General features: G+C 43.8%; 42 protein-coding genes and 1 pseudogene. 19 read left to right on the top strand and 24 right to left on the bottom strand.

What is annotated here, in order from left to right:
* Positions 1 to 143 precede the first annotated feature (143 nt).
* The gene (locus FFM74_RS11710) at positions 144 to 914 is read left to right on the top strand and encodes a CPBP family intramembrane glutamic endopeptidase (RefSeq protein WP_137626813.1); all 771 of its coding nucleotides are present in this window, start codon (positions 144 to 146) and stop codon (positions 912 to 914) included.
* Between the two features lie 72 nt (positions 915 to 986).
* On the opposite strand, the gene FFM74_RS11705 is transcribed toward FFM74_RS11710, so the two are convergent.
* From FFM74_RS11705 to FFM74_RS11695, 3 genes are all read right to left on the bottom strand, one after another.
* Entirely contained in the window at positions 987 to 1,256 is a 270-nt protein-coding gene (locus FFM74_RS11705; RefSeq protein ID WP_137626812.1) for a hypothetical protein, read from the bottom strand.
* 536 nt (positions 1,257 to 1,792) lie between these two features.
* The gene (locus FFM74_RS11700) at positions 1,793 to 2,995 is read right to left on the bottom strand and encodes an NAD(P)/FAD-dependent oxidoreductase (RefSeq protein ID WP_137626811.1); all 1,203 of its coding nucleotides are present in this window, start codon (positions 2,993 to 2,995) and stop codon (positions 1,793 to 1,795) included.
* A gap of 177 nt (positions 2,996 to 3,172) precedes the next feature.
* Positions 3,173 to 3,577, bottom strand: a complete 405-nt coding sequence (locus FFM74_RS11695) for a MarR family winged helix-turn-helix transcriptional regulator (protein ID WP_223877231.1) — start codon at positions 3,575 to 3,577, stop codon at positions 3,173 to 3,175.
* Positions 3,578 to 3,670: 93 nt separating this feature from the next.
* Here FFM74_RS11695 and FFM74_RS11690 point away from each other — a divergent pair, with 93 nt between their 5' ends.
* Positions 3,671 to 4,096 carry a GNAT family N-acetyltransferase gene (locus FFM74_RS11690; protein ID WP_137626809.1) on the top strand — a complete coding sequence of 142 codons (426 nt, stop codon included), beginning with the start codon at positions 3,671 to 3,673 and terminating at the stop codon, positions 4,094 to 4,096.
* Between the two features lie 35 nt (positions 4,097 to 4,131).
* On the opposite strand, the gene FFM74_RS11685 is transcribed toward FFM74_RS11690, so the two are convergent.
* A complete protein-coding gene (locus FFM74_RS11685) occupies positions 4,132 to 5,346 on the bottom strand; it encodes an acetate/propionate family kinase (protein ID WP_137626808.1) in 1,215 nt (404 codons plus the stop codon).
* Between the two features lie 209 nt (positions 5,347 to 5,555).
* Between FFM74_RS11685 and FFM74_RS11680 the strand changes: the two genes are divergently transcribed.
* From FFM74_RS11680 to apf (FFM74_RS11650), 7 genes and pseudogenes are all read left to right on the top strand, one after another.
* Complete coding sequence (locus tag FFM74_RS11680; protein WP_137626807.1) at positions 5,556 to 5,915, top strand: hypothetical protein; 360 nt, start codon at positions 5,556 to 5,558, stop codon at positions 5,913 to 5,915.
* A gap of 1,063 nt (positions 5,916 to 6,978) precedes the next feature.
* On the top strand, positions 6,979 to 9,357 hold the full coding sequence (locus tag FFM74_RS11675) for an ATP-dependent DNA helicase (protein WP_137626815.1): 2,379 nt from the start codon (positions 6,979 to 6,981) through the stop codon (positions 9,355 to 9,357).
* A complete protein-coding gene (locus tag FFM74_RS11670) occupies positions 9,347 to 10,063 on the top strand; it encodes a hypothetical protein (RefSeq protein ID WP_137626806.1) in 717 nt (238 codons plus the stop codon). The genes FFM74_RS11675 and FFM74_RS11670 overlap by 11 nt, the downstream gene beginning before the upstream one ends.
* Positions 10,060 to 10,977 (top strand): sce7725 family protein, encoded by a 918-nt coding sequence (locus FFM74_RS11665; protein ID WP_223877230.1) that lies wholly within the window; start codon positions 10,060 to 10,062, stop codon positions 10,975 to 10,977. Before FFM74_RS11670 ends, FFM74_RS11665 begins: the two co-directional genes overlap by 4 nt.
* Positions 10,978 to 11,012: 35 nt before the next feature.
* Positions 11,013 to 11,387: a glycine cleavage system H family protein gene (locus tag FFM74_RS11660; RefSeq protein WP_137626804.1), complete on the top strand. Its 375-nt coding sequence runs from the start codon at positions 11,013 to 11,015 to the stop codon at positions 11,385 to 11,387.
* A 424-nt stretch (positions 11,388 to 11,811) separates the two neighbouring features.
* The gene (gene apf, locus FFM74_RS11655; protein WP_137626803.1) at positions 11,812 to 12,384 is read left to right on the top strand and encodes an aggregation-promoting factor; all 573 of its coding nucleotides are present in this window, start codon (positions 11,812 to 11,814) and stop codon (positions 12,382 to 12,384) included.
* Positions 12,385 to 12,832: 448 nt separating this feature from the next.
* Positions 12,833 to 13,573, top strand: a pseudogene (apf, locus tag FFM74_RS11650) (aggregation-promoting factor).
* Between the two features lie 90 nt (positions 13,574 to 13,663).
* On the opposite strand, the gene FFM74_RS11645 reads toward apf (FFM74_RS11650), so the two are convergent.
* The 8 genes from FFM74_RS11645 to FFM74_RS11610 all read right to left on the bottom strand — a co-directional run bounded on the left by FFM74_RS11645 (position 13,664) and on the right by FFM74_RS11610 (position 23,135).
* Entirely contained in the window at positions 13,664 to 13,846 is a 183-nt protein-coding gene (locus FFM74_RS11645) for a hypothetical protein (protein ID WP_137626802.1), read from the bottom strand.
* A 30-nt stretch (positions 13,847 to 13,876) separates the two neighbouring features.
* Entirely contained in the window at positions 13,877 to 14,167 is a 291-nt protein-coding gene (locus FFM74_RS11640) for a hypothetical protein (protein WP_137626801.1), read from the bottom strand.
* A gap of 198 nt (positions 14,168 to 14,365) precedes the next feature.
* Complete coding sequence (locus FFM74_RS11635; RefSeq protein ID WP_137626800.1) at positions 14,366 to 14,707, bottom strand: helix-turn-helix transcriptional regulator; 342 nt, start codon at positions 14,705 to 14,707, stop codon at positions 14,366 to 14,368.
* A gap of 319 nt (positions 14,708 to 15,026) precedes the next feature.
* Positions 15,027 to 15,617 carry an aggregation-promoting factor gene (gene apf, locus FFM74_RS11630; RefSeq protein WP_137626799.1) on the bottom strand — a complete coding sequence of 197 codons (591 nt, stop codon included), beginning with the start codon at positions 15,615 to 15,617 and terminating at the stop codon, positions 15,027 to 15,029.
* A gap of 277 nt (positions 15,618 to 15,894) precedes the next feature.
* Complete coding sequence (locus FFM74_RS11625) at positions 15,895 to 16,554, bottom strand: ABC transporter ATP-binding protein (RefSeq protein ID WP_137626798.1); 660 nt, start codon at positions 16,552 to 16,554, stop codon at positions 15,895 to 15,897.
* 13 nt (positions 16,555 to 16,567) lie between these two features.
* Positions 16,568 to 18,034, bottom strand: a complete 1,467-nt coding sequence (locus FFM74_RS11620) for an ABC transporter permease (protein WP_137626797.1) — start codon at positions 18,032 to 18,034, stop codon at positions 16,568 to 16,570.
* A 206-nt stretch (positions 18,035 to 18,240) separates the two neighbouring features.
* The gene (locus FFM74_RS11615) at positions 18,241 to 18,828 is read right to left on the bottom strand and encodes a DNA-3-methyladenine glycosylase I (protein WP_137626796.1); all 588 of its coding nucleotides are present in this window, start codon (positions 18,826 to 18,828) and stop codon (positions 18,241 to 18,243) included.
* A 161-nt stretch (positions 18,829 to 18,989) separates the two neighbouring features.
* Complete coding sequence (locus tag FFM74_RS11610; RefSeq protein ID WP_137626795.1) at positions 18,990 to 23,135, bottom strand: MMPL family transporter; 4,146 nt, start codon at positions 23,133 to 23,135, stop codon at positions 18,990 to 18,992.
* A gap of 181 nt (positions 23,136 to 23,316) precedes the next feature.
* Between FFM74_RS11610 and FFM74_RS11605 the strand changes: the two genes are divergently transcribed.
* Positions 23,317 to 23,901 (top strand): TetR/AcrR family transcriptional regulator, encoded by a 585-nt coding sequence (locus tag FFM74_RS11605; RefSeq protein WP_137626794.1) that lies wholly within the window; start codon positions 23,317 to 23,319, stop codon positions 23,899 to 23,901.
* Positions 23,902 to 24,050: 149 nt separating this feature from the next.
* Positions 24,051 to 24,317, top strand: coding sequence for a hypothetical protein (locus FFM74_RS11600; protein WP_137626793.1), 267 nt, complete (start codon positions 24,051 to 24,053; stop codon positions 24,315 to 24,317).
* A 118-nt stretch (positions 24,318 to 24,435) separates the two neighbouring features.
* Here the strand turns inward: FFM74_RS11600 and FFM74_RS11595 are convergent, their stop codons facing one another.
* From FFM74_RS11595 to FFM74_RS11585, 3 genes are all read right to left on the bottom strand, one after another.
* Positions 24,436 to 25,125 (bottom strand): GTP pyrophosphokinase, encoded by a 690-nt coding sequence (locus FFM74_RS11595; RefSeq protein WP_223877229.1) that lies wholly within the window; start codon positions 25,123 to 25,125, stop codon positions 24,436 to 24,438.
* Between the two features lie 45 nt (positions 25,126 to 25,170).
* Positions 25,171 to 25,458 carry a hypothetical protein gene (locus FFM74_RS11590; protein ID WP_137626791.1) on the bottom strand — a complete coding sequence of 96 codons (288 nt, stop codon included), beginning with the start codon at positions 25,456 to 25,458 and terminating at the stop codon, positions 25,171 to 25,173.
* A 140-nt stretch (positions 25,459 to 25,598) separates the two neighbouring features.
* Positions 25,599 to 26,993 carry an FAD-binding oxidoreductase gene (locus FFM74_RS11585; protein WP_137626790.1) on the bottom strand — a complete coding sequence of 465 codons (1,395 nt, stop codon included), beginning with the start codon at positions 26,991 to 26,993 and terminating at the stop codon, positions 25,599 to 25,601.
* A 771-nt stretch (positions 26,994 to 27,764) separates the two neighbouring features.
* On the opposite strand from FFM74_RS11585, the gene FFM74_RS11580 reads away from it, so the two are divergent.
* Complete coding sequence (locus FFM74_RS11580; RefSeq protein ID WP_137626789.1) at positions 27,765 to 28,799, top strand: LCP family protein; 1,035 nt, start codon at positions 27,765 to 27,767, stop codon at positions 28,797 to 28,799.
* Between the two features lie 76 nt (positions 28,800 to 28,875).
* Here FFM74_RS11580 and FFM74_RS11575 read toward each other — a convergent pair whose 3' ends face one another.
* Positions 28,876 to 29,145, bottom strand: coding sequence for a hypothetical protein (locus tag FFM74_RS11575; RefSeq protein WP_223877228.1), 270 nt, complete (start codon positions 29,143 to 29,145; stop codon positions 28,876 to 28,878).
* Positions 29,146 to 29,375: 230 nt separating this feature from the next.
* On the opposite strand from FFM74_RS11575, the gene FFM74_RS11570 reads away from it, so the two are divergent.
* The gene (locus FFM74_RS11570; protein ID WP_137626788.1) at positions 29,376 to 29,687 is read left to right on the top strand and encodes a hypothetical protein; all 312 of its coding nucleotides are present in this window, start codon (positions 29,376 to 29,378) and stop codon (positions 29,685 to 29,687) included.
* Between the two features lie 358 nt (positions 29,688 to 30,045).
* On the opposite strand, the gene FFM74_RS11565 is transcribed toward FFM74_RS11570, so the two are convergent.
* The 5 genes from FFM74_RS11565 to FFM74_RS11545 all read right to left on the bottom strand — a co-directional run bounded on the left by FFM74_RS11565 (position 30,046) and on the right by FFM74_RS11545 (position 35,119).
* Positions 30,046 to 31,449: an ATP-binding protein gene (locus tag FFM74_RS11565; protein WP_171000728.1), complete on the bottom strand. Its 1,404-nt coding sequence runs from the start codon at positions 31,447 to 31,449 to the stop codon at positions 30,046 to 30,048.
* A gap of 91 nt (positions 31,450 to 31,540) precedes the next feature.
* A complete protein-coding gene (locus FFM74_RS11560) occupies positions 31,541 to 32,128 on the bottom strand; it encodes a type 1 glutamine amidotransferase family protein (RefSeq protein ID WP_137626786.1) in 588 nt (195 codons plus the stop codon).
* A 264-nt stretch (positions 32,129 to 32,392) separates the two neighbouring features.
* Positions 32,393 to 33,721 (bottom strand): PTS cellobiose transporter subunit IIC, encoded by a 1,329-nt coding sequence (gene celB, locus FFM74_RS11555; protein ID WP_137626785.1) that lies wholly within the window; start codon positions 33,719 to 33,721, stop codon positions 32,393 to 32,395.
* A 298-nt stretch (positions 33,722 to 34,019) separates the two neighbouring features.
* A complete protein-coding gene (locus tag FFM74_RS11550; protein WP_137626784.1) occupies positions 34,020 to 34,751 on the bottom strand; it encodes a MurR/RpiR family transcriptional regulator in 732 nt (243 codons plus the stop codon).
* A gap of 80 nt (positions 34,752 to 34,831) precedes the next feature.
* Complete coding sequence (locus FFM74_RS11545) at positions 34,832 to 35,119, bottom strand: hypothetical protein (RefSeq protein WP_137626783.1); 288 nt, start codon at positions 35,117 to 35,119, stop codon at positions 34,832 to 34,834.
* A 168-nt stretch (positions 35,120 to 35,287) separates the two neighbouring features.
* Between FFM74_RS11545 and FFM74_RS11540 the strand changes: the two genes are divergently transcribed.
* Positions 35,288 to 35,992: a response regulator transcription factor gene (locus tag FFM74_RS11540; protein ID WP_137626782.1), complete on the top strand. Its 705-nt coding sequence runs from the start codon at positions 35,288 to 35,290 to the stop codon at positions 35,990 to 35,992.
* Entirely contained in the window at positions 35,979 to 37,355 is a 1,377-nt protein-coding gene (locus tag FFM74_RS11535) for a sensor histidine kinase (protein WP_137626781.1), read from the top strand. The genes FFM74_RS11540 and FFM74_RS11535 overlap by 14 nt, the downstream gene beginning before the upstream one ends.
* 94 nt (positions 37,356 to 37,449) lie before the next feature.
* Here FFM74_RS11535 and FFM74_RS11530 read toward each other — a convergent pair whose 3' ends face one another.
* Entirely contained in the window at positions 37,450 to 39,789 is a 2,340-nt protein-coding gene (locus tag FFM74_RS11530; RefSeq protein ID WP_137626780.1) for a cation-translocating P-type ATPase, read from the bottom strand.
* A 256-nt stretch (positions 39,790 to 40,045) separates the two neighbouring features.
* Here FFM74_RS11530 and FFM74_RS11525 point away from each other — a divergent pair, with 256 nt between their 5' ends.
* From FFM74_RS11525 to FFM74_RS11515, 3 genes are read left to right on the top strand one after another with little or no spacing between them, the layout of a single operon-like run.
* Positions 40,046 to 40,294 carry a hypothetical protein gene (locus FFM74_RS11525; RefSeq protein WP_137626779.1) on the top strand — a complete coding sequence of 83 codons (249 nt, stop codon included), beginning with the start codon at positions 40,046 to 40,048 and terminating at the stop codon, positions 40,292 to 40,294.
* Between the two features lie 41 nt (positions 40,295 to 40,335).
* On the top strand, positions 40,336 to 40,638 hold the full coding sequence (locus tag FFM74_RS11520) for a hypothetical protein (protein ID WP_137626778.1): 303 nt from the start codon (positions 40,336 to 40,338) through the stop codon (positions 40,636 to 40,638).
* 36 nt (positions 40,639 to 40,674) lie between these two features.
* Positions 40,675 to 41,301 (top strand): hypothetical protein, encoded by a 627-nt coding sequence (locus FFM74_RS11515; protein ID WP_137626777.1) that lies wholly within the window; start codon positions 40,675 to 40,677, stop codon positions 41,299 to 41,301.
* A 93-nt stretch (positions 41,302 to 41,394) separates the two neighbouring features.
* Here FFM74_RS11515 and FFM74_RS11510 read toward each other — a convergent pair whose 3' ends face one another.
* Both FFM74_RS11510 and FFM74_RS11505 read right to left on the bottom strand, forming a co-directional pair.
* Entirely contained in the window at positions 41,395 to 42,762 is a 1,368-nt protein-coding gene (locus FFM74_RS11510) for an Nramp family divalent metal transporter (RefSeq protein WP_171000729.1), read from the bottom strand.
* A 222-nt stretch (positions 42,763 to 42,984) separates the two neighbouring features.
* Positions 42,985 to 43,662 (bottom strand): TetR/AcrR family transcriptional regulator, encoded by a 678-nt coding sequence (locus tag FFM74_RS11505; RefSeq protein ID WP_137626775.1) that lies wholly within the window; start codon positions 43,660 to 43,662, stop codon positions 42,985 to 42,987.
* Positions 43,663 to 43,846: 184 nt separating this feature from the next.
* Between FFM74_RS11505 and FFM74_RS11500 the strand changes: the two genes are divergently transcribed.
* A complete protein-coding gene (locus FFM74_RS11500) occupies positions 43,847 to 44,287 on the top strand; it encodes an Rrf2 family transcriptional regulator (RefSeq protein ID WP_137626774.1) in 441 nt (146 codons plus the stop codon).
* Positions 44,288 to 44,880 lie beyond the last annotated feature (593 nt).

Raw genomic sequence — 44,880 nt, 5'->3', positions numbered from 1 at the left:
GGACATACAAAAATCCCTCCATGATAATCAGATGAATTATAGTATTTCATCTGACAACCATAGAGGGATCATAACATTCTCAGTCACTTTTTTGTGCATCACATGGTAAACTAAAGTTAAGGTACAACTTGGGAGGAGACAACATGAAAACTTTTCGCCGCGGCATGGGACTCGCTATTATCTTATTTGTTTGGGTGATTGCGCTATTCTTCGCAACTGCTTGGATCGTTCATTTGAAAATCGTTCCAGTTAAATGGGCCGGTATTTTGGAGGATGGTGCCGTCTTATTAGGTGTTTTAGGCTTCAATCGGTTGTTCGGCCACGTCCCCATTCAATGGTGGTCAGGGAAAAAATTAGGTCGTCAATTACGAACGACTTTGCCGGCATTAATTTTAGTTGGCCTACTCGTTGCTGCAAATTTAAGTAAACTGCTCAAGCTCCCTTTTAGCGGACTCGTGCTCTTCTATGCAGGCTATGTGCTACTGATTGGTATCACGGAAGAAGTCGTTTTCCGTGGCGTCCTCCTGCCAATTGTCGCCCGTTCATTTCACGGTAAGCCACTCGTCAGTATTCTAATTAGCAGCGCCTTCTTTGGCGGCTTACATCTCATCAACAGTTCCCACATTTCACTAACTTATGTGCTCCCACAAATTTTATTTGCTATGCTAATGGGAACCTTGTTCGCTGGCATATACGTCCGAACGCATAACTTAACGTTACCAATTATTTTGCACAGTTTGACGGACCTATCCGTTATCGTCCAATTGATTCAACATCCGACTAACGCCAACAACTTAGATATGCCGGCACAAACGTCACTGATTGTCGCTGGATTCTATGGGGTTCTACTGATCCTTGCCATTATCTGGGTTGCTCGTCAGACTAAAAATGACACCATCAAAACTGAAATTTAATTTTGTTTAACTGCCAAAGTTAGACAAAAAACCTGTCATGGCTCGTTGAATGAGTCATGACAGGTTTTTTTGTTAAAGCGACGTGATGACGACAAATTTAAGTAGCGTCACAATAATCAATGCAAACGTTAAACCTAAACTCAAGCGGCTCAATGGTTGTCGATCACGGGTATCTTGAAATATTAGGAACTGACCGTTCAAAATGATTAACGACCCAAAAGACAAACTGGCCAGTAACCAGACTTGACTGAATATCAGGCTCAGTAGCAATAGCACTGCATTCAATACCACAAAGCTGGCTTTTAACGGCGTCACCGGCGTTCTAATCTCAAACTTTTTCATTTCAAAGCCTCCCCAAAAGCCTCAAAACTAATGTTCTTTAATGATATAACTGAAGGTTGCAAGTACGAAAAGAAACGTGAACAGGATTGTATCAATAACAGTCGTTCCTAAACTTGAGCGCTCCGTCAGGCAGAAACGTTGTGCTCTGTGGGACAGTCCCAGCCAAAGGGCGGTCTGCGACTTCAATTCAAAGCCGATAACCCACGTCTTTGAATCGCCCCGTAAGATTAGGCGGCCAAGAACACCGACCAATCTTACCGCCACAGCACAACGTTTCTGCCTGTCTTCGCTAAACTCAATAGCTGAAGGTTGGGACTGATCACATCGGTCGTGAAGGTGGCGTTAATCGGCCGTTTTTACCGATTTTACGCCACGGACGGTTCGGGACACTTTCGCATTTTGAAAGGGTTCCGGGCGAGGACCAAGACGTTCTTGGCTTGGCCCGGTCCCACGACCTCATGCGATCAGTCCCAACCGGAAGCAACAGTTGTTTATTGACACGATGGACATCACTCCCGACTTACATCTCTCAACCCTTAATGATATAAATCAAAGCGGCCTTTACTAAACATCGTACTCAAATGCGCACTTTCCACCAACGATCGATCCGTAATGACTTTTTTCAAAACAGATGCTGGATAGCCATGGACAGGCTTGTTATTACTAAAGATTTCGCCGATACCATCACGATCACTCAACGAAGCAACCGTCCCACTGGAATGATACGCGAACGGTTCGGTCAATTGTTCATGACGTAACGCACCAATATTCTTAGCCGCCTGTTCACCACAAGCTAACGCAATCTGCGCCGTTGTTGGATAAGGTCGCTGACTGGCAGGGTCCATCACCGCAGCCACGTCCCCAATAATGAAAACTTCTGGATGATCTTTTAATGACAAATCTGGTTCGACAACGACCCGATTACGGCGCTGATCAAAGCCTGAATCCGCAATGACTTGCGATCCACTGACCCCAACCGTCCAGATAATCGTATTAGCCGCAAACTCATGGCTTTGATCATCACTATCTTTATAAACAACTGCACCGGGTTTAATCTCTTCGATAATCGAACCAAGCATCATTTCAACTTGGTGCTTCGCCATAAAGTTCAACGCGTAATCACGCAACTCTTGGGTGAACATTGGTAAAATTGATGGCATCCGTTCCAGACAAACCAATTTGATTGCTGGCGTACCATACTTGGCTTGTAGCTTTGGTAACGATTGGGTTAACTCACCTAAAAGTTCAATCCCAGTAAAGCCTGCACCACAAACTGCGATCTTCAAATCATTGTGATCTTTAGTCTCACGATAGCCCTTAATTGTTGCTTCAATGTGCTGATAAACGGCTTGCGAACTGGCTAAGTCATCCATCGCCAAAGCGTTAGTTTCCGCGCCAGTCACACCAAAAGTTTCTGATTGGAACCCAAGCGCCAAGACTAAATAGTCATAAGTCAAGTCAGCGTGATCAGCCAAGCTGATGACCTTTTTGTCCACATCGACGTTCGTTACAGCAGCCTGGACGAACTGCACACCTTTGCCAATGACCGTCCGGATATCGTAAGTAATCCGCTCAGGCTCAATCGTTCCGGCAGCGACTTCATGCAAATTCGTCTTCTCCGTATGCACTGTGGTTTTATCAACCAAGATCAGCTCATCACCACTTGGCAGTGATTTTTGTAAAAATTTGACGGCCCGCATTCCTGCATAGCCACCACCTAATACTACTGTTGTTGCCATATTAGTTAATCCCCTTTGCTAAACCTAAATCTTATTAAAGTCAAAGTTATTACCTAGTTTCTAAAAGTCATCAAGCTCACGTTAATCGGAGCTGTACAGGCAATAACTTTTCAGTTATCACTATGGTACACTGCTGGCCTGAAAAAATCAGCTATTATGGCATATTAATTTCGTCAACTAGCTTTCTAAATGTTGTTGCACATTTTCCTCAACGAGCGCCAAGCTTTCGAATAATAATTGCTGTTGGCCTGCAGTTAATTTTTCGCCAACCAGTTTGGCACACCAGTCTTCATATGCGTGTAGTTCCGGATAAATTGCTTGTCCAGTCGCCGTCGGATAAAGGCAGCGTACCTTTTTGTTATCAGGATGCGTGGTTTTGGTCACATAGCCTTTTTTGATTAAATTTTGAACGGCGCGATAGTTCGTCGTCCGATCCATCTTCATCTGATCCGCGAGCTGGCTAAAAAATAGTCCCGGTTGTTCACAAATCCGAATTAAATAAATAAATTGATTATTATTCAAGCCATACTTGGCAAAACGCTGGTTGCCCTCATTCATGATCATCCGTGAAAGAGTCCCCATTAATCTAAGTGTTGGTATCATATTTTCTCCTTATTATTGCATATGCAATCATTAGGTGGTAAACTTATTTTCAGTCTCAAGGAGGTTAGTCCCATGTGGTCTGTCAAAACATTTAATGAATTAACAACATCTGAATTATACGCTATCTATCTGTTACGCGTCAAAACGTTCGTCGTCGAGCAACACCGTGTCTACCAAGAAGTCGACGCTATCGACATGACGGCCCACCATATTTTCAAGCTCGACCATGGAAAAATCGTTGCATATGCACGTGTTTTTCAAGAAGCTGATCACTGTTCCTTCGGGCGCGTCGTGGTTGACCGTCAGTTACGCGGCCAACATTTAGGCTTACAACTCGTGCAACAAATCTTAGCTGTCATTAGTGCCCAGTACGCCCATGAACCCATTCAGATCGAAGCCCAGACCCAGGTTCAACACTTTTACGAACGGTTCGGCTTTCAAGCTGTCGGCGAACCGTTCTTATTTAATCACACGCCCCATATTAAAATGGTCCACTAAAAAAGACACCTTCATAGGTGTCTTTATTGATGAAATTAGTTGCCAATTGGTGCCCGGTGCGTCAAGCGTTCAACGTCACGAACAATCATTAATTCTTCGTTTGTTGGGACGACCATGACCGTCACTGGTTCATTTGGTTGACTGATTACTTGTTCAACACCGTGACAGTTGTTCTTATCTTCATCAATCGTCACACCGAAATAACTTAATTGATGCAGAATTCGTGACCGCATCGCTACGGAGTTTTCGCCAACACCGGCGGTAAAGACGAGCGCGTCTAAGCCATTCATTTCAGCGACATAACTCCCGATATACTTCACGACCCGGTTGGCAAAAATTTCTAGTGCCAATTCTGCCCGATGATTATGATCTTCATTGGCAGCTTTATCTAAATCACGCATATCAGGTGATACGCCAGAAATTCCCAATAGACCGGATTTATTATTCAAAATATCGATAAAGTCTTGGACGTCCGAAATACCAAGATGGCGCATCAAGAATGGAATCATGGACGCATCAATGTCACCAGAACGCGTACTCATCGTAATCCCAGCAAGTGGCGTGAAGCCCATCGACGTATCAATGGCTTTCCCTTGATCAAAAGCAGTAATCGATGCCCCAGACCCTAAATGTAACGTGATCAATTTGAGATCAGCTAATGGCTTACCGAGTAATTCGGCCGTTCGCTGGGCCACGTAACGGTGACTCGTCCCATGGGCGCCATATTTGCGCGCTCCAAACTGTTTATAGTAATCGTAAGGAATACTGTAAAGATAGTTTACTTCAGGCATTTTTGCATACAACGACGTATCGAAAACTGCAACCTGAACGGCTTTTGGCAATAACTGCTGGAACACTTCAATATAGTAAGCCTGCGTTGGGTTATGTAACGGCGCATATTCAGATAAATCCTTAATCTGCTTCAAAGTCGTTGGTGTAATTACGACTGAATCTTGAAAGTCTTCGCCACCAGCGACGATTCGGTGGCCAATCCCGGTAATCTCGGTCAAATGCGCAACAATGCCATCACTCTTCAAACGCGTCAGCACCATCGCCGCCGCTTCTTGAGCGTTAATTTTGTCATGAGTCTCCGAGTACTTATCGCCGTCTGCCTTCTTTAAAACAAACACAGAGTTCGACAAGCCCAAACGGTCAACCATCCCTGAGGCGATTACCGTTTCTTCTGGTAAACTGAATAGCTTCCACTTTAAAGTTGAGCTACCAGCGTTAATTGCTAATACTTTTGACATTATGTCCATTTCCTCCATCCATCATCAAGTGTGCATACTCACAGTGTAACCAATATTGAATACGCTTTCAAGGATTCGCTGAAAAAGACCGTATATTGTCTGAAAATTAACTTACTTTATGCACTTTTGCGCTTAACTAGAAAGCATATGATGCGTTTAGTTGTCCCAGATTAAGCTATAATTAATGTAATGAAAGTGAGGTGCTCATCATGAAAAAATCATTTAATTGGACGCTTAGTAATTTATTCGCAACTTTGTTACTCGTCTTAGGCCTTGGCCTCCTGATTGTTGCCGTCTTGATGAGTTTCGGCACCCATATCAGTGTTGAAGCAGTCGCAACGGCGCTTATTCTGTTGCTGGTTGGCTTGATATTTTTGCATCCAGCGCCACTCACAATCTTGGCACCAGCAATTGGTCTCATCAGTCTGAGTGCCGGCTACGCGACGTACTTTAGTACGCAACATTCTTGGATTTCCAGTCTCTTGGCTGTCTTGATTGTCGCTGTCATTGTTAGTTATGGCTTTAGTCTACGACGCACTTTAAAACGGCGGCATAGCCAATGGTACTAAAAGTCACTTAGGTCACTCGTGAGTCTGACGAGTGACTTTTTTAATTAATTCTAATAAAAGTTGTCGCTTCCAGTTGGGACTGATAACATAGTCCTGTTCATGATTTCTTTTTCTCTTTCAACCTTTAGTCATGTAACCAAAAGGTTGTAAGATCAAAATCCCTAATCATTGCCGCCATGTCAATGATTAGGGTATGAAGATTAGTTGAAATGACCGCTTCCAGCTAATTTAACTGTTCTTAAGTTAGGTTTAGCGGAAGCAGACAGAAATCGTTGTGCTGTGTCGGTAAGATTGGCCGGCGGTTCTTGGCCGCCTAATCTTACAGGGCGATTTAAAGACGTGGGTTATCGGCTTTAAATCGAAGTTGCAGACCGCACTATGGCTGCGACTGTCCCACCATAGCACAGCGATTTCTGCCTGCTGAAGCGGAATTACCACTAATTTGGAAGTGTCTGTTGCCTATATGACAGTGTTTACAAACCCTTTTGTCCTTTCAACCTTTAGTCATGTAACCAAAAAATTTCTAGGAGCTGACCAATGAAAAAGAACGATGATAATTTATTCTCACTGATTTTCCAATTAATTATCTTAATTCCAATTTGTTATTTTTTGCTAAAGCTATTCTTCAGTGTTTTGAGCCAAATCTAATTTCCAATTATTTGATATCTAATCAGCCTTCATTAGCACAGTTAAAGCTGCTAATGAGGGCTATTTTAGTTATTCGCAAATTATTTTTCAAACCACCAAGTTAGCTGTAGGTCGCTGCTGATTGCATCGGGCGTGAAAGTCCCGTTAGAGCGGCGGTTTTTGCCAATTTTACGGGACGGACGGTCCGGGATAGTTGCGACTTTGGCAACGATTCCGGGCGAAGAAAAAGACCGCCCCTCAGGCTTTTTCTGGTCCCACGCCCGCATGCAATAAGTAGCGACCGGAAGCGGCAACGGTGAGTTGATCACCTTTTAAGTCACCAATTGCGAAAAAACACTAAATTAAGACTTTCAGCAGACAAAAGCGAACGTCTGTTTTATAATGAACACTAACTATGTTCAGAAAGGAATTTGGCATGCCAACTAAAATCGGGATTCGACAACTAGTTGAGTTCGTCCTGCGTAAGGGCGACCTCATCGAAGTCAAAAACAGTCAAAATACGGCTTTAGCTGGTGCCAAAATCCACCGTCAGCTCCAAAGCAGCCGCTCGGAAGCCTATCAAAGTGAAGTCTACCTCAAAACGACGGTCACCATGAACGGCACCGACTACCTCATTTCCGGTCGAGCCGATGGCGTTCAAACAACCGACGATGGCATTTTAATTGAAGAGATCAAAACGTCTGATCAGTCGTTTGATGACCTGACTGACAACACCCGCGACCTTTATTGGGCGCAAGTCCAAGTTTATGGCTACTTAATTTTGCAAGATCATCCTGATCTGGACGAAGTCACCTTACAACTGACTTATTTTCAAGTGTTAAACGAAAAAATCACCAAAACACAACGGGTACTCACCCGCGCGGCACTTGAAGCCTTCTTCAAGGACTTGATTACTGAATACGAGTATTGGTTGACGTTGCGTGCTGATCTAAGAAAGCAACGGAACGCCTCAATCAAAGACTTACCATTTCCATTTCCCAGTTATCGAACCGGTCAACATGAACTGGCGGCAGCGGTTTATAAGACGATTCATTTTCAAAAACGACTCTTTGTTGAGGCGCCAACCGGGACTGGGAAAACAATTTCCACCTTATTTCCAGCCATCAAGGCCATGGGCGAAGATGAGATTGAACGAATCTTCTATTTAACCGCTAAGCAGAGTACCCGGCACGTTGCCGAAGAAGCCCTCACGCTAATGGGACAGGACGGGCTCCGCTTAAAAAGTATCACGTTAACAGCCAAAGATCAGATTCGCTTTCCAGAAGAACAAGACGTCCGACCAGAGGAAAATCCCTTCATGATCGGCTATTACGACCGTTTAAAACCGGGACTTAAAGATATTTTGACCCATGAAACTCAATTGACACGGTCCGTCATTGAAAAATACGCCCGTGTTCACACGCTTGATCCATTTGAATTTTCGCTGGATATTTCCCTATTTTGTGACGTCATTATTTGTGATTATAATTATTTATTCGACCCACTCGTCTATTTACAGCGTTTCTTTAGCGAGGAAGATTTGGATAACTTTTTCCTTGTCGATGAGGTTCATAACTTAGTTAGTCGTGCACGAGCAATGTATTCCGCTGAAATAAGCGACGCACCAATTGCCCATTTGTTAAAACTCGCCAAGCCTGACAAGTCACAACCTAGTGACGACTTACAACGCGAGCTCAAAAAAGTTCGGCGTAACTTTGGTCGAATTAGCCAGGCCTTGATTGACGACGATGTCACGGAACAGCTTTCAATTGACCCACCTGATAAACTAAGCCGAACCTTGCGTAACTTTAACGACTTCATCAGCGATTGGTTACAAAAGCAACAACCTTCTGATTTATTGGACGCCGTCCGTGACTACTTTTTTGACTGTCTAACCTTTGTCAAAATCAGTGACATGTATGACGGCAGCTATCAAACGCGTACGGTATTAGACGGCCATCACGTGACGGTTAAGGAACTCTGTTTGGACCCCAGTGACTTCTTGAATCGGTCACTAAAGTTAGGTGCTGGCGCCGTCCTCTTTTCCGCAACCTTGTCACCCATGGCGTACTATCAACGCGTTTTAGGTGGCGAAGCCAACAGTTTGGCCTATCAATTGCCGTCACCATTTCCACCAAAACACCAAGCCATTTTAGTGACCCAATACGTGCAAACCACTTATCACGAACGACCGCACAGTGAAGCGGCGATTATCGCCAGTCTCAAGGCATTAGTGACGGCAAAAACGGGAAACTATTTATTTTTCTTTCCATCGTATGGTTATTTAACCCAAATTAAAGCCGCTTTCGAGTTAGCCAATCCAGATATTCAAACGACGACTCAGGTCAACGCCATGAACGGGAGCGAGCGCCAAGCCTTTTTGGATCAGTTTCAGGCTAACCCCGAAAAGACACTCGTTGGTTTCTGTGTCTTGGGTGGTATTTTTTCAGAAGGCATTGATTTGCGTGGTGACCGCTTAATTGGTGTCGCCATCGTCAGCGTTGGACTACCCGGCATTAATCCCGAAACCAATTTAATTCGCGATTATTACGACCACGATAATGGTCAAGGCTTTGCCTATGCCTACCAATTACCTGGAATGAATAATGTCTTACAAGCAGCTGGTCGGCTGATTCGTAGCAGTCACGATACCGGCATTATTTTATTACTTGATCAACGCTTTGCGAGTCGCCGTTATACAACACTATTTCCGCCACACTGGCAATATTTCCAGTCGATCTACTCAGTGCCGCAATTACAAGCAACCATCGCTAATTTTTGGCAACAAACGGAGGACAACAGTCATGAAGACTAAACTGACACGCCAACTTGAAAGTACCCTTTATCAATATTGTTTAGAACAAGGGGCTTACGTCGTCGAAGAAGTTTCGATGCCAGCCGAAAAAGGCATCGTGGATACCTTGAGTTATCAACAATTACCAGATGGCACGCTCGAGTGGCGTTGCTATGAATTAAAGGTGACCAAGGCTGATTTTCATTCCAAAGCGAAACTTTCCTTCATTGGTAACTATAATTATTTTGTTTTACCACAAGCCTTATATGAAGAAATCGCCGAGGAGATTCCGAGCCACATTGGCGTGCTCATTTATCGTGCCTTTGATCAACGCGCCCTCGACCAAGCGCCACGGCCATTGCAAGCCCCTGGATTTTTGACGGTTGCTAAAAAAGCGCAACATCAAGCGTTACAAGTCGAAGAAGCCCCGTTGATTAGTCACTTTATTGCGTCCCTCTTCCGTGAAGTCGATAAAGCGAAACGGGTTAAAAAAGGGTTGCAGCTTTACTCAGATGATCAATTATATAAGGAGTTACGCAAGCGCGCCCGTGCCGGTTATGATATTTATGACCCCGATAAAAATTTATACGACCGTTTTCTCGCCGACAGTCAAAATGACGCCATTACTGCTTTACAAGCGGAATTGGATGCCCGTAACGCTGAATATCAAGCCTTGCAACTGGCCTATCAGGCCCGCACACAACCTGATTTGAGGGATCAATTATGACTTATTACCCTTACTTTCGTGGTCGCATGTATGACTTATTAGCGCTCAAAAGTTTAGTTGAGCAACAACAATTAGGGCCAAAAATCGTTCCAATTATTGAACCGGTGCGTGATTCCAAGGAATTGCAACAGACCGTTCAGGCTTTGATTGACCATCAACAACGGTTCAGCGTCGTTGCGAATCCTCAAGTTAGTGTTTACGGTTTAAACAACACTAAGTTGTATCCATTGCCTAGCACTAGCGGCTTGCCTTTTTACCAGCCAAGTGCCATCTTGGCTGCTGACTTCAGTTCAGACTTTTTAGCCACCACGCCTGGTCAAAAAAGCTTATTAATTGCACCCAACGCACCGTTACTAAAAGCCTATCAACGGACTAAATTGCTCAAACAAGTTAGTGGTATCTTAATTCCTGATGAAGCACGACTGCAACAAATTGCTGGTGATCGGGCTATTTTATTAACCGATCCGCTAACATTTCGCGCCCATGTTGCTGACTATGCCGAATTGACCGATGAATTTTACACGGCCGCTAATTGGGCGACCCCGCCCTTCGGCAGTAACGGTTTCGGTGACTATTCCATGGTCGGCAGTGTTTATTTTGATAAAGGCATGCCTTCACGCGCCATTGCGATACACCTGATTTACGTCACCGCCACCGGCCAGCTGCGAATTCACCACTTTGTTTCTGACAGCAACGACAGCATGCGTGGCCAAAAGCAAAAATTTTTTGAAGCGTTACAAAAATTAACCGACTGGGCGCCGACACAGCTTCATGGCCTAAATCTCACCCCGGCGTTGGCGGAACTATGCCGTTACCAAGCTGGTGACAAATTTCCAGGACTCGGTACGATCAAAAAACTGTCACTGATGCATCATTTTCAACTCATGCATCGCCTACTGACTCTCAACGACTAGTGCTATACTTGAACCCATTACAGGAGGTCACTAATATGTCCAAAAACGAATCAGCCTGGAAAACCATGCTTAACTATTATAAAGAAGAACATCAAGCCATTCACGCGCCGATGGTCTACGGCGACCTCTGGGTACAAACTAAATCACGACAACGGTTTGTCTTCGGTTTAACTGCTGACGCGCAAGCGGCCCTTGGTGACGTGCTTACGATCACCACACCCGCTAATAATGTCCACATCAATGCCGGCGAAACGTTAATCACGATTACCGGGACGCAGGAGACAAAACAACTCGCGAGCCCATTCAGCGTCACCGTTCAAAAAATCAACACGGACCTGGCCGACCAACCGGCACTAATTGGTCAGCAAGCCGAAAAAGATAATTGGCTCGCTAAAGTAAAAGCTGATTAACCCAGTTTTATTGATTACTAAAAGTAAGCTCGGTTTAATGATTAGAACATTGCCAACCGCACTCGCAATGAACTGGCCTAGGTATTTTAATTGAATTGAACACAAACAACTAACCTCGAGTCAGGGAAAACTAATCCCGGTAACTCGGGGTTAGTTTTGTTCATCACCGCTACAAATCCCCCGATCAGTCCCGACACAATCACATTGGTAGCGCTTCCTAAACCTATTTTGAATTGGTTTATTCGTTTGAAAATATTACAAAAGATTACAAAAAGCCGCTTATGTTACAAACTGACAGTCATTTCGTAAAGCAACTGCTATTCGTTTGTTACAATCAACGGCTATACTATTGCTTAGTTAAGGTGCTTGGAATGAGATATGGGACCAAGCCATTCGGACAAAAAATAGGGAGTGTACATTACTTATGAAAATGAAGAACGTTTTATTATCTACTGCAGCAGCCGCTTCTAGTCTTTTTGCAATTGGTGCAACTGCACATGCAGCCACTGTTACGGTTAAAGCTGGGGACACGGTTTCAGCGATTGCCCAACAAAACAACACAACTATTTCAGCCATTGAAAAGGCTAACCAATTAAACAATGTTAACTTGATCTTTGTTGGTCAACAACTTGAAGTCAATGGCAATGCTAGTTCAGCAACAACCACGACTCAAGCAACCAGCACGACGACAACGCAATCAAGCCAAACTACCCAAAGTGCACCAGTTGCTCAGGCACAAACTTCAACGACCACTTCTAACTATAGTAACAACAGTTCAGATAGTGACGCTAAAGCTTGGATTGCCAACAAAGAATCTGGTGGCTCATACTCAGCAACCAACGGCCAATATGTTGGTAAATATCAATTAAGTGCTTCATATCTTGGCGGCGACTACTCAGCAGCTAACCAAGAACGCGTGGCTGACAACTATGTCGCTTCACGTTATGGTTCATGGTCAAATGCTAAAGCACATTGGTTGGCTAACAACTGGTACTAAACTAAAACACAACTTATTTTCAAGCAACTTGCTAAATTGGCAGGTTGCTTTTTTTCGCCAAAGTTCAGGGACTATAACTAAAAGTTAATGGCTTTAACGAATTTTAGTTAGTCAGTTAATCCTTAATTAAACTAAAATTCAGGTTATTTCGATAATTGTTTAATCACTTGCTTTCGCTGCTTAGCTAGCTAATTTTACTCAAATTCACGGTTTTATCACAGTTTTACCCCAAAATAAGCACCAAATATTACAAATCATTACAAAAATCGACTTATATTACAATATTGGGGTAAAAACGTAACCTCCTGTTTATTGTGTTGCAACACTCGCTCGGTATACTAGTCATTGTTAATTAGTTACGGCGGCATTAGTTGCCGCTAACTACAGAATCGAAAAAACTTTAGATAATTAAACAGAACACCCAATTATAGGAGAGTGCATACACACTATGAAAATCAAAAATCTTGTCTTATCATCTGCTGCAGCCTTAGCTTTATTCGCTGTTACAACAACTGCTGCTGACGCCGCTACTGTTACCGTTAAAGCTGGCGACACCGTTGCTGAAATTGCTAACACTTATAACACAACTGTTAACGCCATTCGCGATGCGAACAACTTATCAAACGTTAACTTGATTTTCGTTGGTGACTAACTTGAAGTCGGCGGCAACACTGCCGTTGCATCAACACCCGTTGTAAGCTCACCAGTTGCAACCACAACTACTACTAACACAACAGTTGCCGCAGCACCTAAAGCAACTGTTACTAGCTCAAGCAACAGCTCATCATACGTTGCACCAAAGCAAACAACGACTGAATCGGCTAACACTAACTCAGTTGCCGCAGCACCTAAAGCAACTGTTGCTAGCTCAAACAACAGCTCATCATACGTTGCACCAAAGCAAACGACGACTACTGCCGCTGCTAAACCAGCAACTACTGTAACTTACACTAGCAATAACAGTTCAAGCGAAAATGACGCCAAAGCCTGGATTGCCGGTCGTGAATCTGGTGGTTCATACACTGTTACCAACGGTCAATATGTTGGTAAATATCAATTAAGCTCATCATACTTGAACGGTGATTACTCAGCTGCTAACCAAGAAAAAGTTGCTGATAGCTATGTTTCAGCTCGTTATGGTTCATGGGCCGCAGCCAAAGCACATTCACAAGCTACTGGCTGGTACTAAACTAAATCAGTTATTCCTTAAAAGCATCGCTTAGGCGGTGCTTTTTTATTTTGTCGCTACGGCTAGTGACTAAATGGGGAAATAAATCGGTCATGGCGCTAAAACTAGCGCAATCATCGCAATCAATAACAAAACGCCTAGAATTTTCAGTTTGTTAAACTGACGCCTCAATTCTGGCAGTGTCGTCGCGCTTAACTGCAATGTAAATGACACCGGATCATGCTTTTGCCAGTATGTCACCGCAGCCGTTAATAGTCGTTGATACTGCCGCAACCAACCAGCATAGCCAATAAAGAAAATCAGCTACCCAATGAGATAACCAAAAAAAGCGTGCGTCACCCACGTCGCCACAATCGTACCACCCAATCCCACCACAGTTAGGCCCATACAACAAAACATGAGTTGCCGTGTCCAAGTCGCGTGATGTTTACTTGGTTCAAATAAGAAATAGCGGCGTACACGATGTGCTTTTAAAGCTGAGTGATCTGTCGATTGAAGTTGTAACCATGATAAATGACGTAAGCTAATCATTCGAATTTCGATAACGAGCCACAACAATAGGCCCCACATAATCACGCTTAAAATTAATTGCATTTGTTAATCCTTTCTGGCTCATCACCCTAGTCAAACCTTATCTTGACTGATTAAAACAGTTTAATAATAATTGATTATTAGTATATCACTGTATGACGGATTTTTTTTGGGCCACAGCAAAAAAACATCGCTACCTTTTTTAACGTTCAGTAGCGATGCTTTTAACCCGTATTGTCACTAACAACAGCATTCCTAATATTATCTAGTGACTGAAATCAACCAACCAATCATCCCAAGCAAGCCAAAAACTAACCACCAATAACGACTTAAGAATTCCCAGCCGTTCATCGCTCGAGTCCTTGACGCTGGCGATTGGGTTGTGGCAGTTTCAGCACCTTGCTCCCCTAAGACTAACTCGTCTAAACTAACTTCGAAAAGGGCAGCTAGCTTCACCAAGGTTTCCAAATCTGGTGTGTTTTCACCTTGTTCCCATTTCGAAATTGCCTGTCGTGAAACATACAATTGTTCTGCCAACTGCGCCTGTGATAGTTGTCGGTCACGTCGTAGTCTGACCAACACCGTTTTAAATTGAATTGCCATGCGGACTCACTCCCTTATTTTTCAAAAGCATATCATCTTCACGATGCGGACACCAGTAAAACACAAGTGCATCCCGCAACTACCACGAGCAATCTTGGTTGCGACTTGCCCTCATCACGATTACAAAAGAGTGAGACAAGCGGCGGGTTGTTACTGAGCATCGCCTAGGAAGCCGAGTGATTGGGGACTTTCCAATCGTTCGGTTTCCGTAGCTCTGTTGCATCCATGCCTCTTGTTCCACGTTTCGGCTATAACTATTCGGAGTTACAAAAAGAGTCTGGAATTTTAGTCCCAGACTCTTGCATTAATCATCTAAATTTTAGTACCAGTTATTAGCTAACCAATGAGCCTTTGCAGCGCTCCATGAACCATAACGGGAAGCGACATAATTGTCAGCAACCTTTTCTTGGTTTGCAGCTGAGTAATCACCATTTAAATATGATGAACTCAATTGATATTTACCAATATATTGACCATTCGTGGCAGTGTATGAGCCACCTGATTCTTGATTAGCAATCCAAGCTTTAGCAGCACTATCACTATCATTAGTTGTCGTTGACGTGGTTGTTTCAGTGCTAGTCGTGGTCGTATTTTGACTAGTTGTTGAAGCAGTGTTTTCGCTAGTCGTATTGTTAGTTGTTGCCGTCGTGCTAGCTGCAGCTGTGTTAGTTGCAGTGGTTGCAGTCGTCGAACCATTCACTTCAAGTTGATCACCAACAAAGATCAAGTTAACGTTCTTCAAGTTGTTAGCTTTTTCGATGGCGTTAATCGTTGTTTGATGTTCGCTAGCGATTTTGGCAACCGTGTCACCGGCCTTGACCGTAACAGTATCGGCATTAGCAGTCGTGGTAGCGATGGTGAACAAACCTAAAGCGGCAACAGTTGATAAAACAATATTTTTTACTTTCATTAAAATAAAACACTCCTATTAGTTTGGCTTGGTTTCTATCGGTTAAATATCTATGATTCCCTTGATCAGTCATAACTAATCAACAAAATCTAGTATACCGGGTGGATATTGCACTGGTATCAATGGGACGTTACATTTTATCGGGTTCGTTGTAATAAACGGCTGATTTCGTAATACTTTGTAATATTATTTGGTTGTCTCAGCCAACCTTTTCCAGATTTATGTATAAGAAAGCGCTCACTGACGCCATTTTGGGCAGTGAGCGCTAACTTAAAATTTAAGCTTCTAAGGTGAATTCGTGTTTGGCAAGTCGATAGGCATAATCACAAGTTGCCGCGACATCGGGTTCATGGGTCACGATAATCACACATTTATGTTGCTCATGAGCAATTTTTTGAAATTGATCAATCACATCTTTCGTGTTCTCTTCATCCAAGTTCCCAGTGGGTTCATCCGCCACCACGAGCTTCGCATCGCAAACCATAGTTCGGGCAATGGCGACTCGTTGTTGCTGCCCACCAGATAATCGCTGGACATTTTTTGTCATCTGTTCATCGGTAATCCCAAGTTTGCGTAACATCTCCATCGCGAAGGCCTTATCACCACGATGACTCGAATTTGTCACCGCCATTGCCGTCAACAAATTATTCAGTGGCGACATGTAGGTAAATAGATTATACGCTTGGAACACAATGGCGACGTGCGACCGCCGATAAGCGGTCAATCCCAATTGATTAATCGGTTCACCGTTCAGTTCAATTTGACCTGCCCGTGGCTTGTCTAACCCGGCCAGTAAAGACAGAAAAGTCGTTTTACCAGAGCCACTCTGGCCAACAATCGCATAAGAATGACCTGATTTGAACTCGAGGTTCACATGCTCAAACAGACTATTCTCTTGGCGATCATACCAATAACCAATATCATTTGCTTTTAACATGACAAACTTCCTCCTATTCAATCAAGACTTTCTTCGGTTGTAATCGTAAAATACCGCCCGACGCTAACATAATGGACAAGAACATGATTGCCAACCCGAAACCACCGAGTTCAACCAAATCCATCACCGTTACATTAATCGCCAATTCGGCTTGCTTTTGTGTCGACGTTGAACTGCTACCCAGTGCGCCGCCAGCTTGCATATTACCAGAAGGTTTCGTGCCAGAAGTACTCCCACCAGGCGCGCCACCGCCACCAGGGCCTTGCTGGGTGCTGGTTGAACCAGTTGTCGCAGTGGTCGTTTGTTGTGATACTAGCTGCTTGCCTAATTGATTCCCAACAAATTTGCCACCGGCACCCGCGATTGCAATCGAAACGACTAAGACCATCACCATTTCAACAAAGAATTGGGCAACAATCTTCCAACGGGCCTCACCAAGTGATAAGAGGACGCCAATTTCGTATCGCCGTTCACGAATCATCAAGATCACAATCAGTGCCAGGATAATCGTCCCAGCAATAGCGACCAACCAAACGATTTTATCCGCAAAGGACTTAACGTTATCCATTGAAGCTTTCACCGTTTGATAGCTACTATCATCTGTCGTCAATGAATACTTCGATGTGTTGATCAAAGCGTTACCGGCTTTTTTAACCGCACTAACTTTGGCTGGATCAGAAACATTAAAAGTGACGGAATCAGCGGTATTCTTATACTTCGACCCTTTGACCGTATTGGCAAAAGTATAAGACGTATAAACACTATTCGACGGATCAGTTGCGCCAGGACCTTGCTGGGTGCTGGTGCTTGAAGAAGCCTTATAGATCCCAACGACCTTCAAAGTATAAGTCGTCTTCGTCCCAGTCGTCGCCTTCAACTTAATCGAATCGCCAACCTTTAAGCTATCTTCCTTGGCTAACTCACTTTCGATGACGACATTATTGCTGCCCTCATCGGCAGTCGTAATCCCTCGGCCACTCGTAATTTTGCTAGTGTTATTTTCAAAATCAGCCGTTGCACTCGTTGAAGTGACACCAGAGATAGCAATGTCACCAGAACTCGTCGTGCTACCACCCATTCCTTTCATCCCACCAGCACTACTACCGGAAGTCGAAATCGCGCTAAAACCTGTCGCATTGGCCGAAGTCGAAACGGTCGCCGTATAACTAGCGATATTATTGAGTTTCGCTATTTTCTTAGCATCACTCAATTTAACCGGCGACGTCGTCAACTTAGGACGACTAGTCTTACTCGTTGACGTGCTACTACGCATTTTCTTGAACGCCGCTTCTCGATTCGCGGCTAAAGTGACGGTAGCACCAACACTTTGCTTCGCGTTACTTGTCGCGGTATCCGCAGCGTTCCGAATCAACAGACCAGCTAAAACAAATAACATAATCGCTGATGTGACCAGAATCAATAAGATTGAACGACCTTTCTTCGCCGTTAAATTAAGCCATGCACGTTTGAAGAAATTCATGCCTTGCCCTCCTCAAAATTAGTTTAAAAATTGCTCTGTCCTGAACATTCCTCAATTTACAGGGCAAAAAGGACTAAACTATGAACTTCTTGGGGTCTTTCGGTGGCTAGTTACCGAATATTTTTGATAAGGATTTACTAATGCGGTGATGCGGTGGGTCGTGGGTAAAAAAACCAGCGAGATTGCCTCGCTGGTTTTCATGTTGCTTATTTTTCAGGACTAGGATTAAGACCTGACACCAAATTTTCAGGCGCCCAATCACAGTCAGCCAAGTGGTCATTAATTAGACCGGCACCTTGCAAATAAGAATAGACCGTCGTCGGGCCGACAAACTTAAAGCCGCGTTTTTTCAATTCTTTGGAGACCCGCTTGGCTAAGTCATTCGTACCTGGCATTTCAGCCGAAGCTTGCCAAGCCTGACGAATTGGCTGACCATCGACAAACGACCAGAGCCACTCTGCGTATGTTGATCCCGCTGGCCAAGCTTGGATGACCTTAGCGTTATTAATCGTTGCGGCCAACTTCTGCCGGTGACGAATAATCCGCGCATCCGTTAGCAAACGGTCAATATCAGCATCAGTCATTGCAGCGACACGGGAAATATCATAATTGTAAAAGTCTTCTTTAAAAGCGGCCCGTTTATTTAAAACGGTTTGCCAGCTTAACCCAGCCTGATAAGTTTCTAAGCATAACAATTCAAATAACTTTTGTTGGTCATGCTGCGGCCGTCCCCATTCATTATCATGATACTGCTGCATTAATGGCGTTGAATTCGCCCAATCACATCGCGTCATCCAGTCCACCCTCCATTTTTCTCATTCATTTGCTATTAGCATAACATAAAAAGTCGTTCACGAACACATGTTCTTTTACAATTAAAAAAACGACGTCGGTTAACTCAGTCCATTGACCAAGCTAACAGACGCCATTTCAATTCATGCTTCATTTTAAGGGATTATTTGTGTGACCGTTTCGTTGGTTCATCCGTAGTTGAGTCGTTTTCCATGCTATCCGTCAAAGGATAAGTCAAACGAATCAAGGCTGGAATAACCGTTGGAATGGCGAATACCAGGATAATCAATCCGATAATCACGACCATCGCCACTTGAATCAAGGTCAAGACACCAGATGGCATCAAGGCCGCGAACGTCCCACTTAAGATCAAAGCTGCGGATAAGACAACCGCACCGATAACCGAAGCCGCTCGGACAATCCGAGTACTTGGCGTTGCCGCCGTATTATCAAACTCACGGTACTTCATCATCAAGAAGATACTATAATCAACCCCGAGGGCAATTAACATGATGAAGCCGAAGAATGGTGTGTTCCAAGTCAACATATCTTGACCCATCAACCAGCTACTCAACATCCGCGTAATACTCAAGGACATAATGTAAGCCAATAACAACGTCCCTAAGATGTAGAACGGTTGTAAAACAGAGCGAGTGATGACCATCAAGGCTAATAAGATCCCGACCAACATGATTGCCGCCGTTCGAATGAAGTCACTCGACGCAATTGATTGGGTATCGTTAGTTTCAGATGTTTGACCACCAATCGCGATCGTTGAACCATCTAATGATGTCCCTTTCAACGTGTTTTGTGCTTGCGTTTGAATGGCTGCAATCTTGTTCATCGCAGCCTTTGAGCTAGGATTATCTTTCAAGACAATCGTTAACTTCGTGGCATGATAGTTGCTGGACATGTAGCTGTTCAAAGCAGTCTGATAAGTTTTACCTTTCAACGTGCTCTTTGGCACGTAGTAAGTATCCGCCGCATCTGACTTCTTCAAACCAGTAAGGTAACTATTCGCTGAACCGACACCCTTGTTGATGGTCTTAGTCCCATTGCTAGCAGTTGCCAAACCTTTTTGTAATGTCGCCATTTGTTTAACCAAACTTTGTAACGTCGTGTACATCGTTTGGTTCCCAGCAGCAACTTGTGACGCCCCTGAAGTTAAGGCTGCTGAACTTGCAGCTAACTTGTTGGTCCCAGCATCCAAGGCGCTGATGGCACTGACTAAGGTTGGCACTTGGCCTTGCAAGGTGGTTAAGCCAGATGAAACTTGGCTAGAACCAGAAGCCAACTGACTCACGCCACTAGCCAATGCAGGCACTTGTGCATTCAATTGACTATTGCCAGAAGCAAGCTGAGCGGCACCGTTATTTAACGAAGCGGAATTAGCCGCCAACTGATTAGTTCCAGCTGTCAATGCGCCGATGGCATTAGTCAACGTCGGAATTGATGCACTCAACGTACTTACACCATTATTAATCTTATTAGCACCTGTAGCAGCCTGTGAAACGTAGCCAGTATAGCCATTAATACTTGATGCAAGCGTCGCAGCACCAGTTTGCAATTTGCTTAAATTAGTAGTCAAACTGTTCATGCTAGGGACAAAGCCTGGGTTTGCAGCCGTTCCATCACCATTAAGTGCATTTTGCACCTGAGTAATTGACCCTTCCAATTTGGTAATTACGCCTGCAATTTCCTGCAAATTAACGCCCTTTGATTTATCAGCAAGAACAGTTAACTTATCCATACTGTCACTCAAGTCCTGCAACTTGCTAGCAGCAGTAGTGATGCTATTCAACTGCGTTTGTAAATCTGATAGTGCGGTTAACCCAGCATTTGCATCGGTGGCACTTCCTGCTTTAGTTGTCGCAGTATTTGAACCGCTATTAGCACTATTTTGTGCATTCACTTGTGAAGTCACTGCCGAACTAATTGCAGCTTTCTGATCAGACGTTGCTGAAGAACCTGCCGCTGCAACTGCTGCTGATGCAACCGTGTTTGCATCAACACTAGCGTTGGTTGCACTGTTTTTTGCATTGTCTGCACTAGATGCACTCTCAAGCGCACTCTGGATTGTTCCCATATCTGACTTGATTGGCGTTTTAGTCGTTGTAAGAACACTCTTAAAATTATTGACATCATCCTTTGCAGAACCCATTGATGCAGGCAATTGTTGTAGCTCAGCCATACTTGAATTGAGCTCATTAAGTCCTGCAGTCAACTGTGCCAACTCTGCTTTAGATTGCGTCGTGTTTCCCGCATTAACTTCTGACTGCATGGCCGTTAATTGTTTTGCAATCTCTGACGAGCCACTTTGAAGTTGACCAATACTGCTAATCAATTCATTCTGTTTGTCAGCAACTGTCCCATTCTGACTTGCTATACTATCTAAACTTGAAGAGAGGTTAGAAGTTCCATCAAACAGTTCGCCAACTTTAGAACTTAACGTGCCAGTTTGACCATTAAGCTCATTCAGGCCACTATTTACCGTATAAACACCATTAGTATAAGTCACGACACCTTGCGCCAGCGTATTAGAGCCACTTGCCAATTGGCTTGTAGCACTTGATAATGCGCCGGTCTTACTATTTAGCGTATTCAACCCAGTCGTAACTTGCTGTGAGCCACTCGCTAGTTTATTAACCCCACTAGCCAACGTCCCAGTACTGCCATTCAAGGTATTCAGACCGTTATTCACGGTGTAAACGCCGTTAGTGTACGTGACTAACCCGGTTGACAGGCTCTTGGCCCCATCCGCTAATTCTTTAGCGCTGCTAACACCGGATGACATGTTTGAACTCTTCAATTGACTATTGGCGCTATCTAAGCCGCTACTAATCTTCGTCAAACCTTTGCTGGCTGAGTTCATCCCAGTTGTGACTGTGCCTAATTGTTTCTTAACGTACAAGTCACTAATTTCTGAGCCGCCTGGTTGGCTTACTGAAGCAACCGTTTTGACACCCTTAACCTTCTTCAATTGCCGGGTTAAGTTGTCAATTGCCTTAATATCCTTCTCATTGTTTAGCGCATGATCGGATTTGATATAAAGCGTTGATGGTTCCGCCGTCCCTTTCGAGAAATGCGATTGAACTACTTTGAAGCCTTGTTTAGCCGGAATCGAATCATTCAATTCTGCCAACGTGTCATAATTTAATTGATTACTATAGGTAAAGACAAATGGTGCGGCTACCCCTAAGACAACCACAATGGCAATCAAAGGATAGCGCACAGAAGTGGCGGAAATCCCGTGCCACATCTTACTTGTACTGCCACCTGAGAACTTTTTAGATGGCCAGAACAATCTTGGTCCAAGTAGTGCCATGAAAAATGGATTCAATGTCAACAGCACTAACAAGAGAATTGCGACCGCAATGGCAACCCCCACGGCGGAACGGTAAATCGAGAAGTTGGCTAATCCTAGGGCACTAAACCCAATTAATAGTGATGACCCACTATATAGAATCGTCCGGCCAGCGATCTTCAACGCCCGCCCAGTCGCGGCAACTGGACTATCGCCGTGACTGAGTTCTTCTTTGAATTGATCGAACATTAAGATGTTGTAATCAGTCCCAATCCCGAAGAGGACCACGACCATAAAGACTTGCGTAAAGTTAGACAGTGGAAAATTGAACTTCTCCACTAAATTCATCACAATACTCAACGAAATAATAAATGATAAGCCAACTGACAATAATGACACAATTGGCGTAATCGGTGACCGGAAGACTAACGTCAAGACAATGAAAATAAAGATAACTGTAATAATTTCAGTCTTCTGTAAGCCAGATTCCGTTTCTTGGGTGAAATCATCATTTAAAATGTCGCTCCCAGTGACGTACGTTTTAACGCCAGCGGTTTTAGCACCATCAGTGATGGTTTTGGTCATATTGGTGACAGTCTGATTTTCACCGACCATCAATTGTAATAATTGTGTCGATTTATCTTTAGAAATCAATTGTTTCTTAGCCGCGGCATTATCGCTCGCCGCCGTCATTGACTTCACATGATATTTTGACTTTTGAACTTTGAAGCGTTGAATCGTCCCATCGATTTCTTGCTTCTGGTTATCCGTTAACGGCTTATCACCATTACTGAACACCACTACGACTTGGCGCGTATTATTCTGATTACGCCCCCAATGGTTTTGAATCACGGACGCGACTTGACTCTTCGCGCTGCTTGGCAACTGTGTCTGGCCCTTATCACGGACTAAACTGCTGACGTTTGGTAAGAAGATGATGGCCGCCACCATCACGACTAACCAAACGACTGCTTGAATGGTAAATTGTCTACGGCTCCCTTTCAATGTTATATCCCTTCCCTAATTCAGATTCTAAAACGACATCGTGACATTTAATCAACAATGTGTTTAAATAATAACAACATGTTAGTTGAAAATAACAAAAAATTCAAGCAACAATTTTCATAATTTCGTCATTAAATAAACAACAGTGGCGAAATTGTTTACTTAATGAGGGGAAATAATTATGGTAGGAACTAAAAATAATCGGCGCGCCCAAATGACCGAGCGTCTCATTCAAAATAGTTTGATTGAACTGTTAAAAAGCCAACCAATTAATGAGATTACCGTGACTGCCGTCTGTAAATTAGCAGACATCAACCGGGGGACCTTTTACGCGCACTATGAAGATGTCAAAGATTGCATGCATACGATGGAACAAGATGCGACCAAAGAATTATTGGCGGTCATTAATGAACATACTGATCCCAATTCATTACGGGCCATTTTGACTGGTATTTTTGAAATCGTTAAGAAACGCCATGCGGTTACATCGTTCATTCTCACAACCGATCAGGACTTTTTAATGAGCTTCATTGCCATCACTAAGCGAGAAATTCTTGAAGATGACCGCGTCAAAATTGCCAATATCAATCCTCGAGAAGGCCAATATATGTTCGAATACTACCTAAATGGCATCGTTGGCGTTGTTCGTTACTGGCTTAAAACTGGTCTGGAAGAAACCCCAGAACAACTTGCAAATTTCATTAATGACTGGTGGTATCGTGGCAAACCCTTTAAAGATATCCCTGATATGCCAAAGAAATCTTAACGATTGTTAGCCAATCACAACCTTTCTTAAGCCACCTAAAGCAATAAATAACAAAATCATCACGAAATGATGATCAAAGCTTTCACACTTTATCAGTATGATAATTCTTGTATTATCGATAAGGTCATACTGAAAGTGAAGTGCTTTATATGTTACTGGATAATAACCCACGCATTAAAAATATCATGGCGGCCAAAATAGTGAAAGTATTCTATCCTCAAATCATTGTGAAAACTGAATCGGGACAATATTTACCAGTTAATGTCAGCAACGCTGAATTAGCTGATTCACTCTTTTGGGAAACGGTCCAAGACATTTGGCGGGCACAGCTCTGGGTGCCAATCGGCCGTCGTTTCCATCAACTGTTAGCCGACGATTGGCTGTTACCACAACACGATGCGCTATTGGCTAATTAAGCCGAAGTTTACTGAAACAGCCGCTGCATTTAATCTAACAAACAAAAATTAGTCTTAACTTGACCTGAGTCAAGTCAAAAAAAGTCCTGTGAAACCGATACTGGTTTCACAGGACTTTTCAAATCTCATGTTTCGGTGGTTGTTGATCGTACATCCGTTCCTTAATATCATCCATTTCTTGATCCAATTGTGTGATCAAGTGGGCTTTTTCTGTTAGAGAATGGCGTAGTGCCGCCTGATTTGGCACATTCTTTTTATAATTTAGTTCATGTTCCAATGACGCCCAAAAATTCATGGCAATCGTTCGAATTTGTAATTCGACTTCAATCATATTTGGGCCATCCACGGTATAGATTGGGACGCCTAAAATCAAATGCAAGCTTTGATAGCCGTTCGCTTTAGGATGATGAATATAATCCTTTACTTTCAACACTTTTAAATCCGCTTGCGTTGCTAACAAGTCTTCGACCGTTTTGATATCACTCAAAAAACGGACGATCAACCGAATGCCTGCAATGTCGTGTAAATTTGTAAAAACTGCCTCTAAAGTCAGTGGCAGTTCTTTACGCCGCATTTTACCAACAATGCTTTCAGGCGACTTAATTCGGGACTGTTTACTATCAATCAGGGCATAACCGTAGCGTAATTCATATTCCCGACTAATATAATCCAACTTATCTAACACAAGCTTCATTGCGACCTCATAGCGTAATGAATACGCTCTCAATTGGTCGACCGCCTGTAATAGCTCCGGTTGGGCTGGTAATAGTAAATCTGGTTCATCTGATTGCGGTTCTGTTTTACTCAATGACATATCGCTCCAATGACTTTCACTTCCAGGCTAATACCTGTATTACTGAGTGGTGACAATCCATTCACGGACAATCTGATCATAATCAATTTGGTATTGCTTCTCGCCGGCTTGATAACCGAGGCGACCATCAACGTCTTTAAAATCACTAGGAATTAAACCGTGACCTTCAAGCACCTTTAAACGCCCCACAACCATCCGATCTTCTAAAAAATGCTCAAATCGTTGCCAGAAACGTTGAAAGCTTGCGAAGTCTGCGACGTCAAAGACTTCATTACGCAAAACTTCGGCATCAAATTCAAGCCGCACATTCGAATTTTTTGGTGTCACTTGCGTTTCCTCCAATTGCTTTTGATACATTCATCATAAGCATAATTAGGTTGTGGCGCAATCATTAACATGTGAATCACGTTGGGTTTAAGCGTAAATTAAAGAAGTTCAAGCGGTTAGTCTCGAACTTCTGCGTTTGCTTAATTAATTTTGCGTTTTGGATTCAAAATACCCATTGGATCAAATAGCGCTTTGATTTGATGTTGCAATAAATCGACATCTTCACCTAACTCCGCGTTGTTCCATTGATTCTTCAACATACCGACCGCATGCTCGCCAGAAATTGTCCCACCAAGTGCCAACGTCTTATGGAACATCTCTTGCAGCGCCACAATAATATTATCCGGAACTTTGGTCGCGTCTTTTGGCCAAACTAACGTCGGATGAACATTACCGTCACCGGCATGCCCCGCGGTATAAATTTTAACGTCTAACCGCTTCGCTAAGTCTGAAATGTAATCCATCAACGGTGCTAGTTGTGACAACGGCACTGCCATGTCTTCCATGATATGGTTCTGACCGGCAAAGACCGCTGGCAACATATCACGCCGTAATTTTTCCAAGTCAGCCTGTTCTTCTGGCTTAGTCGTGATGGTGACATTGCTGGCATCGTTTTCGGCTAATAACTTGCGAACGAGTTCCATGCTGGCCGCGCCACCATTATCGAGCTTAAAGATCAGCATCGCCGCACTGTTTGAGGCGTAGTGCGTCTTTTCATAGCGGTCCAAAGCCGCAACTGTTTGACCATCGAGCGCTTCCAACATTGTCGGATAGACACCCGAAATGCGAATCGCTGCCACGGCCTTAGCTAACGCGGTCATATTATTGAAGAAGGCCACGCCCATGACTGGCGTACCGAGCGGAATTGGCATTAATTTAACGATGACTTCCGTGACAATCCCTAAAGTACCTTCAGAACCAACCATCAATTGTGTCAAATCATAACCGAATGCTTGCTTCAATGTCCGGCCACCGAGCTTAATCTCGCGACCATCGGCTAACACAACCTTCATTCCAAGCACGTTATCTTTAGTTGCACCGTACTTTACCGTACTCATCCCGCCGGCGTTCGTCATGACGTTGCCGCCAATCCCAGAAATCGGCTTCGAGCCAGGATCTGGCGCATAAAACATGCCTTGCTCGCGCGCAGCCTTGTCCAAATCACCGTTGATGACACCGGGTTCTACAACAGCCAATGAATCAGCCTTACTGATCTCCAGAATATGATTCATCTTGGCCGTAGATAAAATCAAGCCGCCAGTAATCCCATCCGAACCAATCACGGTACTCGTCGCTTGCGACTGTGGAATGACTGGCAAGTGATACTTGCGTGCAATCTTCAAAGTGCCTTGAATATCGGCCACCGAATGGGCTTCAATATATGCCAAGGCCAACCCACTGTCATCATCCGTGAGTCGTTTGCTAAAAGAAAATTTATTTAGCGTGTCACTATCGGTGAAGACGTGCTCAACTGGCACTTGTGCGGTTAAATCGGCTAAAATATCTGCGTCCGAAAACGCTTTAAACGTTGTCAAATTAACATCCCCAATTCATAAAATTATTTTCCATGATTAGTATAAGCCAACTTTTTACAATTGACTGATTATTTGTCCCTATCTGAAGGTTGAAAGGACAAAAGGACTCATAAACACTGTCATATAGGCAACAGGCACTTCCAAATCAGTGATGATCCCGCTCCGGCAGGCAGAAATCGCTGTGCTATGGTGGGACAGTCCCAGCCATAGTGCGGTCTGCGACTTCGATTTAAAGCCGATAACCCACGTCTTTAAATCTCCCTGTAAGATTAGGCGGCCAAGACCAGCCGACCAATCTTACCGACACAGCACAACGATTCTGCCTGGCTCCGCTAAACCTAACCTAAAAACAGTTAAATTAGCTGGAAGTCGCCGCTGATAACATCGGTCGTGAAAGTGGCGTTGGGTCGGCATGTTGCTTGCCGGCGTTACGCCACGGACGGTCTGGGACACTTGCGAGTTGTGCAAGGGTTTCAGGCGAGGGTCAAGACGTTCCTCAGGCTTGATCCGGTCCCACGGCCGCATGTTATCAGTGGTGACTGGAAGCGGTCATGTCAACTAATCTTCATGCCCTATTATTCATTGACATGGCAGTAGTTACTAGCAATTTTGATCTTCCAAGCTTTAGGCCCCTAACTCAATTTGCATACTTTCCTTTCAAAGTGTCTCTGGTGGTATCTATTTTTTGAATTAAGTACACTCAAAATAGGTATTTTTCAGTTGACCGCGAAAACGGTATGCTAACAACTGTAGTTTCAAAAGGAGGGCACTATGCGACATATGGGACATTCCAAACGACGACCATGGTTAATTGCAGGAGGCTTAATTGTCCTAATCGCACTAATCACCGTGGGCGTTATTATTCGCCAAGCACAAGCACGCTATCAATCATCTGTCTACACCGGGTCCAATGCGAGTCAGACGATTGACGCCAAGCAGCCCATCAGCATCTTATTGCTAGGTGTCGATACCGGTGCCGACGGGCGGATTGACAAGGGAAATTCAGACACCATTATGGTTGTCACGATTAATCCCAAGACTGAAAAAACCGTCATCACGAGTATTCCACGTGACACTTTGGCTGAGATGGTCGGGACTAAGGAAACGAATGTTCAAAAATTAAACGCCGCGTATAATATCGGTGGTTCTAAAATGGCTAAAGCGAGCGTCAGCAAGCTTTTCAACGTACCCATTAACTATTACGCCACCATCAACATGGGCGGTCTCAAACAGATTGTCGATGCCGTGGGTGGTGTCACCATCACGAGTGATATGGACGTCACCTTTGACAATATCACCACGACTAAAGGCACCCATCATTTGAATGGGACGCAAGCTTTGAGCTACACACGCATGCGCTATCAAGATCCACGCGGTGATTACGGCCGTCAACTCAGGCAACAACAAGTTATGCGAGCTGTTTTAACCAAATTGGCTAAAACCAGTACCGTTTCTCATTACAGTGAGCTATTGAGCTCGCTCAAAGGTAATCTCAAGACCGACTTAAGCTTCAACGATCTCGTTGCCCTGGCAACCCATGACCGCGCGAATATGAAAAATATCAAATCCACCCAAGTGGTCGGGACCGGCGCTTGGATCAATACGAGTTCCTATCAAATTCTGAGCACTAAGAAATTGCAAGCTGCTTCGGATGCAATCCGCACGCAATTGGGACTTTCAACCGAATCCTTAAGCAATATGGAAACCAAGCTCAACAAGCTCAATCCAACCTACGATGGCGTCAATAATCAGAATTACAATACCAATGGCTTGGATACCATCACTTATACCGATGGCACTTATTAATTAAAAAAAATCACGGCTTTAGCATTGTCGTTCCTCACAATGCCAAAACCGTGATTTTTTATTAGCTTAAACCATCCTAGGCTGTTAATGTGCGTTGCCAATTCTCGAATAAGGTAATTAGCCCGCCTGTGTTATCATTAAACTCATATTTTTTATTGCGCGTTGCCGCGACCGCCGAATCATGTTCGATTTGTAAATCACTCATCCGTAACGTCAACTCAAATGGTTTAAACGCTTGGGTTGACCGAACCTTGATCCAATTCGCACGATGATCAGCCACCACATAAAAGTACTGCGTCAACGCCGTTTTCAAATCAACTTGCTTTAAAATACCCGTTTCCATCATGCTCACCCCACACCATTTTATTTATAGCTTTACTATAAGGGGTGAAACGCGTTTCAGGTCAAGTAAAAACAATTAAAAAAGATTAAACTGAAATTTTAATTGTTACATTTTAATAACACTAATTAAAAGTACTAGGCTTATTAGTCAAATGGTTGTACTATATATTTAAACGTTAATTCATTGGCTTGCCTTTTCGCGCAAGTTATCTCAAGTTAAAGGAGTTGCCCACCATGATTAAGACTGAACCAGTGCATCGGCAGAAATTCTGCTACCTAATTGAATTAACCGGTGATATTCATACTGATTTGCTCGTCTCACTCTCAGCTGATGAGCAAAAACTGGGTGACTGGGAACGCGTGTATTCCGCTAAATTGCCGACCTGGCGCCTATGGACTGACGAAAATGCAGATACCATTCGTTACGTTGTATCACACGTCATTGCCCGGTATTCACTACCGCAAAACGACTATTGGCTCATTCAATACGTCGGCACGGATCATCAGCATCCAACCATGTTACATCCGCGTTTCCACACGCGCTAAGCAGCTTATTAAACATAACTATCGCCAAGGCACTCATCACCTGAGGGCCTTTTTATTATAAAAAAGCCGAACAAGACAAGATTTTCCTGTACGTCAACCGTTCTCGATTTATTGGACTTAAAGGGGTGGCCGCTACTACTCATCCCATTGATTCCACAAATGTTGAGTCCTTTTTACCACACCGCCAGTTACCCATAAAATTTACACTTTCACTAAATAATTATTTTTAAGCATCTTAAGCTTTCAGGCATCTCCATTCCTAATAAAACGACTAGACCTCTTGATGGCGTCTACTCGTAGTTCAGTTTTTTCTATCTCCCGGTATCTCCCGGTATCTCCCGGTATCTCCCGGATAGATTTACTTGCTATGAATCTGATGAACCAGTACATATCTTGTTGCAGAACCTGAACCAACCTTTTTTAAGATATTGGAATCAACCAATTGCTTTAAATATTTATTTGCCTGACTCCCCTTTATCCCTAGAAGCAATTCTACAATCGCTCTAGTAATGTACAAATTATTTTTTAAATAGTTAATAATCTGGCCTTGTTCATCGACAATTACGCTAACTGGCCCAGGATCATCTGTCGCCACAATATTCGGAAAGGTTGACTTAGGGAGTTTTTCCCTATAATTTAAGTTCGGTAAACTAACTTTTACAAAATCCTCACTAGTCCTGAACTTAGGTGTTTTTTGTTCATCAGCATAGCTATTCAAAATCCTTCTAATGCCTGTCCCATAGTCCTCAATATACTTTAGCTTATTAAGAACTTTAACCACTTGAGGATTTCTAGGGAGAGTTTGTCCCGCTAAGACGGCCTTCAGTTTCATTCCGCCTGGTAAAGGACCTGGGGACATAATGGTCAACCGGTCATCAAAAATCTCAATTTGAATAGGGGACTTACTAAAGTAAGAGCGATGGACAATTGCATTAATAACTGATTCACGAATAGCAACTCCCGGATAACTTCTCTTTTCATCCCTCATTGGTTGCCCGGTGATCCGTGCCGATAATGGATTATTAAGATTTATATATGTCAAAATATCATCAATCTGTTTTGGCATACATCCGCTAAAGGCTCGTCGATCCTTGAACTGGTCAACCGTGACGCCGTCAAAAATAGCAACCTTAACCAAAAAATTATTTTGGCTGCTCATAAGAAAAGCCACATTTGTTAATAGACCTTGTGAATTTAAGAACCCTAAGGCCTTAGCTTTAAAGTTGAGTTTTTCGCGCCTAAAGATGCCTTCAATTTCGTCCAGTCGTAAGTCTTGGATTGGTGATTCTGAAGCATCAAACGAGCTTAAGTCCTGAAGCACCATCATCTTAGTGACCCGCTCTTGAGAGGCCTTGACCGATTCTGAACCATTTCTAACATATGCCCTGCCATCTAAGAAATATGGCTTCGCATCTCCCGGCTGAATTTCAATACAGAAAAGCTGTCGCTCTGTCCGTACATGCACGACACCTACTGGGCTTGGGTAATAAGTCGGGCTCGATAACCAGCGTCCCACTTGTTCTTCAATTTCATGTTTTTCATCATCAGTATAAATGTGTGTAACTTTACGACTAATATCATTTACACCAAAGTAAATGCAGGCTGTTTGCGCACCGTTTAGAAATGCGGCAATTTCTTTTTTACACTTCTCATTGAATATTTCCTTATACTCAATAACTTCATTTTCTACCGGAAATGGTTGTGTCACTTCAAGACTCAGCACATATGTCACCCCTATTCTTAATGCCTGTTCTTCAAGCATTTTAACTACAATTATTTTTAGCAAATAACGCACTAATCTCATTCATACTTAAATCCGTATTGCCACTCAAATCATGCACCACAAGGTTCCTTTATTGATATGGATTTCCATACAACGCAACATAACGATAAAATCCCAAGCGCTGAAGTCTCATCTCCTGATGAATTTCCAATTGTTTGGTGAACAACTTCGTTAGAATCAAGTCCGTGAAGTCTAAGGCCGCTGTCCCGTTAGCCGTGATTAGATTATGATCCTGAACAACTTGTTTTTCTCGAAAGTCTTGCGGATTTGTATACTGCTTATCATTTTTCCAGAGAAACTGAGCGTTACCCGTATGCTGATAGCCCGTTAATAACCCATTACGCGCCAAATAATCGACAGCGCCACAAATCGCCCCGACGACTTTTCCTAGCTGTAAATAAGTCTGAATCGTCACGGTCAATTTCTGATAATCTTGCTCCCAGGAATTGCCGCCAATCAAGATTAAGAGATCAGCATCTTGTGAAAGTTCGTCGAGTCTTTCATCAACTTGTGTCTTAAACCCACCAATTGAAGTAACCACAGGCATCACAGAAGCCGTGACAATCTGCCAATCATCCTGCTGGTTAAGCTGACTAGACAGATAGGCGCCTTCCCAATCTGCATATTGGTCACACATAAAAAATATTGCTTTTTTCATTCCACACAGTCTCCTCCAGCCTCAGTCAGTTTTAAGTAATCACTCAAAAGTAACCAATTCAATTAACTTAAATAATACACTTGATGCTGGAAAAAGCCAAACGTATGTTCTCACTGTAAAAAAGTGCTACTTTCTCTCAACAGTTAACTGTATAGGATATAAGAAGTGCCGAGTATCCTTTCATCGCTAAAAATTGAAATCACCAAATTATCTCTAATTTGCAAAAAAAAGAACCCACCGAAGTGAGTTCTCTTAAAGTTCAACTTAAGCTTTAGCAGCTTCGGCTGCAGCGGCAGCTTCTTTAGCAGCGAAAGTCTTTTCTTCCTTAACCTTATCACGATCTAAGGCCTTGAAGAAGAAGTAGTAAATGGCACCGTCAAGCACGATGTTGATAATTTGCATTACCGCACCAGAAACGTGACCAGTTGCGAGGTAACCAGAGATAATTGGCGGCGTGGTCCAAGGAACCATAACACCCATTGTCTTAGCCACTAAACCTGTTGACATGGCAACATAAGTTGTCACAACGTTAGCTAATGGGGCTAAGATAAATGGAATCGCCATCCGGTAGTTCATAACAATTGGCAAACCAAAGACGATTGGTTCGTTAATGTTAAAGATCGCAGGTCCAATAATCAATTTACCTAAAGTCTTAAATTCAGCACTCCGTGAAACAAAGGCAATCATAAATGCTAACCCAAGAGTCGCACCAGAACCACCCATGTGGATGAAGTTATCGAAGAATTGTGACGTAACGATGTTAGGAATGGCTTTGCCAGCACTAACAGCGTGGGCATTTTGTGACATTGCTGATAACCAGATTGGTGACATAACGCCAGAAACAACGTTGGCACCATGAATCCCGAAGATCCAAAGTAAACAGATCAAGAATTCAGCAACTAAAGCACCTGGTAAGGTGTTACTCAATAAGCCTAATGGTTTTGCCAAAACGAATGAGATCACATTTGGAATGCTGCCCATTGGTGTGGCTTCAACGATTAAACGTAATACCCAGATCAAAACTAAGATAATGGCCCCTGGAACTAACGCAGCAAATGAGTTGCTGACTGCCGGTGGCACACTGTCAGGCATCTTGATTGTCCAATTGCGATGAACCATGAACACATACAAGTCGGTAATGAATAAACCAATTAAAAGGGCAGTAAACAAACCAGCCGAATCAAGTTGTGTTAATGGTACCCAAAGTGCGCCAGCTTTATCAGTATTCAAAGGAATAGTTAATAGCCAAGCACTCATTGAAACAATTGACGCTGAGATTGGATCGACTTTGTAACTCTTAGCCATGTTATAAGAAATCCCAATAACGGCAATTAACCCCATGACATGGAATGATGCATTGGTTGGATATTGAACAATAGTAGCCCAGTTCTTACCAAAGGTATTTAACATGAAATTTTGATAACCTTGGATTGGGAATTGAGCAATGATCATGAAGACTGACCCGATGATAATCATTGGTACGGCTAATGTCATCCCATCACGTAATGCAATCAAGTGACGAGAACCAGCAATCTTACCAAATAATGGGACGAGTCGGTCATTAACGAAACTAGATTTATTGTCTTCGCTCATGTCGTTGACCCCCTAGAATAATTTAAAAGCGCATTGCTTAAAATTAATGTCCTGGATATCACAAGACCAACTGCAACGAACCGGTTCGATAATGGCCAATTATCAGGCCCATTGCAATTGACTGAATAATAGCATGTTTCACAGTCGTGACTGTTTCAATCAGCACAACAACTGAATGCGCTTTCTACAAATTCTATTATACCTATCATTGCGGTAATGTATACCCTTTCAAAAGATATTGTGTAGTGTTTCCCATAAAGGAACATGTTCCATTTAAGGAAAATGTTCCTAAACTGGTCTAATCCACTTTTTGAACACCCATCGTGATCTGTTCCAAAAAATAAATCACTGGTAATTGCGACAGCGTGCTGCCGCCAGTGATGGCTTGAACTTCTGGCGTATCATAGGTTAGCACAACATCGCCAATGCCCGCGGCAGTTGAATGACTGCTAGCCGTAATGACGATTAATTTCGCGCCATTTTGCTGATAAAAGATCCCCTGCTGGATGACGTCTTCTGACTCTCCAGAGGCCGACAACAACAAGAGTACCGCATCTGAAAGATCCACTTTTGCGACTGGTAACGGTTGTGAGGTTTCATTAACTTGTAGCGCATAGACGCCAAAGTTTGCCAACAAATGAGTGCCGTAGCTGGCTAGCCCTTTGCTAGTCCCAGCACCAATTAAAACCACGGTTTTTGCCTGGCGAATGAGTGCCGTCGCCGCCCGAATATCACTCGTGACAGTCGGGACATCCATCCGATCAAAAAAGGTTCGCATGGAAATCACGGTCTGTGAGACTGGTTGCGCCGCATCCTTGCGCAATTGTTCCTTTAAAGTGAATTTGAATTCGGCATAACCGTCATAACCCATCCGTTTCAAAAATCTTAAAATCGTGGTGGCGGAAACATGACTTTGACTGGCCAATTGCCGAATTGTCATCGTACTGACCTCGGCTGGATGCCCCATGATATACTTATAAATCTCAATTTCTAGACGATTGAGCTGCTGTACTTGATCATATGAAAACATCACGCCACACCTCCTGAACTTTCAAATTGGTCTAATCCCAAATTGATTACCATAACTAGAACTTGTAGGAACAAATTCCACTAACGATCGCCCCAACGACCATCCATTTCTGGTTTGAGGTCTAAATCGCTCATTTCTAGCGGACAATCGGCTAATGCCGCCTTAAATTTTTCGGTGAATTCTTTGGTTTTGTATGGTGAATCGATGTGCCAAGTGCGATAGCTCGGTGTCCGACTTAAGGTTCCCAAAGCGACAATTGCTGGTATATCTTTAGGGTCCACTTTCGCCGCCGTCTTTTTCACGTTGATTGAATACCCATAGTGGCCACTGTGATACATTGCTTGCATCGCGTCATTAAAGATGCCCATGCCTATCCCTACTTTCTCAAATTTGTTATTCCAAGTTTACCATAACCAGCTGAGGCGCTTACATTTCTTGCATAAATTTGTGAAAATAACGCCTTTAATCACAACCCTTTCACAACTATTGGCTATAATAGTCATAAATCATGTTATATAGAAGGGATCATTTCCGTTATGAAAAAGACGATTCTGATTGTCGAAGACGAACTCAGTCTTTCTGGCTATCTCACTAAAGAACTCCAATTTGAAGATTTCAACGTGCTGGTCGCCAATGATGGCCTCGCGGCGATGACGATGTATGCTGAACATCAAAATGAGTTGCTCTTAATTTTACTCGACTGGATGCTACCAAAATTAGATGGTATGGAAGTGCTCCGGCGTATTCGCAAGCACGATCAGGTTCCGGTCATCATCATGACTGCTCGCGATTATATCGGCGATAAGGTCGCCGGCTTAGATAACGGCGCCGACGATTACATTACGAAACCGTTTGAAATCGAAGAATTGTTAGCCCGAATTCGGGTGATTCAGCGCCGCGTTGAAAATCAACTTGACCCTAATCAAGTCTATCAACTCGATGACATCATCTTGGATACGAAGGCCCATCGCGTGACGAATGCTGGCGCTGAAGTTCAGCTCACCCATCGTGAATACGACCTCCTACAATTTTTCTTAGCCCATCCCGAAGAAGTTTTCACGCGTGATGACCTTCTAGATCAAGTCTGGGGTGCGGATTTCCTCGGGCAACAAAACGTCGTCGATGTTTACGTCGGCTATTTGCGCAGTAAATTAGCCTCGCCAAACGCCGGACCACTGATTAAAACCGTTCGTGGTGTCGGCTACAAACTAAGGGAGTCGATTGTGAATGCCGAAAAGTAACTCAATTCCAACATACGAACAGTTAATTAACCAAGCTTTCAAGCGCCTCGTCCTCACCATCACGCTCATGATTAGTGCCATTATTTTAATCATTGTTGGTGGGCAGCAGACTCTCAACACTTCCCGCGAAGCCCGCGAATTGATGACTAGTTTGCATCAAGCTAACATTAAAGACGTCCCTAGCTTCATTCGGTGGAATAATAATACGACCCGCGATTCAAAGCAGGCCGCTTTCATCCGGGTGACAACTGACAAGGCGACCTTGACGACGGCCACCAAAACGAAGCAAACGATTTTAACCTCCCCATCATCAAAAGCCTTCTTTGCCGAAAAACAAACTCATTTTGTCGGCGCGTTAGTTCATGTCCGTGGGTTTGGCTTCTTTCTCGCGTATACGCAAAAAGACGGCGAAAACACTTATCAATTGTGGGTTAGTCTACGTCGGCTACTAGATAGTTTATTAATTTTAATCTGTCTCACGATTTTAGTGACATTGCTCACACTGGCGGCTGGAACTTGGTGGGCTCACCGGTTAGCGGCGCGTTTAAGTGCCCCGACCATCAGTCTGTTGCACGAAACTAAGTATACGTCCAATCAACCGGACGCCGACCAGCCAACGTTAACCGTGCCAACCAGTCCAAGAGAAATCAACGACCTTGGACACGCTTTTAATGATTTGTTAGTCACCCAAAATCAACGCTTGCAACATGAGCGTCAATTTATTTCAGATGCCTCCCATGAACTTCGGACGCCAATCGCCGCCATTCGTGGTAATTTAAGCTTGATTCGACGACGTGGCGATGCTCATCCAGAAGTGATCCCGGAATCGCTAAACTTCATTGATGAAGAATCCTTGCGCATGCAACATTTAATTGAAAATCTACTCCATTTATCACGCGCGGATCGCGCTAAATTAACGCTAGTCGATCAGGACTTATCATTTTTGCTATTACAGCTTGGCGAACACTATCAACCGTCACTATCGCAACCACTCAAATTAGCCATTGACGCCGATATTCACGTCAACGGCAATGCCGAGATGCTCCAACAAATCGTGGTGGCTTTACTGGATAATGCCCATAAATACTCACCAGCCGATCAGCCTATCACGCTGAGTTTACACGCGACCGACCATGACGTCCGATTAGCCGTATCTGACTGTGGTGAAGGGATCCCAGATGACCAAAAAGCAGCCATCTTCCAACGATTCTACCGTGTCGATCAATCACGTTCACAAGAAGTTGGAGGCAGCGGTTTAGGCTTAGCAATCGTACAACAATTAGTCAGTTTGAATCATGCCAAAATTGAAGTTACGGACAATCAGCCTCAAGGGAGCGTCTTTACTTTGATTTGGACAAAATAAGCTGTAAAAACAACTCAAAAACATCGGTACTCATTATTTGAAGGCCTTCTTCAAGTAATGGGTGACCGATGTTTTTTTACTATGCAAGACATCCTTATTTCCAGTGAATCTTACTCAGGACGCGCCGGCCGAGGCCGTTTTGCAATAAGACGAATACGGGGTACGCACTTAACATTAACGGCAAATAGATCATCGCTAACTGCCAATCCAACAAATTGACTAGCGAGAAAATCTGCCCGCCAACTAGGAATGCGAGTGCGAACAAGATTGCCATCAGTGCGACTAACCCAATCTTAAAGCGATTCAACGGCCGCGCCGCAATTAAGAGCGCGTTCAAACTAATAATTCCCGTCAACAACACATTTAAGGTGGACGTCGTGGCAAAGTTCAAGTTAAATTCAGCCCCCAACAAATCAATGACCATAATATAGCCCACAACCGCAATTGCGGCAGGCACGGCAATTTCCATCACCTGTTTCATGAAACGACTGGTGATTCGCGTATAGTCCGGTTGCAGTGCCAAGAAGAACGTGGGAATACCGACCATCAGTGATGAAATTGGCGTTAACTGAATCGGCTCGAACGGATAACTGTGGCGCATAAAAATAAAGATGACGGTCAAGGCAACGGAATACATGGTTTTGATCAAATACAGCGCAGCCACGCGTTCAATATTATTGATGACCCGCCGGCCTTCATTCAGAACTTGAATCATCGCATCAAAATTAGAGTCTAACAAGACAAAGTCAGCTAGGCTTTTAGTCGCTTCACTCCCACTGGCCATCGCAATACTACAATCAGATTGGCGCATCGCCAGCAAATCGTTCACCCCGTCACCGGTCATTGCCACGGTATGCCCGGCCCTTTGATAAGCCTTAATCAGACCGGCTTTTTGTTGCGGCGTCACCCGGCCAAAGACGTTGTAAGTCGCGACTAACTGATCATAGTCGGGCTCAGTCCCCACTTGACTCATATCAACCAATTGATCCGCACCTGCAATCCCAGCACGTTGGGCAATACTAGCCACCGTAACTGGGTTATCCCCAGAAATAACTTTAAAGGCGACATCTTGTTTGGCAAAAAAGCCAAACGTCGCTTGTGCATGCGGACGTAATTCATCCGTAATCAGAACTAGTCCTAATGCTTCGGGGCTTGTCGGCTTGGGAGTCGTTAGCTGGGCCACTTTTGCCAAAACTAACACCCGAAAACCTTGTTGGGCTAACTGATGGATACGTTGCTTTAACGCTGGTGAAACTTCTCTAAAAATAAATTCTGGTGCGCCGAGCACATAGGCTTGCCCCGCAAAACTGGCGCCACTCCACTTGCGTCCTGACGAAAATGGCATCACTTCGTCCGGTGTGACTGCTGGTTTGCCTAAACCTTGCTGAATGGCCTGGGCCGTTTCGTTATCATCATTAATGGCACTCACTACTTTTGCCAAAGTGGTCTGCACCGTTGCTGCGGCAACATCCGCCCAAGGCTCAATCCGTTCAAATTTTAGATTGCCGCTCGTAATTGTCCCCGTTTTGTCGAGACATAAAATATCCACTCGGGCTAAGGCCTCAATTGCCGGCAATTCACGAACCAACACTTGATGTCGCCCGAGCGTGAAGGCACCAGCAGCCAGTGCGACCGAAGTTAGTAACACCAAGCCTTCTGGAATCATGCCAACCATTGCCGCGACAGTGCCTAAAATGGCCCGATTTTGACCAGACCCACGCATCAAGGTCGAGATAAACAGTGCTGCGCCTAAAGGAATAATGGTAAACGTTAATATTTTAATGATCCGATTAATAATCGTCAGTAGCTGGCTCGTCGTCCGATGACTCGTTTTCGCGGAACGGGCCAACTGTTTGATATAGCTCCCGTGACCAACCACGGTTGCTTGGACGGTTCCGTGACCACCTAATAAAACGCTCCCTGAAATCAGCTCATCGCCATTACCCTTAATAATTGGTTCAGACTCACCCGTAATTTGAGATTCATCGACTTCTAGGCCTGTCGTTTCACGGACGACCACATCGACTGGCAACTGGTCACCACGCGTCACACTAATCAAATCATCCTGAACCAAATCCGCTTGATCCACCGCAACTAGCTGCCCATCACGCCAAACGTTCATCTTGGCTGCCGACAGTATCGTCAATTTATCCACTTGCCGCTTAGCGCGAATTTCTTGAAAAATACCGATTGCCGTATTCATGATCACAACGGCTAAAAAGAGCAGGTTTTTATAGCTCCCGGTAATAAAGACTAATCCACCTAATAACACATTAATTAAATTGAATAATGTCAATAAGTTGTCCCGGAATATCTGTTGGACACTCCGCGTCAATGGTGGCAGTGGCTCATTATGCAGTCCCGCCGCTAGCCGTTGTTGCACCTCGGCGGTCGTTAAGCCTTGTTTTAGTGGTGGTAAGTCCCGTTCAGTCATCGTGGTGGCCCCCTCAGTTTGCTTTATCTTCTATTGTAAGCATTTTTGCATTTTTTTGACGATTCTAACGCTCAAAAAATGTTGGATTTAACATATTTTTAAGCTAGTAACCGCGACAGCTCGCCTTTCTTAATGAATCTAAGCGGCTTTCTAAGAAATTCTTAGATTAGATTTACGAAAAGTCGATAGTTACGCCCGCCATTTGCCGGTAAACTATAGTCATTCAAGTCAAGCAAGCAACTAAGGAGCTGGAAATATGTTATTAGATACCGATCCTAAAATTAAAAATATTACCGCAGTTCATTTGGTAAAAGTCTTTTACCCGCTAGTAATTGCGAAAACGGAACAAGGCGAGTATGTCAAAGTAAAATTAAGCAATGACCAACTCAACGATCCGCTGTTTTGGGAGACGGCCCGTAACATCTGCCAGTCCGAATTATGGGTGCCACTTGGCCGTAAATTCCATCAACTACTTTCCAACGATTGGCTCGTCCCAGTCGCCTAACTAAAAAAACAACCCACTCAACTAAAAGGAGCTCGATTATCATGAAAAACACTTTAAAGAAATTAACGATTACCCTAATGGCCGCCGGCACCCTATTCGCAACAACTGGTACAGCTTTCGCTGACACAACCACTGCGCAACCCGTCGCAACTTCAACTAGTTTAGTTAGTCATGTTAACGAAGGCACCAACATTGCGACCCGGCCATCCCAACCAAAAGCTGCCAACGATTTAACGCCACACGCCGCTAAATTAGTTGCTAAAACAATGCAAACTCAAGTTATCGACACCATTGATACTAGCAGTCAAAATCTTGACAAGTTGCGCTATCAACCTACTAAGTAGCCCGTATTAATGTCATTGAAAGGAGGAGGTAATCAGATGTCTAATTTGACTAAAAAGATTGAAACGCAATTGCGAAAAAACTATCAACAACCGCTACTACAAAATCAGGCTCAGGGCATCTGGTACACTGGTGCTGATCTCCTCGAAGACTTGACCTTGTGTCGGACGAGCTTACAACAACAAGCCGTCCAGCCTGGTCAAGCCATCCTCATTAGCACCACTAACCCAGCTCCGATTCCAGCACTCTTACTCGCTAGTTGGCAATTGGGCTTAACTGTCACGTTGGCCCCGCCAACGACTGAATTACCAGCGTTACCTTTGAAACGCTATGCGGCAATGGTGTATTCTGCACCCCAAACGCTACAGCTCATGCAGCAAATTGATCCCCAAGAAATCAGTCACCTCACCCTGCTACTGAATACCGCACCAGACTTCGCTTATTTTGTCCATGACTTAGTTCCCTTGACGACTGCAACGACGGCACCGGCGCTGATCCTCCCCATCAGCCAAACCGTCATTTCACAAGATGAGTTACTAACTGCCGTCACAGCCCACAATTGGCCGGTGACGATCAGTGATTTATACGATTTAACGACGGGTATCCTGCCATTACTCGCAAACCTGCTTAACCCAACCCCCTTTTCTTTGGCAACAGCAGGGTAATTGTCCCCCTCCTCACTAACTTCTGAGAACAAAAAAATGGACAGACAACCTCAGTTGTTCGTCCATTTTTATTTATCAGCATTGGCTTATCGCTTAAACCAAGCCAACCGTTTGTAAAATCAAGTAAATGTTCAAGATAATCAAGACCGCGGTGATCACCCAAGCAGTCCATTCAACCCAACGGCGACTCTTAAACTTGCCCATCAACTTGGCATCACTCGTAAACTTAACCAGTGGAATCATGGCAAATGGTAACGCGATACTCAAGAAGACTTGTGAGAACGTCAGGAGGCTTTCAATCTTAGCTTCGTTGCCATGGTAGTAAATAGCAAAAGCTAACACTGGCGCCACGGAAATCAACCGAGTCAATAACCGTTGTGCCCATAGTGGCATCTTCAAACGGATAAAGCCTTCCATGATAATCTGACCAGATAGCGTCCCAGTAATGGTTGAACTTTGACCAGAAGATAACAACGCCACGGCGAACAACATGCTCAAGACAGGACTCGCAATAGATCCCACAATCTTGCTATCACCTAAAGCGTTATATAAGTCAACGAATCGGCCTAAATCACCCTTAGTTCCGAAGAACAAAGCAGCCCCTAAGATTAACAGTAAACTGTTCACAACAAACGCCACTGATAATTGAATATTAGAATCAATCGTTGTAAATTTAACGGCCTTGGCAACTTCTTTTTCATCACTCCGGTCAACGGCCCGAGTTTGTGAAATGGAAGAACCCAAGTACAAGTTATGTGGCATCACGGTTGCCCCAACAATCCCCAATGCCAAGTACAGCATCGATTGATTGCTGACAATCTTAGTGGTTGGGACATAACCTTTTAACATTTGTGGCACGTTCGGCTGTGAAATAATCACTTCGTATAAGAACACGAATAAGATTACCGCAACCAAAGTTGCTACGATGGCTTCAATTTTACGGAAGCCTAACTTCATCAATAATAACAGTATCAAAACATCGGCAGTGGTAATCAAGATTCCGACGATCAATGGGAAACCAAATAACAGTTTCAACGCAATCCCGGAACCAATGATTTCAGCCACATCGGTCGCCATAATGGCTAATTCAGTAATAATCCAGAGGAAGATCCCCATCCCTTTTGACGTCCGTTCCCGGGTCAATTGGGCTAAATCTTTCCCAGTGACAATCCCCAACCGCGCTGCCATCGCTTGTAATAACATCGCAATCAAACTTGAAAGTAAGATCACGGATAGCAACGCGTACTTATACTGTGAACCCCCAGCAATCGATGTAATCCAGTTACCTGGATCCATGTACCCGACTGCGACTAAAGCCCCCGGTCCCGTATATGCGACTAATGTGCGCCAAAAGCTCGCATTTTTCGGAACTCGAACACTCCCATTCACTTCGTCCAAGCTTTTACTATCGGTCCCAGTCGAATGAATGCCACTCCCGGTACTTCCCTTGGTGGCTAACATCGCTGAACGGTCCTTCGTTTTTGCTAGTTTCATTATGAAACCCTCTCTTCTATTGGTTTAGAATTCAGGTTGTGGACTACTGTGTGATCCTCAACAGCCAACACTCGTTGTTGCTAATTGAGCGCTTGCTTCAATTCCAATTGGTAGTATATCACCCATGAGATAATAGTCAACTGTTTTTATTTTATTTTTTGGTAGTCCTAAACCTTTGCCGGCTTCGGTCTAATCCACATGTAAGGGCATTCGACGTGGACTTAACCCATTTACTAAGAAATCACTGAGATAACGAACGGTCTGTTTCGTATCAAGTTGATTCAAGTCCGGATACAGCACTTTTTCAACCAAGTAGCCACCCAGTGTCGAGAATAATAATTGCAAAATCATGCGATTCGGCCAATCAACTAGCTCACCAGCAGCTTTCAAGCGGTCCATCACCACATTCGCTTGCGTTAATATTTCTGGTGAAACCATCCCCATCACGGCTGCCCGATCAGCTTCGTTATTAAAAAATTGCGATAAAATAACCGCGAGTGATTCTTGATTACGCTCAGCAAAGGCCACTCGATCAGTCACTAGCGCCACAATAAACGCATCTAACGTTTGGCTGTCGCCATCGAGAACGGCTTGATCTAAAGTATTCAACATTGTCGGCAAAATGTTCTGCATAATAGGTTGCATGATGGCGTCGAGAATTCCGTTTTTATTAACAAAATTATGAAAAAGTGTTCCCTCTGCCACGCCAGCACGATCCGCGATTTCACGCGTTCCCACTTCCTCATAACTTTTTTCGGCAAATAACGCTAACGCCGCAGCCAATATCCGCTGCTGCGTCTTCGTAATTTGACCGTCCTTCCCCAATGAGGCCGCATAATACGCCTGAATCGTTTCAATTTCACTCATGTCACTCGCTCCTTTTTTGAAGTAACTGCTCAATTCATCATCATTAAGATAACCGATTTTATGATAATAAGCAATTATTATTGATGAAAAGTTACATGATACTTTAGATAAATAGCTATAATTGCTTTAATTATCTTAATCAGCTATAATCACGGTAATTAATCTAGTTACAGGAGTGATTGACATGCGTGTTTCAACTCGTTTTAGCGACTCAATTCATTTGCTTGCATTCATTAAAATCTATGCCGGATCGCATTTAACCAGTGATTTGATTGCTAGTAGTATCGAAACTAGTCCCGTTGTCGTTCGTCGATTAATGGGTAAGTTACGGCACGCTGGCCTGATTACAACCACGGCAGGAACAGCCCAGCCAGTTTTAGCCAAACCGTTAACTGAAATTTCACTATTAAGCATTTTTTATGCTGTAGAAGGTGACAAGGCACTATTTTCGGTGGATACGAAAACCAACCCTGATTGTATTGTGGGCGGCAACATTCAGACCGTTTTAACGCAATACTATCAAGAGGCCCAAACCGCGGCAGAGGCCCGGCTAGCTAAGACTAGCCTACAAGACATCGTCGATAATATCTTAGTTGAACAGGCTAAAAAAGATGTCATCAAGTAAGCCCCAATGTGTCAATAACCAGCCCATACAAATCAATTAACAGCTGTCACTTCCGGTTGGGACTGATCACATGCGGTCGTGGGACCGGACCAAGCCAGGCACGTCTTGGTCCTCGCCCAGAACCCTTACAAAAATCGTAAGTGTCCCGGCCCGTCCGTGGTGTAACGTCGGCAAAAAACAGCCGATGTAACGCCACCATCACGACCGATGTGATCATTCCCAACCTACAGCTATTGAATAGCTGAGCTAGGCAGAAACGTTGTGCCTGTCGGTAAGATTGGCGCTTAATCTTGCCGGGCGATTCTAAGATGTGAGTTTATCGGCTTAGAATCGAAGTGGCAGACCATAGTTTGGCTGAGACTATCTCGCATGGCACAACGTTTCTGACTGGCGGAGCATTCATCACAAGGCGAGTTTAGAATCGACTGTTGCTGATATAGTTCTGTTCACGATCCTTTTTGTACTTTCAATCTTTTAGTAACGACAAATAAAGCTTCCGCATTTTTAAACGGAAGCTTTATTTGGCTCTATAATATCTGTTGTTGGTAATCAAGACCAATCTTGATTACTGGCAACGGATTTTTTATGTGCTT

This window comes from Lactiplantibacillus pingfangensis (genome assembly GCF_005404945.1).
In the GTDB taxonomy this organism is placed as follows: Bacteria; Bacillota; Bacilli; order Lactobacillales; family Lactobacillaceae; genus Lactiplantibacillus; species Lactiplantibacillus pingfangensis.
The sequence above is the reverse complement of the archived record's forward strand: the minus strand, read 5'-3'. Positions and strand labels throughout refer to the sequence as shown.

Coding starts and splice junctions, on each gene's coding strand:
- FFM74_RS11710 (WP_137626813.1), top strand. CDS start 144: ATGAAAACTTTTCGCCGCGGCATGGGACTCGCTATTATCTTATTTGTT.
- FFM74_RS11705 (WP_137626812.1), bottom strand. CDS start 1,256: ATGAAAAAGTTTGAGATTAGAACGCCGGTGACGCCGTTAAAAGCCAGC.
- FFM74_RS11700 (WP_137626811.1), bottom strand. CDS start 2,995: ATGGCAACAACAGTAGTATTAGGTGGTGGCTATGCAGGAATGCGGGCC.
- FFM74_RS11695 (WP_223877231.1), bottom strand. CDS start 3,577: ATGGGGACTCTTTCACGGATGATCATGAATGAGGGCAACCAGCGTTTT.
- FFM74_RS11690 (WP_137626809.1), top strand. CDS start 3,671: ATGTGGTCTGTCAAAACATTTAATGAATTAACAACATCTGAATTATAC.
- FFM74_RS11685 (WP_137626808.1), bottom strand. CDS start 5,346: ATGTCAAAAGTATTAGCAATTAACGCTGGTAGCTCAACTTTAAAGTGG.
- FFM74_RS11680 (WP_137626807.1), top strand. CDS start 5,556: ATGAAAAAATCATTTAATTGGACGCTTAGTAATTTATTCGCAACTTTG.
- FFM74_RS11675 (WP_137626815.1), top strand. CDS start 6,979: ATGCCAACTAAAATCGGGATTCGACAACTAGTTGAGTTCGTCCTGCGT.
- FFM74_RS11670 (WP_137626806.1), top strand. CDS start 9,347: ATGAAGACTAAACTGACACGCCAACTTGAAAGTACCCTTTATCAATAT.
- FFM74_RS11665 (WP_223877230.1), top strand. CDS start 10,060: ATGACTTATTACCCTTACTTTCGTGGTCGCATGTATGACTTATTAGCG.
- FFM74_RS11660 (WP_137626804.1), top strand. CDS start 11,013: ATGTCCAAAAACGAATCAGCCTGGAAAACCATGCTTAACTATTATAAA.
- apf (WP_137626803.1), top strand. CDS start 11,812: ATGAAAATGAAGAACGTTTTATTATCTACTGCAGCAGCCGCTTCTAGT.
- FFM74_RS11640 (WP_137626801.1), bottom strand. CDS start 14,167: ATGCAATTAATTTTAAGCGTGATTATGTGGGGCCTATTGTTGTGGCTC.
- FFM74_RS11635 (WP_137626800.1), bottom strand. CDS start 14,707: ATGGCAATTCAATTTAAAACGGTGTTGGTCAGACTACGACGTGACCGA.
- apf (WP_137626799.1), bottom strand. CDS start 15,617: ATGAAAGTAAAAAATATTGTTTTATCAACTGTTGCCGCTTTAGGTTTG.
- FFM74_RS11625 (WP_137626798.1), bottom strand. CDS start 16,554: ATGTTAAAAGCAAATGATATTGGTTATTGGTATGATCGCCAAGAGAAT.
- FFM74_RS11620 (WP_137626797.1), bottom strand. CDS start 18,034: ATGAATTTCTTCAAACGTGCATGGCTTAATTTAACGGCGAAGAAAGGT.
- FFM74_RS11615 (WP_137626796.1), bottom strand. CDS start 18,828: ATGACGCGATGTGATTGGGCGAATTCAACGCCATTAATGCAGCAGTAT.
- FFM74_RS11605 (WP_137626794.1), top strand. CDS start 23,317: ATGGTAGGAACTAAAAATAATCGGCGCGCCCAAATGACCGAGCGTCTC.
- FFM74_RS11600 (WP_137626793.1), top strand. CDS start 24,051: ATGTTACTGGATAATAACCCACGCATTAAAAATATCATGGCGGCCAAA.
- FFM74_RS11580 (WP_137626789.1), top strand. CDS start 27,765: ATGCGACATATGGGACATTCCAAACGACGACCATGGTTAATTGCAGGA.
- FFM74_RS11575 (WP_223877228.1), bottom strand. CDS start 29,145: ATGATGGAAACGGGTATTTTAAAGCAAGTTGATTTGAAAACGGCGTTG.
- FFM74_RS11570 (WP_137626788.1), top strand. CDS start 29,376: ATGATTAAGACTGAACCAGTGCATCGGCAGAAATTCTGCTACCTAATT.
- FFM74_RS11565 (WP_171000728.1), bottom strand. CDS start 31,449: ATGCTTGAAGAACAGGCATTAAGAATAGGGGTGACATATGTGCTGAGT.
- FFM74_RS11560 (WP_137626786.1), bottom strand. CDS start 32,128: ATGAAAAAAGCAATATTTTTTATGTGTGACCAATATGCAGATTGGGAA.
- celB (WP_137626785.1), bottom strand. CDS start 33,721: ATGAGCGAAGACAATAAATCTAGTTTCGTTAATGACCGACTCGTCCCA.
- FFM74_RS11550 (WP_137626784.1), bottom strand. CDS start 34,751: ATGTTTTCATATGATCAAGTACAGCAGCTCAATCGTCTAGAAATTGAG.
- FFM74_RS11545 (WP_137626783.1), bottom strand. CDS start 35,119: ATGGGCATCTTTAATGACGCGATGCAAGCAATGTATCACAGTGGCCAC.
- FFM74_RS11540 (WP_137626782.1), top strand. CDS start 35,288: ATGAAAAAGACGATTCTGATTGTCGAAGACGAACTCAGTCTTTCTGGC.
- FFM74_RS11535 (WP_137626781.1), top strand. CDS start 35,979: ATGCCGAAAAGTAACTCAATTCCAACATACGAACAGTTAATTAACCAA.
- FFM74_RS11530 (WP_137626780.1), bottom strand. CDS start 39,789: ATGACTGAACGGGACTTACCACCACTAAAACAAGGCTTAACGACCGCC.
- FFM74_RS11525 (WP_137626779.1), top strand. CDS start 40,046: ATGTTATTAGATACCGATCCTAAAATTAAAAATATTACCGCAGTTCAT.
- FFM74_RS11520 (WP_137626778.1), top strand. CDS start 40,336: ATGAAAAACACTTTAAAGAAATTAACGATTACCCTAATGGCCGCCGGC.
- FFM74_RS11515 (WP_137626777.1), top strand. CDS start 40,675: ATGTCTAATTTGACTAAAAAGATTGAAACGCAATTGCGAAAAAACTAT.
- FFM74_RS11510 (WP_171000729.1), bottom strand. CDS start 42,762: ATGTTAGCCACCAAGGGAAGTACCGGGAGTGGCATTCATTCGACTGGG.
- FFM74_RS11505 (WP_137626775.1), bottom strand. CDS start 43,662: ATGAGTGAAATTGAAACGATTCAGGCGTATTATGCGGCCTCATTGGGG.
- FFM74_RS11500 (WP_137626774.1), top strand. CDS start 43,847: ATGCGTGTTTCAACTCGTTTTAGCGACTCAATTCATTTGCTTGCATTC.